The organism is Bacillus cereus group sp. MYBK79-1 (genome assembly GCF_051915365.1).
In the GTDB taxonomy this organism is placed as follows: domain Bacteria; phylum Bacillota; class Bacilli; order Bacillales; family Bacillaceae_G; genus Bacillus_A.
The window spans coordinates 748,530-805,775 of sequence record NZ_JBQAEO010000001.1 but is presented as its reverse complement, the minus strand read 5'-3'; the positions used below and the strand labels follow the sequence as shown (position 1 = coordinate 805,775).

Sequence of the window (57,246 nt, the reverse complement as noted above, 5' to 3'; positions counted from 1 at the left end):
GCAACTAAAGCCATATTTAGCACTCGAAATGGGGCCGTACTGGGAAGTATGTAATGATTGTGAATAAACATAAAAGAAGCATCCAATAAACATGGATGCTTCTTTTATGTTTTTTGAAGTTGTTTAAAAGCAATAATCGGAAGTAAAATGATGCTGACCCACCCGATTATAGGATATAGAATGTGGAGTAATTCACTGTAGCCAACGTAACTAAAGCAATAACTTATTAGTAAAATAAAGAAAATAATATTGTTATTTTTCCATCCGGTGATGGATTGCATTTGTTTCGTCATTCCGAACACATTGCCAACTAAAGTTGTGAACACTTCACCGAAAATGATAAGAACAAAGAAAAAGTGAAAAGTTGCATTGAATTTTCTTATGACTTCAGCCATTGGGATATTATATTGATAAAATTGATCGACTGATAAGATAGCTAAATGGCTACACAATAAAATTAAAGAAAGTCCTGCACCACCTAAAATACCGCCCCATAAAATGGCCTTTCGATCTTTTACTTCACTGGCTAACGGAACGAGAACGCTTTGGGCGAGAGAAAGATTTAAGGCGACATATGTAATTGGACTAGTAATCCACTTCATATTCCATCTTTCTGCAGGAATAGTGTTACTAATAGGAGTTGTACCGTGAAAAAAAGTTGTAATAGCAAGTCCGATAATAAAAATCATCATAATAGGTACGACAAGTGTATTTACTTCAAAAACACCTTGTAATCCGCGACTACCTATAATGAGACAGGCGATCACTGTAATGAAAATACCAAGTTGTCTTGGTAAACGAAGTTGCTCTTCGAATACCGCCCCAGCTCCTGATAACATAACGCTCGTTACACCAAATAATACGAGTAATAATAGTGTATTTACAACATTTCCAAATACATCCCCAAATAAATATTTGTTAAATTCTTGCGCTGAAAATGCACCGATTTGTGATGAAAGTAACATCATCTTTGTGCCAAGCCAAATAAAAAAAAATCCGCTTACACATATGCCAATCGTTCCATATATTCCGTTCACTGTAAAAAATTCAACAATTTCTCGTCCAGTAGCAAATCCAGCTCCAACGACTGTTCCAATATAAGTAGCAGCGACTTTCTTTGCTACTTGCCATTGTTGATTGTCCATGTTATCCCTCTTTCTACTACGATGAGCTTGATTTACTATTATGCATATGTATGAGCTTGGACAATTAGACGTATGAAGTGTTTGAAAACATACATGAATGAAAAGATATTAGGGAAGTATTAAAGGTGTTAAAACTTTGTTACATATGAGCCGATCGTTCCAAAGGATAGGAAATGTATGGTAACATGTAACTAGGTTATTAAAAGATAAACATTATGAAATGATAAGAGGAGTGGATTGTATGAGTACGAAAACAAATGTTGTTGAAGTATTAAACAAGCAGGTAGCAAACTGGAATGTGTTATATGTGAAACTACATAATTATCATTGGTATGTGACAGGACCACACTTCTTTACATTACATGAGAAATTTGAAGAGTTTTACAATGAAGCTGGAACGTATATCGATGAATTAGCAGAACGTATTTTAGCGTTGGAAGGTAAGCCATTAGCGACAATGAAAGAATATCTTGCAACATCTAGTGTGAGTGAAGGGACAAGCAAGGAATCAGCAGAAGAAATGGTACAAACATTAGTGAATGATTACTCTGCGCTTATTCAAGAATTAAAAGAAGGCATGGAAGTTGCTGGTGAAGCTGGCGATGAAACATCAGCGGACATGTTATTAGCGATTCATACAACATTAGAACAACATGTATGGATGCTAAGTGCTTTCTTAAAATAAATATAAGTATATAAAGAAAAAAGTCATTGAAAAATTCTTTCAATGGCTTTTTTTGTAATTTTTCAGTTTTCTTTTATGCTATAATATAGTAAAAAGGAGGCGATGCGATGTTTCGCTTTTTCAGAACCGGAAAAGAAGAGCGTGAAATTACGAAAGATGAATTAGAACAAGCGATGGCTAAGTTTCTAGAAACGAATGCTAATATCGTTTATACAGTATTAGTAAATGATGATTATACAGTAAATTATGATTTGTTAAAGCCGTATTTATCTGTATTTCCAACAAATAGTTTCCTTATTACGAAGGAAACGCTTGAGGTATTTGAACATACAGAAGAAAATCTAAACCTAGTTAAAGAAATTGATATCGTACAAAAAGCAGTAGATCTGTACGTAACAGAAAAAGAAATGTTTCCAATTGTTGAAGGTAGTGAAGAGCGTCTTATATGCGGGATGAAATTAGGGCCGTATTTAAATCGTATATTAAAAAGAAACTTATATATTTCAGAAAAACATTATTTAGTTTCAAGTAAACCAGACAGAAAAAAACAAAAGAGTGGATAGATGTATGGAAAACAACAATAAATATATTGTTGTCTTTTTTTGTTTATAAAAATTGATTTTTCAGTCTATTAAACTTTATACTAAACTTATTGGAAGAAGAGGAGTAATGATTAAGTATTGTTAGCGTAAGTTATATACAGTGATTACAGAATGGTATAAAGGTTTGAGAAATAAATATTATAAAAGATTACGGGGGAATGGGTGTATGAAAAATAGTATAACTTACATTCAATTATTAAATGAAAGATTACATTGTTACGCAAATGAAGGAAGTTTGGAAGCGTACACCTATATAATGGAACATGCGAAAGGCATAGTGGGAAATGAGGCGCAAATATATAATTTCAAATATGCACTAGCGGGTGCAGCAGGACTTGAAGAAGAAGCGTTGCAATTAATGAAGGAAGCCATTATAGAAAAGGGTTTTTGGTATGGAAATGAGTATTTGATTTCCGACGACGATTTAAAACCACTACATAAATTTGAAGTGTTTCATAAAATGGTTCAATTATGTAAAGAGAGGGAAGAATTAGCAAAGAAAACAGAACGAGCAGACGTGAAATATATAGGAGGCAAGAAAAAAGAAAAACTATTGATTGCAATGCACGGAGATCAAGAAAATATAGGAATAGTAGAACCATATTGGAAATCTGTTTTGGATCAAGATTATACGTTAGCTATACCACAGTCTTCGCAAATTCAGTTTTCAGATGGGTTTGTTTGGGATGATATACATAGAGGGAAAGAAGAATTAAAAGAGCATTACGTTAATTTTAAAGAAAATCATACGGTAGAAAGAGTAATAATTGGTGGTTTTTCTGCTGGCGCAAGAGTAGCTTTGTATACGATTTTACAAAAAGATATAGATGTAGATGGTTTTATTTTTATGGCGCCGTGGCTTCCAGAGGTTGAAGAATGGAATGAGTTATTGGAAGTGTTACAAGATAAACATATAAAGGGATATATAGTGTGCGGGGATCAAGATGAAGATTGTTTTGAATGTACGCAGCAATTTGTACAATTATTAAGAGACAAAAATATAGAACATGAGTATAAAGTTGTGCCTAATTTAAATCATGATTATCCTGAGGGATTTGAAGAGCTATTAAAAGAAGCTATTGATTATATAGAAGCCAAAAGTAATAAGTAGTAAGAAAGGGAGATGCATCGTAATGGATGTATCTCCCTTTTTTCATTATAAATGAAAAACATTTGCTAGTAAGCGATAAGACCTTAATTTATCTTCAAATCGATGAGTAATTGTGACAATCATAAATTCATCAGTATTGTACGCTTTGCTTAAGTTTACAATTTGTTCTTTCACAGAAGATGGATCACCGACAATCATACGTTGACGATTTTCTTTTATACGGAATAAATCATAAGCGCTGTATGAATAATTTTGTGCAGTTTCGATAGAGGGAGTACCAGTTGTACTCTTTCCTTGTTCTAGTAATAAAATTGATAAATCTAAACTAGAAGCAATTTTTTCCGCCTCTTCATTCGTTTCCCCGCAAATAACAAAAATAGAGACGATTGATTTTGGTTTATCTCCTAAATAGGAAGGTTGGAATTGTTTCTGATAAGCTTTCATTACTTCAGGGCCACCGTATCCGTTAATGAACTGTGCGAATGCAAAAGAAGCACCTTGTTTTGCGGCAATCATTGCACTCTCTCCGCTAGAACCGAGCATCCACATCTCAGGAGATGTTGGAATGACAGGGGTAGCCTTTAAATTTACGTAATGATGGTTTTCTGGTACTTGATCATGTAAGTACATTGCAACATCTGCAATTTGCTCTGGGTATTGATCAAGTGAGACCATTTTTCCTTCTTGTAGTGCGCGAGTTGCAATGGGCATACCACCAGGTGCTCTGCCGACACCAAGGTCAATACGATTTGGATAAAGCGCTTCTAAAACGCGGAAATTCTCAGCAACTTTATATGGACTATAGTGTGGCAACATAACACCACCTGAACCAATTCTCATACGCTCAGTTTTCGCTGCAATATGAGAAATAAGTATTTCTGGACTTGAACCAGCAAGGCTGACAGAATTGTGATGCTCTGATACCCAAAAGCGTGTATATCCGAGTTTTTCAACCTCTTGTGCAAGTGTAACTGTATGTGCAAAAGCTTGTGCTGCTGTACTACCGTCTGAAATAGGGGATTGGTCTAACACACTTAATTTGATCATAGAATATACCTCTCAATCTTAATGTACATCCTATTATATATTTACTTACGAAAAATGCGTAATAAAATGCTCAAAATTAAAAACGGATAAACCACCTATCTATATTTAACGAGAAAAGCCTCGTTCATAATGATTCATTTCCACTAAATTTAAAATATAATCGTAGTTATCAATTTCAAGTTTTAGTTGTTCAAGCTCTTTTTTAGAAAGGTGCATACTACTAAGTTTATTGCATAGTTGTTGTTTCTTTTCTTCTAAATACTTCTTTGTAGCGTGGTAGTCGTAAATTTGTTTCATTTTCAACCACTCCTTCTTTGCTGTTGCTATATTATACGAAGTGTGAAGAGTTGTGAAAGCTAACTCTTATGTACTTTTAGTGAATATTCCGCTCGTTATGTTGTTATGTTTATGGGAATTTATGAATAAAATGCACTAAACCACTAATGCCCATTTTATCCCGCATTAACTGTCCATAAAAGCCCGATTGGTTCAACTAATAATCAGTGGGGGAAGAGCCCCTCACTGATTATAGTTTCACTTTATGAAGTAAGGGGTGGAATTGTGCAGAAAGATATAATGTATAACACTGAGATGGACGAAACGTTAAAAGTTATAAATAAAGGGTTAAAGAAGACGACTCGTTCGAAGCAAATTATTGTAGTAGGAGCCGGTATGGCTGGATTAGTTTCGGCATCTTTATTAAAGGCTGCAGGACATGATGTGAAGATTTTTGAAGCAAATAACCGGGTAGGTGGCCGCATAGAGACGGTTAGAATGGAAGATACCGGATTGTACTTAGATGTTGGGGCAATGAGAATTCCGTATTCGCACACATTAACGATGGCATATATAAGAAAATTTGGGCTACAGGTAAGCCCTTTTATTAATAGGAATGAGACGGATATTATTTACGTAAATGGCCGGAAAACGACATTAAAACAATATGAAAAAGACCCAAGTATATTAAAGTATCCTGTGGAAATGAATGAAGTCGGGAAGACGTCTGAGGAGCTATTATTGTTAGCGGTACAGCCAATTATAAATTTTATAAAAAAGAATCCAGAGAAAAATTGGGATATTGTAGTAAAGGATTTTGGGAGATACTCTACAGGACAATTTTTAAAGTATCATCCTTATCAATATCATACGTATTTCTCGCCGGTAACAATAGAGATGATCGGTGTTCTATTAGATTTAGAAGGTTTTTTGGAAAGGTCATTTGTTGAGACGTTACGCTTTTTATACATTATGCAGGAGGAGAGTGGATTTTGTGAAATAGTAGGCGGAAATGATAGATTACCAAAGTCTTTCTTACCACAATTAGAAGAAAATATTATATATAATCAAAAATTAATGAAGCTACATCAACACGATAACGGTGTGACAGCTTTCTATCGAGACGAGGAAACTTTTGAGTATAGTAGTATTACAGGGGATGTAGTTATTATTACAATTCCATTTTCGACAATGCGCTTTGTGGAAGTAGATCCATTTGATTCGATATCTCATGAAAAATGGAAAGCAATTCGTGAATTGCATTATATGCCAGCGACGAAAATAGGAATTCAATTTAAAAGTCGATTTTGGGAAGAACAAGGGCAATTAGGTGGCAGGATTATCACAGATTTGCCAATTCGTTACGCTTATTATCCAAGTCATGGAATTGGAGAGAAAGGACCTGCTATGATGTTAGGAAGTTATACATGGTCTTATGATGCGTTGTTATGGGATGGCTTATCAAAAGGTGATCGTATCTATTACACACTACAGAACTTAGCGACAATATTAGGTGGCCAAGTATATGATGAGTTCTTGTCTGGCATATCAAAAAGTTGGACATTGGATCCATATGCACTTGGAGGTTTTGCGCTATTTCAGGCAGGACAAGAATCTGAACTACAACCAGCAATTATAAAACCAGAGGGGAGACTATACTTTGCTGGAGATCATACAACGTTATATCACGGATGGATACAAGGAGCAATTGAATCTGGAGTTCGTGTTGCTCTAGAGGTAAATGATTAAAATGTGTAAAATTCAGAAATTTCTTTACTGTATAACTTGAGATGGATATTATTATATATAAAAGAAATATAGGGAGTGGTGAGAGTGAATCCGTTATTATTCGATTTTCCTTCTGAATTTTATACTGAAAGGCTATTTATTCGAATGCCGAAACCAGGTGACGGTAAATTTGTATATGATGCAATTCAAGCTTCTATGAAAGAATTAAAACCATGGATGGCTTTTGCACAAAAAGAGCAAACAGAGGAAGAAGTAGAAGTGAGCATTAGAAAATCGCATATTCAATTTTTGCAGCGTGAGGATTTAAGATTACTAGTTTTTTCGAAAGAAACAGGTGAATTTATTGCATCAGCTGGATTACATCGTATTAATTGGGATATACCTCAATTTGAAATTGGGTATTGGATTGATTCGAGATTTAGTGGAAAGGGTTATATGGTAGAGGCTGCGAAAGGTATAACGGAGTTCGCTTTCACTGAACTGAAAGCAAATCGCGTAGAAATTCGTTGTGATTCTTTAAATAAGAAGAGTAGAGCGATACCTGAGAAATTAGGCTTTAAGTTAGAAGGTACGTTAGAAAGTGCGAGTGTTGCAGTAGATGGAAATGGATTAAGGGATATGTGTGTATTTGCCATGACTAGAAATACATATGAAAAAGAAGAGCTGTAAAGAAACGGCTCTTCTTTTTGTACATTATGGTACAGGGTGTCCATTAGAGCTTTCGAAAATTGTAAACCATTGTTGACGGTCTAAGTTAACTTTTGTAGCAAGAGCCGCCGTTTTAACACGATCTAATTTACCAGAGCCAACGATTGGCATCATGTTAGCTGGATGAGCAAGCAACCATGCATACATAACCGTATCTATGCTAGTAATATCTAGATCTGTAGCAACCTTTTGTAACGTTTCACGTACACGTACGGCACGTTCTGATTGACCAGTAAAGATTTCTCCGCCAGCAAGAGGTGACCAAATCATAGGATTGATTCGTTTTTCTTGGCATAAATCAATTGTCCCTTTTTCGAAATGCTCAAGCTGCATCGCCGATACTTCAATTTGATTTGTAATGAGCGGGAAATCTAAATAGGAACTTAACATATTAAACTGTGAAGGTAAAAAGTTAGATACACCGAAGTGACGGACTTTTCCTTCTTGCTTTAAGCGTGAGAACGCTTCTGCTACTTCATTTGGATCCATATATGGATCAGGGCGATGAATGAGCAATACATCAATATAATCTGTATGTAAGTTTTGTAATGATTTCTCCGCGCTTTTAATAATATGTTCAGCACTCGTATTGTAGTGCGCAACATATCGCTCTGGAAATTTAGCTGATGGGGGAGCGATTCCACATTTTGTGACAATTTGCATGTTTTCGCGTAAGGAAGGCTTGAGTTGTAATGCTTCTCCGAACAGCCCTTCACACGTATAACCGCCATAAATATCAGCGTGATCGAAAGTAGTAATCCCCATATCCATACAAGCTTCCATAAAAGAAAGTAACTCTTGCTTTGTCATATTCCATTCTGCTAAACGCCAAAAACCTTGAATAATACGAGAAAATTCTAGTGTTTCGGTCATTTGAACTCGTTCCATTATATGTACCCCCTTGATGAATGAATAATATTTTGAAAAGGCTTTCTTACTACATATTATTATATAGTTACAGGTTCAGACATACAATAAATATGTTTTGCTACAAAAACGATTTTCTCTATATGCTATAATGTAAAAACATATAGCTATAAGGAGATGTAGGGAATGATTCCAGTAACAATATTAACTGGTTTTCTTGGATCAGGGAAAACGACATTATTAAATCGTATTTTATCAGAGAATCACGGTCAGAAATTAGCAGTGATTGTAAATGAAATAGGGCAAATTGGTATTGATAATCAACTGATTATGAATGTCGAAGAAGAGATTATGGAGATGACGAATGGATGTTTATGTTGTACTGTACGTGAAGATTTACTCGTCGCTTTAAAACAATTACTGGACGTAAAAGCAGAAGGGAAAATGGACTTTGATGGATTAGTAATTGAAACGACGGGTCTTGCAAATCCAGGTCCAATTATTCAAACATTCTTTTTAGATCCTGTTATTCAATCCGCATACCAAATTAACGGTGTTGTAACAGTAGTAGATAGTTATCATATACATAAACATTTTGAAAAAGGACTAGAAGCAAAAGAGCAAATTGCGTTTGCTGATGTTGTTTTAGTAAATAAACTAGATTTAATTGAAGAAAGTGAGAAAGAAAATCTCTTACATGAACTGCAAGGAATTAATCCGACTGCAAAGTTAATCGAGGCTACTAACTGTGATGTGGATATTCCATCGTTACTACAAATTCAAACGTTTAAAACGAAAGATACGTTACAAATTTATCCTCATACAGAGCATAATCATCTAGAAGGTGTAAAATCGTTTGTACTACGTGAAGAACGTCCGTTAGATTTACAAAAACTAAATGAATGGATGTCAGCTGTCGTTCAAGAACTAGGTGAATATTTATATCGCTACAAAGGAATTTTATCGATTGATGGAGTAGATAAACGTATTGTTTTCCAGGGTGTACATACACTGTTTGCTGCATCATACGATAGAGAGTGGCAAGAGGGCGAAGAACGAGTAAGTGAAGTCGTGTTTATCGGAAAAGATATTAATAAAGAATGGTTCCAAGAACATTTTGAGGAGTGTGTGAAATAAGTCTGCATATATTGCAGGCTTATTTTTTGGAATTAACTAAGTACTTTATGGAAAAATGATAGATTGCAAAAAAAGAAGGATAATAAAAAGCCTGTTTTCACAGGCTTGTATGTTCATCTAATAGTAACTCCATTACAACACCTACAACTGGACCTTCGTCATCAATATCGCCATTTAAGCGGAAGCCAAATGACTCGTATAATCCCATTGCGAGTTTGTTGTCTGGATGTAAACTTAAATAAATTATTTTACATTCAAATTTATCTTGTAAGAATTGAATGAGTATACGAAGGAAACGTTTTGCGTATCCTTTTCCTTGATATTGTTGGTCAATCATAAAGCGATCTAACCATACGCTTTTACGTTTTTCCCAATACCATCCGTACATTGCATATCCTACAAGTGTTTCTCCATCATATAAACCTACTGACGTTCCGTTTCCCTCATATAATGATTCTGCTAGAGAAAACGCATTGCTTTCAATAAATTGCTGCTGGTCTTTTGCGACGTTTAAAGCAGCTACCGAACGCCAATTTTTTTCTGTTACTTCACAAATGTGAAGAGTCATAATTCCAACTCACCTTCTAAATTAATATAGCTTAAAAGCTAATATGGATAATTTTACTTGTTATTTTGGTCAAGTCAAGTAAGAAAAAATAAAAAAAGAAGCTGAATGAATCGTTCAGCTTCTTTCAAAAATTGATTAGTTAGTAGCTTCTTTCAATGTGTTTACGTTTTCTTCCATTAAAGTGAAGTAATCTTTATTGCTCTTCGCATCATCTTCAGAAATAGTAGCAAGATGATTTAAGCGTAAAACCTTTGTACCCGTTTCTTTTTGAATGACAGATGCTACTTTTGGAGTAGAGAAAGTTTCAAATAAAATATATTGTAGATTATGTTCTTTTACTGTTTTTGTAATGTCAGCAAGCTGTTTTTGAGATGGTTCATCAGAAGCTGAAATACCCGCGATAGCAATTTGTTTTAGGCCATAGCGTTGCTCCCAGTATCCATAAGCCGCATGAGAAACTAAAATATCTTTCGTTTTTGCATTCGCAACAGCTGCTTTAAATTGATCATCTAAATCAGTAAATTTCGTTTGAAGTGCTGCGAAGTTTTTTTCAAACTCTTGTTTATGGTCAGGTTGTAATTCTACAAGTGCATTTTTAATTTTTTCTGCCTGTTTCATTGCTAGAGTAGGGTCTAACCAAATGTGTGGGTCTTTATCGTGATGATGTTCATCTTCTTTATGGCCGTCTCCGTGATCATGATGCTCTTCTTCAGTAGAAGTACGCAGTTCAATACCTTTTGATGCATTTACAATTTTAACATTTTCTTTTTGTAATGCTTTTTCCATTTTTTCAGCAAATGGCTCTAATTCAGCGCCGTTATAAACGAATAAATCGGCTTTTGCAACTTTTACTGTTTGTTTTTGACTTGGTTCAAATGTATGAGAATCTGCACCAGGTGGATAAATTGCTTCAACCGTTACATAGTCGCCACCAATTTTTTTTGCGAAATCAGCAAGAGGAAAAATAGTTGTATAAACAGTTAGCTTTCCGTCTTTCTTGGCATTACCTTTTTTTGTATTTGAGCAGCCAGTAAAAATTAAAGTGAAAATAAGTAAGAATGAAAATATAGTCAATCTTTTAGGCATGAAGTTCTCCTCTTTTCTTTTTTTACGAATATATTTTCCCCAATTTTAGAAGAAAAATATCATTTTAATACAAAACGGAATAATTACGTTTTAGTTTGCGAACTTAGTATAATACATCTTTTATAAAGTTGCAATAAATAATAATCATTCCGATTTGATTTTGTTATAAAGTTGTCAAATATAGATGTGTTATTTTTGCGAATACATGCATATGTGACAACGCTGTGTTCATATATATGAAAGGAGGGTGTAGAGGGGGATGAGTGTTTGGGTTACTTAATGGAAGCTATTTTATTGATATTAGCGGTAGTATTACCATTAGCTTTAGTCTTAATTTTTTTAAGAAGGTTATTAAGTAATTTAGGAGATGCATCAACAGTTACAAAATTACGAGAGAAAGATGAGAAAAAAGAGTGAGTAAAGCACTATGCGTACGCATAGTGCTTTACTTGTGGTAAAATGAGAAAAGGAAACTCCTAAAAGTTGTATTTTACTGAAGGAGAGAAAAGTAAAATAAGAGGTATATGCATATATGAATAAGCGAACAGCGTTAGTACTTGGTGCAAGTGGTTTAGTTGGACAAGAGATAACGCGTCTATTACTTGAATCAGATTACTACGATTCGGTTACTATTTTTGTAAGAGAACCAATGCAATGGCAACATGAGAAGTTACAGCAAAAGCAAGTAGATTATTCGGTATTAGAGGAATATAAAGAGTTTTTTGCTGTAGATGACGTATTTAGTTGTCTAGGAACAACAATAAAAAAAGCAAAAACAAAAGCAAATTTCAAAAAGGTAGATTATGAATATACGTTACGAGCTGCGTGTCTAGCGGAGAAACAAGGTGTGCAAAATTTCCTTGTTGTGTCTTCGATGGGAGCAAATCCTAAATCGTTTTTCTTTTATTCGCAAGTTAAAGGGAGAATGGAAGAGGAATTACAAAAGTTAGTCATAGGTGGCATTCACATTTTTAGGCCATCTTTATTAGTAGGAAATCGACAAGAATTTCGTTTCGGTGAACGAATGGCTGAAAAGTTATCTCGTATCATTCCTTTTATATTTAAAGGGGCTTTCAAAAAGTATAAACCAATTTCAGCGAAAGATGTGGCGAAAGGGATGTATATCACTGCATTGCGAGAAGAAACGGGTATCTATTTTTATAACTCAAATGAAATTACAACGATAGAATAACAAACGAGAAGAATGATATGTACTAGTCCATACTTTTTGAGGGTTTGCAAAAGGAGGATATACGAATGAGTAAAAAAGAAATGTTGCAAAATGGAATTAAGCAAGTTTTTTACGAAGAAGCATGGTATCCACCTATATCAGACGCGTTAAAGGATCTTACCGCTGCACAAGCATGTTGGCAACCAGAAGGAAGGGCTAGTAATACAATTTGGGAAAATGTAAACCATTTACTTACTTTTAAAGAACGGCTACTTGCCCGCTTACACGAAGATGAAACATTTGTTGCACCACAAAATAATGATGAAACGTTTGTCCAAGGTGGATGTAATGATGAGGATGCTTGGCAACAAACAGTGTTACGAACAATTCAAGTGCATGATGCTTTACAATCTGTATTAATATCCCTTCAAGAAGCAGAACTAGAGCGACTTACCCCTTCTCTTCCAATTTGGCAACAATATCAGAACATTCTTTTGCACGATGCTTATCATACAGGACAAATTGTACAAATTCGTAAGCTCCAAGGTTCATGGCCAGCCCATCGTTCCTATTTATAAAGGATACTTAAATTTGTTGGAGTTATAAACGAAACAAACGAATTAAAAACAGTATACTATTATAATAAAAAACAATTTCCTACTTAATTTGAGAAATTGTTTTTTTTTTGTTACTTCAGTTGTGATCCATATTATGGAATGTGGATTATAACCTTGTCGCATATTTAGAGTGTGATTATGGTTGTTTTGTTCATTAAAATTAATTTTTTATATAACGTTATTTCAATTTAATGCTAAATGTAGTAACAAGAGGGAGGTGAAAAACAAAAAATAGGTGTATCAAGCAAAATGTTGATACACCATAAAACGATATTATGAAATAATATATGTTGTCTTGTAGTATACTTTTAATTTCTCTATATTTAGTCGTACATAATATTCTCGGTTTTATTTATTCGTATGGATTTTCCCCGGTGCTCGCTTGTATTGATACGGTTCTTCTAACTCAAAGCCAAGTTCATTGGCGGCTATTCTTGGGAAGTAAGGATTGCGAAGTAACTCACGTCCGATAAAAATTAAATCTGCTTCGTTATTATTTAAAATTTGTTCTGCCTGTGCCCCAGTCGTAATCAATCCAACAGCACCAGTTGCAATGTTAGCATGCTCTTTAATATGTTTAGCGTATTGTACTTGATACCCGGGATATACATCGATGTGTGCCGGTACAACAGCCCCAGAACTACAATCGATTACATCTACCCCTTGTTCTTTCATCCATTTTGTATACTGAACGTAATCTTGAACCGTTAATCCATCAGGATGATAGTCATTTGCTGAAATACGAACGAATAACGGTCCGTTCCAAACTTCATTTATTGAGTCAATAATTTCACGTAAGAAACGATAGCGATTTTCAGGTGAACCGCCATATTCATCAGTCCGTTTATTAGAAAGTGGAGAAAGAAATTCATTAATAAGATAACCGTGAGCACCGTGTATTTCAATAACGTCAAATCCAGCTTGTTTTGAACGTATGGCAGCCTCTTGAAAAGCTAATATAGTATTTTTTATTTGCTGTATACTCATTTCTACTGGTATTTTCATTGTTTCATTAAATGGAATTGCGGATGGAGCGAGAGCATCCGTTTCTAATTCTGCTTTTCTTCCGGCGTGAGCGAGTTGAATGGCAGCTTTTGCACCGTTATCATGTATAAAAGTTGTCGTTTTATGTAAGCCTTCAATTAGGCTATCATCCCATATACCTAAGTCTTTGTTAGAAATTCTTCCTTCAGGTAACACGGCCGTTGCTTCAATCATAACTAAACCAACTTGACCGGCAGCTCTTGTTCCGTAATGAACGAGATGAAAATTTGTTACTTGGCCATCCTCTTTTTCTGATGAATACATGCACATAGGTGACATAACGATACGGTTTTTTAATGTAACGTCCTTAATTGTATAAGGTGAAAAAAGTTCGGAATGCATCCAATAGCCTCCTAGATTGAATTTTCTTACATTGTATCATTCTCGTTTTTGTTTCTCTAATAAAACGCTTATACGAAAAATTTTGTCTATTCGTGTTACAATAATTAATATGAATTGAATTGGAGGCTGACATATGTACCAGGCTTATTATGAAAGTGAATTAGGTTTGCTAGAAATTACAGCGAACGATAAAGGAATTACGTCTGTTATATTTGTTGATGAGAGACAAGAAGAAATTACAAATGAAATGATAGATCAATGTATAAATGAGCTAGATGAATATTTTAAGGGGAAAAGAAAAGAGTTCACAGTCCCGTTGGCTGCTGCGGGAACAGTATTTCAAAAAAATGTATGGGATGCGCTTTATACTATTCCGTATGGCGTAAGTGCTTCATATTTAGATATTGCAGAGAAAGTTGGAAATACGAAAGCTGTACGAGCGATAGGAGGAGCGAATAGTCGTAATCCGATTTCAATTATCGTTCCGTGTCATCGTGTAATAGGAAAGAGCGGGAAGCTTGTTGGATATGCAGGTGGTTTATGGAGGAAAGAGTGGTTATTAAAACACGAAGGTATATTGAAATAACGTATGGACGGGAAGAGGGATTGTTTTGAGATGTATAAATTGTGGGCAACTTTGCGAGGGAAATCAGTTGAATTGTGAAAGTTGCCAGCGGACTTTGCATACTGAACAAGGTGAAGGAAGCGCACTAATAGACAAGGAATTAGAAGTGTATGTAGGGAGACAATTTTCGTATTACAAAAGGAAATGGGAACTTGAGGAAAAGCGGATTGCTAGGTGGAGCTGGAATGGTTGGGCAGCCATTTTCAATGTAGGCTGGCTTGGGTATCGTAAGTACTATTTACCAGCAGCATTATTTGTATTGTTATTAGTAGCGTGTGATGCGTTTTCTTATTATATGGGTTTCAACGTAGCATTACCAATCATTAATATGGTGCCTCTGACGTTTCTATTACTCGTTTTTATTTTATTTGGAATGGCGATTTTTGCGAATGGATTATATTATCAATTTGCAGAAAGGCGTATATATCGAATAAAAGCACGAGAAATTCAAGATGAATCGGTTGAGAAGTATCTCATTCGTGATAGTGGTGGAACGAGTAAAATGGGAGCAACAATTGTTACGATTTTAGCAGTTGCTAGTATTTTTTTCAGCCATTTCTTTTTCCCAACTGATCGAGATATTATTCAAAAAGTTCGTGCAGGCTCACTATATGAATATCCGTTCTTTTCAATTGGTGAATCTTTTGAAAATTATTTTAGAAATCCAGGTTGGGTATATTATCGTGGCACCGAAGGATTAGAATTGGTAGAGTTTCAAGGAGAAAGTCCTGATATGCCAAGGAAAAAGGTGAAGATCCAATTTGTTGTTGATTATAAATTGGGCGAGATTGAGCCGTACTCATTGACGATTAATGGAGAATCTAAAAATGAGGAAGAGTTTTTGAAAATAATGGACGAAATATTTAAAGTTCAAAATCCATTTGATATAGACGATGGATTACAAGTAAAAGAAATAGAAAAAGAAGCGGATGGAAAGACTCTCTATCCGCTTCTTTTTTTTAATGTACGAAAATAATATTTGAAATAATCTGAATCTTTTGTATAATAATATGTATTATACTGGATTTCATTTATACATATAGATTGGGGGAAGGAAGAATGAAGAGAAAGGTAACAACGATTGCTGCAGTAGCATTATCAACTAGTATATTAGTTGCAGGTTGCGGAAATGGGGAGAAGGCATCTACAACGAAGAAAGAGGCAAGTAAGGGGGCAGCAGATAAGCAAGTATTAAACTTACTAGAAGCAGCAGAAATTCCTTCAATGGATACATCAAAATCGACAGACTCTGTATCATTCCGTGCCTTTGTCAATGCAATGGAAGGGTTATATCGTTTAGATAAGGATAATAAACCAACTCCAGGTATGGCAAAAGATGTGAAGATTAGTGAAGATAAAACGACATATACATTTGAATTACGAGACGCAAAGTGGTCTAATGGCGATCCGGTTCGAGCGCAAGATTTTGTATTTGCATGGCAACGTGCATTAGATAAAGCAACAGCAGCTGAGTATGCATTTATTTTATTTGATGTGAAAAATGCACAGAAAGTAAATAAGGGAGAATTACCGTTAGATCAATTAGGAGTAAAAGCAAAGGATGATAAAACGTTAGTAGTAGAATTAGAACAACCAGCACCATATTTCCTTGAGCTTACTTCGTTCCCAACATTTTTCCCATTAAATGAAAAATATGTGAAAGAACAAGGGGATAAATATGCATTAGAAGCAGATAAACTATTATACAATGGGCCATTTACGATGAGTGAATGGAAACATGAACGAAGTTATCAATTGAAGAAAAATCCTAATTATTGGGATAAAGATACAGTAAAATTAGAAGAAATTAATGTAAATATAGTGAAGGAAACTAGCACGGGAGTAAATTTATATGATAGTGATCAAGCAGACCGTGTTATTTTAAGTTCTGAATTTGTTGATAAATATAAAAAGAATAAGCCAGATGAATTTAAAACGAAGTTAGATCCACGTATGTATTTCTTGCGTTTTAACCAGAAAAATGCAACGTTTAAAAACCAAAAAGTTCGTGAAGCGATTGATCTAGCATATGATAAAAAAGGAATTGCAAATGTTATTTTAAATGACGGATCATTACCAGCATATTTCTTAGTACCTGAAAAATTTACAACAGGACCAGATGGGAAAGATTTCCGTTCTGTAAATAAAAATTTCCGTGACAGTAAAGACAATGCAGCAAAAGCAAAAAAATTATGGGAAGAAGCAAAGAAAGAACTTGGCCAAGATACAATTACAGTAGAATTTTTAAATGATGATAATGGTAGCCGTAAAAAAGTGGGCGACTTTATTAAAGAGGAGTTAGAGAAAAACTTACCTGGTATTAAAGTGAATTTGAAACAACAACCATATAAGCAGAAGCTAGAGTTAGAAAAGAAATTTGAATATGAATTCTCATTATCTGCATGGAGTCCGGATTATCCAGATCCAATGACTTATATTGATATGTTCGTTACGGGAAGTTCATTTAATGAAATGGATTATTCTAATCCGAAGTATGATGATTTAGTAGCGAAATCAAAAGGAGAGCTATTAAAAGATGATAAAGCACGTTGGAATGCACTTGCAGAAGCTGAAAAAATCTTAATTGGTGAAGATGCTGCCATTTCTCCTGCGTACCAACAAAGTACGGCATATTTAGAGAAACCGTATGTAAAAGGTATTGCAAATCATACGTTTGGTGGGGACTTCAGCTATAAATGGGCATATATTACAAAGAAATAGTATAATAAAAGATGAGTGAATTTTCGCTCATCTTTTCGTTTGTTTAAGGAGGAGCTAATTTTGTTAAAAGGAATTAATCATCTTTGTTTTTCAGTGTCTAATTTAGAAAACTCTATTACATTTTACGAAAAAGTGTTAGAAGGAGAATTATTAGTTAAAGGGAGAAAACTTGCATATTTTTATGTATGCGGGGTATGGATAGCACTTAATGAAGAAGCACATATTCCGAGAAATGAGATTCATCAATCTTATACGCATATTGCGTTTTCAGTTGAACAGAAAGACTTTGAACGTCTATTGCAGCGATTAGAAGAAAACGATGTTCATATTTTACAAGGAAGAGAACGAGATGTAAGGGATTGTGAGTCTATCTATTTTGTTGATCCTGATGGCCACAAATTTGAGTTTCATTCAGGGACATTGCAAGACCGACTTAATTATTATAGGGAAGATAAACCTCATATGACATTTTACTAAGGGGGGAAGAAGTTGCATGCGCTAGTAATTGGTGGAACAGGAATGCTAAAGAGGGTGTGTATGTGGCTTTGTGAGCAAGAGTTTCATGTTTCTATTATTGGTAGAGATGAAGTGAAATTAGAAAATGTTAAGCGAGAGAGTGCTATACCAGAAAGTATCTCATGTCTATCGTTAGATTATCATAATGAAGACGATGTAAAGTTAGCAATTAAGAGCACAATTGAGCGGAATGGCCCAATAACATTAGTTGTCGCATGGATACATTCCAGTGTGAAGGATACGTTATCGCTCATTTGTAGAGAATTAGACTTGTCGTCTGAAACATACAGCACTTTTCATATTTTAGGTAGTAAAGCATCGCGCATGACCGCACAAAAAATAGGAGGTACGCGATGTAGCTATCATAGAATAATATTAGGTTTTATATTAGACGGTACATACGGCAGATGGCTTACTCATGAAGAAATATCGGATGGTGTAATAAAAGGAATTGAGAGTAAATGTGGTGAATGGATTGTAGGACGGGTAGAGCCGTGGGAATTGAGGCCAACATGGTAAGGGGGAATGCAAAATGAAAACAACTGTATACGTAACAAGGCACGGTGAAACAGAATGGAATGTAGCGAAACGAATGCAAGGTCGGAAAAATTCTGCTTTAACTGAAAATGGGATGCTACAAGCTAAGAAATTAGGAGATCGAATGAAAGATTTATCTATCCATGCGATTTATAGTAGTCCGAGTGAAAGGACACTTCATACTGCAGAGTTAATAAAGGGCGAACGTGATATACCTATAATCGCGGACGAGCATTTCTATGAAATTAACATGGGCATATGGGAAGGACAAACAATCGATGATATAGAAAGGCAATACCCAGACGATATAGAATTGTTTTGGTATGAGCCACATCTTTTTCAGTCAACATCAGGAGAAAATTTTGAGACTGTTCATAACAGGGTAATTGATGGAATACATCATCTTTTAGAGAAGCATAAAGGAGAAAGTATATTAATTGTTTCCCATGCGGCAGCGGCCAAATTACTTGTAGGACATTTTGCAGGTGTTGAAATAGAAAATGTATGGGATGATCCATTTATGCATAGTGCTAGTCTAAGTATAATAGAATTTGAAGAAGGAAAATGTGAAGTGAAGCAATTTGCAGATATAAGTCATTTTCAATAAACGAAAAAAGGCCGCAAAACGGCCTTTTTTATAGGCATAAAAACTAGCGATTACGTTTTTTATACCAGAAGTGATCGAATTTCTTGTTGTTGCAAGATGGGAATTTAGTTCCGCCTTTGCAATTATTCCATTTGTGTCCATAATCGTGACAGTCTTTACCATGATCCCATGAATCATCACAAGAGCCACCGTGTCCATTCGGGAAGAACTCGCATTTTTTACAGTAACATCGTTTTGTCCAGTAAAATTTCTTTTCAAAGCGTACACATTTTGTAACGAACGTACAATGTTTTCTACGAGTGCGTCTTGTAACTAAAACGCATTCTTTTCTACGTGTTACTTTCGTAACGAATGTCCATTTTTGAACGCGAACACGAGTACATTTTGTAACAAATGTCCATTTTTTTACATGAGTACATTTTGTAACGAACGTACAATGTTTCACGTGAGTACATCTTGTTCTTGGGCAGTTACAATCGTCGCTACATTCTATTTTTGTAGTACAATCATCATCGCAATCAAATGTACTTGGATCTTGATGTAAGAAATCTTCCATCCCCGCACTTTTGATTTCCTCAACAGCTTTTCTAATATCACGTTTCATAGAAATCCTCCTTATCGTGTATTAAAGTCAAAAGGTATTCTTTTTCATTAACAGGATATGTATATAGGCATCTTTCTGAACAGGACAAGAGTGTAATTTTATATAAATGGTTGATAGCGGATGTATGGACAAGGCAAAGTGCATACATTGAATGAAGAGAACTGAGAAGGGATGGGGAAATATGCTACCTTCATATGATTTTTTTATTCATCCAATGAACCTAGTGGAATTGAAAAGAGAAATTTGGTCAGACAGTCCAGTGCCAGCAAAATTAACTTATGGAAAAAAGAAGTATGACATTGATATCGTATATCGGGGTGCTCATATTCGTGAATTTGAGAAAAAATCTTATCATGTTATGTTCTATAAACCGAAAAAATTTCAAGGTGCGAAAGAGTTTCATCTAAACTCTGAGTTTATGGATCCGTCTCTCATACGAAATAAATTATCTTTAGACTTTTTTCACGATATTGGTGTACTTTCACCTAAATCACAACATGTATTTATAAAAATTAACGGTCAAATTCAAGGCGTATATTTACAGTTAGAATCAGTAGATGAAAACTTTTTGAAAAATAGAGGATTACCGAGTGGGTCTATTTATTATGCGATAGATGATGATGCAAATTTCTCTTTAATGAGTGAGAGAGATAAAGATGTTAAGACCGAGCTTTTTGCGGGTTATGAATTTAAATATTCGAATGAAAATAGTGAAGAACAACTGAGTGAATTTGTATTTCAAGCAAATACTTTGTCAAGGGAAGCTTATGAAAAAGGAATTGGAAAGTTTTTGCATGTAGACAAATATTTAAGGTGGTTAGCTGGCGTCATTTTTACTCAAAACTTTGATGGTTTTGTTCATAACTATGCACTATATCATAACGATGCAACGAATTTATTTGAAGTGATACCGTGGGATTATGATGCGACTTGGGGGCGAGATGTACAAGGGAGACCACTTGATCATGAATACATTCGTATTCAAGGTTATAACACATTAAGTGCAAGGTTGTTAGATATACCTGTATTTAGAAAACAATATCGAAGTATTTTGGAAGAAATATTAGAAGAACAATTTACCGTTTCGTTTATGATGCCGAAAGTAGAAGGTTTGTGTGAATCGATTCGTCCATATTTACTACAAGATCCATATATGAAAGAAAAATTAGAAATATTTGATCAAGAAGCTGATATGATTGAGGAATATATAAATAAAAGAAAAAAATATATACAAGATCATTTACGTGAATTGGATTAATTTTGAAAGAGATTGGAACATTATCAATCTCTTTTTTTGTATAATAAAGATGTATAAATAGAATTGATGTAATATTCATTCAATAAAAAATAGGGATGTGGAAACATGACGATAAAATGGATTGGTTGGGCAAAACAAATACAATCTATAGCTCAAGCGGGTTTAATGTATTCTAAGGATGTGTATGATATAGAACGTTTCCAACAATTACGGGATATTTCCATTTCGATGATGTCACATTACACGAAGACAGATTGGGAAGTTGTAGAGAAGTTATTTGCAAATGAGACAGGCTATCAAACACCAAAAGTTGATATTAGAGCAGTCGTTTTTCAAAATGAAAAGTTATTATTTGTGAAAGAAAAAAGTGATGGGAAATGGGCATTGCCAGGTGGGTGGGCTGATATCGGCTATACGCCAACAGAAGTAGCAGCAAAAGAAGTTATAGAGGAGACGGGTTATGAAGTGGATGATTTTAAACTATTCGCTATATTTGATAAAGAAAAACATCAACCATCGCCTTCAGCAACACACGTATATAAAATTTTTATTGGCTGTAAGATTATTGGTGGCGAAAAGAAAACGAGTATTGAAACAGAAGATGTGGAGTTCTTTGGTGAAAATGAATTGCCTAATTTATCGATTGCTAGAAATACCGAAGAACAAATTAAAGAAATGTTTGCCTTTATGAAAGAACCTCAGAAAGAAATATTAATAGATTAATCATGCTTATGCCAATCATATTGTTGAAATGAAGATATTGGCAGATTGAAACCTTTATGTAATAATGGGATGGTATGTGAAGAAAAAGGAGATAGAAAATAAAATGTTAGCAAGCATAATAGATCAGTTATTGCAATTTTTTGCAAGCTTAGGTTACTTTGGAGTAGCGCTAGCTTTAATGATTGAAATTATTCCGAGTGAAATTGTACTTTCGTATGCGGGATTTTTAGTTGCAGATGGTAAAATTAGCTTTGTCGGTGCAGTTATTGCTGGAACAATCGGTGGTACTTTAGCTCAAATCTTTTTATATTGGCTTGGATATTATGGAGGACGTCCAGTTGTAGAGAAATATGGGAAATATCTACTTATTAATAAACACCATTTAGACATAGCGGAAAATTGGTTTAAGCGTTACGGAGCAGGAGTAATCTTTTCTGCACGCTTTATTCCAGTCGTACGTCATGCAATCTCTATTCCAGCAGGATTAGCTAAAATGCCATTAAAGCTATTTACACTGTATACAGTAGTTGCGATTATTCCATGGTCAATACTGTTTATATACTTAGGTGAAAAGCTTGGCGGGAATTGGCGACACATTAAAGAGTATGCATCTGATTACACACATTACATAATTATAGGAGCTGTTCTCTTTGTTGCTTTATACTTCGGATTAAAGTATTTCAAAAAGAAAAAAGCAGCGCGTTAAAGTCAATGATTTTTCATTGGCTTTTTTTATTTGTTTCGGTTCGGTTCTAAAAAAAAGGAGTTGTCCATAATGTATAATAATAAAGCGTAGCGGAGGAATGTGATGAAAGGGTCACCGTTTATACGTGGAACGATATTTTTAACGATGGCAACGATGATATCTAAAATGTTAGGGTTTATATATGTTATACCATTTACAGCAATGGTCGGTACGAGTGGGTACGTGTTATACACATATGCATACCGCCCTTATACTATTATGCTTAGTATTGCAACAATGGGACTACCACTTGCCGTTTCGAAAATGGTATCAAAATATGATCAACTGAATGACTATCATACGGTTAAAAGAGTGCTTAAGAGTGGTATCGTTTTTATGCTTTTAATGGGAATAATCTCATGTTTTATATTATATTTGTTAGCACCGCATTTAGCTGAACTAGTGATTGATGGGAATGATCAAACAGGGAATAGTGTAACAGCGGTCACAAATAATATTCGAATTGTAAGTTTTGCATTAATACTTGTGCCGGTAATGAGCTTATTAAGAGGTTTTTTTCAAGGGTTTCAGTCGATGGGACCTTCTGCATTAAGTGTGGTTGTAGAACAATTTTTTCGGGTCTTAACCATTTTGATAGGAAGCTTTGTCGTTTTATATGTTTTAAAAGCTTCAGTCTCGCTGGCTGTTGGTATTTCAACGTTTGGTGCCTTTATGGGAGCGATAGGCGGATTAACAGTTTTAAGTGCGTATTACGTAAGAAGGAGAAAGCACTTAAAGAAAAAAGAAATGGTAAGTATACCGCAAACAACGAAATCTTTTTTCTCGCTGTATAAGGAGCTCTTTACATACTCAATACCGTTTGTTGTGGTAGGTTTAGCAATTCCGTTGTATCAGACGATTGATACATTTACAATAAATAAACTACTTATACAAATAGGATATATGCAAGGGGAAGCGGAGAAGATTAATGCGATAATTGGCCTTGTTCAGATGGTTGTCCTTATTCCTGTTTCTGTTGCGACTGCTTTTAGTATGTCTCTCGTACCTGAGATGACAAAAGCTTATACAGCAGGAAATGTGAAGTTACTGTACAAACATTTTACGAGGACGAATGTATTAGTAGTAGGTATTACGGTACCCGCGGCAATTGGAATGATGTTGTTAGCAAAACCAGTATATACTCTTTTATTTGGCGCTGGAAATGATCCGGAGATGGGGAGCGTTATTTTACAGTATTATGCTCCTGCTTGTATACTATTTTCACTTTTTACAGTAACAGCTGCGATGTTACAGGGAATTAATCAACAACAGAAGACAGTGCTAGGATTAATAATTGGCATTATTGTGAAGATAGTTTTAAATATTGTATTGCTTCCGTATTTCGATTATGTAAGTTTTATTATTTCAACATACGCTGGTTATACGATTTCAGTTGGCTTTAACTTGTGGATGCTTTCTAAATATGTTATAAAGGCAACATAAGCTTTTTAAGGCAGAGAGCACTCTGTCTTTTTCTTTGTTTAGAATATTTTTCTTATAAAAACGTTTTCAAAATAATTTTTCTATTGAAATTTAAACGTATGTTTCATATGCTGAGAATGGCGGTTCAAAAACTGTTGTTTAAGAGAGGTAGATTCCTACATGTAAAAAGAATCGGGGTGATAGTATGTTAAATATTTATTTAACAGACCGAAACGGAAAACTACAAGAGGTTGAGGAAATGCAAAAGGGTTGCTGGATTAATGTACTTCATCCAACAGAAGAAGAAATTCAATATCTAGTACAAACTTTAAATGTAGACTTAGATTTCATTAAAGACCCTTTAGATGATGAAGAACGCTCTCGTATTGAAAAGGAAGACAATAATACTTTAATAATCGTGGATATTCCAACAGTTAGACATGATGAAGAAGGAAATTCGATTTATGACACGATTCCAATAGGTATGATTGTAATGCCAGATTGCTTTGTGACAATTTGTTTAGAAGAAAACCCAATTTTTGAACGTTTTATTAATCAACGTATTAAAGAATTTTATACGTTTAAAAAGACACGCTTTGCACTTCAGCTCTTATATACGATTTCTACTTATTATTTAAGATACTTAAAGCAAATTAACAGAAAAACAATCGATTTAGAGCATCAATTAAATAAGTCGATGAAAAATAAAGAGATTTTCACATTGCTAGGCCTTGAAAAAAGTTTAGTTTACTTTACAACATCATTAAAGGCGAATAAAATTGTAATTCAAAAATTAATGCGTAACAGTACATTTTTAAAAATGTATGAAGACGATCAAGATTTATTAGAAGATGTATTAATTGAAAATAAACAGGCTATTGAAATGGCGGAAATATATAGTCATATTCTAAGTGGAATGATGAATACTTTTAGCTCTGTTATATCGAATAATTTAAACAGTGTTATGAAACTGTTAACGTCTATTACAATCATTTTATCATTACCAACAATGGTCTCTAGTTTCTTTGGAATGAACGTAAAGGTTCCGTTTGAAGGTGAGGCTCAAGGTTTTGTAATTGTACTCATAATATGTGCAACATTATCTTGCGCTTTAGCATTTGTATTTTGGAAGAAACGTTACTTTTAACGATAAAAAAGCTGCTCTAGCATAGTTGTGTAACTGCGCTAGAGCAGCTTTTTTGCTATGAAATCCCAAATTTTGAATAGAATATAACTTATAAAATGTAATGTATATGAAAGAGGTGAATTCCGTATAAGTCTTGTCCAATTCATAAAATGGGGTTAAAATTACATATTGTTAATGAAAAGTTGGAGGAAATACATCATGGAATTGTTTCAATTACCGAAAGCATTCCTGCAAATGAATACAATCTTTATCTCTATATTGATCGAAGCACTTCCTTTTGTGCTCATTGGTGTATTTATTTCAGGATTCATTCAAATGTTTGTGACAGAAGATATGGTAGCAAAATGGATGCCGAAAAACCGATTTCTGTCTGTTTTAATGGCTACTTTTTTAGGGATGATGTTTCCAGGTTGTGAATGTGGAATCGTTCCGATTGTTAGGAGATTAATCGGAAAAGGAGTTCCGCCATATGCGGGGATTGCATTTATGCTAACTGGGCCAATTATTAATCCAGTCGTATTATTTGCAACATACGTTGCCTTTGGGAGTAGTATGCACATGGTATGGTATCGTTCTATTGTAGCGATTGTCGTAGCAATTATCGTTGGAATTATATTATCATTTATGTTTAAAGAACATCAATTAAGAGACGATCACTTCCCAGAAGTGAATCATAAGCGTCCATTACGTAAAAAAATGTGGGATGTATGTACGCATGCTGTTGAGGAATTTTTCTCGATGGGAAAATATTTAGTATTAGGTGCGTTAATTGCAGCTGCAGTTCAAACGTTCGTACAAACTTCAACACTGCTTGCTATTGGACAAGGTCCATTTTCTTCACCAGCTGTTATGATGGGACTTGCATATATTTTATCACTTTGTTCGGAAGCAGATGCGTTTATTGCTTCATCATTCCAAAGTACATTTTCAACAGCATCACTTGTCGCGTTCCTCGTATATGGACCGATGGTGGATATTAAAAATATGTTTATGATGCTTGCGACATTTAAAACGAAATTTGTAATTGTCGTTACAGTTACAGTTACACTTGTTGTTTATGCAAGCTCACTACTCATTTATGCGATGGGGTGGTAGGTTATGTTTCGAGCGTATATATTATTAGGTTTTACAATCTTGATCGCGCAGCTTCATATTTCCGGTAATATTACGAAGTATATCAATATGAGGTATGCCTATTTATCAACTACAGCAGCCATTATTTTAGGCTTTTTAACAGTCGTTCAAATTATTATTGTATTCCAAAAAGAACATGAGAAAGAACAAGGAAAACAAGATTGTAGTTGTAATCATAGCCATTGCGGGCACGATCATTCAAAAGATGAGAATACATGGTTGAAAAAAGTATTTTCGTACTCATTGTTCTGTTTTCCAATTGTCTCAGGATTGTTTTTCCCGATTGCAACGTTAGATTCAGATATCGTTAAGGCGAAAGGATTTCATTTTCCTGTTGCGCAAGCAGAAAGTACAGATCCATTTATGAGAAGGCAATTCTTAAGACCAGACACGAGTATTTATTACGGAAAAGAAGGATACCGTGGTGTAATGGAAAAAGGGAAGAAAGAGTTTGTAACGAAAGATAGTGTAACTTTAAATGATGAAAATTTCTTAAAGGGAATGGAAACAATTTATAATTATCCAGGCGAGTTTACTGGAAAACAATTATCTTATAAAGGATTTGTTTTCAAAGATGATTCTTCTAAAAAAGAACAATATTTCTTATTCCGTTTCGGTATTATACATTGTGTAGCGGATTCTGGTGTATATGGTATGTTAGTGAAAAAGCCAGAAGGTGTAGAATGGAAAAACGATGATTGGATTCAAATAGAGGGAGAAATTTCTACTGAATTTTATCAACCGTTCCATGCGAATATCCCTGTATTAGAAGTAACGAAATGGAATAAAGTTGAACCGCCAAAAGAACAATATGTATTTAGAGGAGCCGATTGATAATATCGGTTCTTTTTTGTGGACTAAGAGTTCTGAATGTTGTTAATATTAAGCTTGAAGTGATACTAAGCTCATACCGTTCTAGTGTTAATGGGAAATGGAACTCTTACCGAACTTCTTTGCTCCAGCCGAATTTTATGGTGGGAGTCTTACTGCCTGCAAATAGCGGGTTAAATAATCAAAGAGGTGATAACAATGACTGAAGTAAAGGGTAAAACAGCTAATGAGTCTAGAGTGTTTAAAACGAGCCGAGTATTTCCAACAGATTTAAATGATCACAATACGCTATTTGGTGGAAAGATATTAGCGGAGATGGATATGGTTGCTTCTATTTCAGCAACGAGGCATGCAAGGAAAGAATGTGTCACAGCATCTATGGATTGGGTAGATTTCTTACATCCTGTTCGCTCTTCAGATTGTGTTAGTTATGAATCCTTTGTAATTTGGACGGGTAGAACATCGATGGAAGTATTTGTGAAGGTAGTAGCAGAAGATTTAATTTCAGGTGAGAAGCGTATAGCAGCAACATCATTTGTTACTTTTGTTGCGCTTAGTAAGGAGAATAATCCAGTTCCAGTGCCGCGAGTAATCCCTGAAACAGAAGAAGAGAAAGAATTATACCGCATTGCAGTGTTGCGTGCAGAACAACGTCATATACGTAAGGCGGAGAGTAAGAAAGTAGCCACATTACTAACTTTTTGAGTTGAATATGTAGTCGTTAAAGTTACTATAACGGACTGAAATGTTTTTCATATGAAAAGCGGACACCTAAAACTAGGTGTCCGCTTTTATAGTTTTTTCATCCACATATCATATGACGATAACTACTTAGCAGAAGCAAGCAGCACCGACGATGATTAAGAGGATAAATAATACGACTAATAGCGCGAATCCATTACCTTGTGCGAAGCCCATTGTTATTTCCTCCTTTTATTTTAAGATACAACATACAATATGCAAATGAGCCATCGTTTGATATGGACATATATCATGTAATGACATATTTTCTTGAATGATATTGTATTAAAAAAGGGAAGATATAGAAATAACAGTAAGTGGAGAAAGGAAAATATCCATGAAACACTTTTTCGTTGTAATCCTTTGTTTAATAGGTGTATTCATTTGGATGAACATCGATGTGGAAATGGGGAAGAAAATGGCTAGTGAATCTGAATTAGGACAAGTTCGATTAGGTGAATTTCAACTGTATACGAACGGTGAAAAGTTATATAAGAAATTATTTGAGGATATACGTAATGCAGAAAAGTACCTATATATCCATTTTTATATTGTAGGTAAAGATGAAATAAGTAAAGAGTTTTTGCAGTTGCTCGAGAAAAAGGCATCGAGTGGAGTAGAAGTAAAATTGTCCGTTGATCGAATAGGTGGATATAAGCTGAAGAAAAAGATAATTCGTCAATTAAAAAGCAATGGTGTCCAGTTTACGTTTAGTAAAAAACTTAAATTGAAACATGTATTCTATTCGTTGCACCAACGAAACCATAGACGCATTGTTACGATTGACGGAAAAGTATCATATATCGGCGGCTTTAATATTGGGAAGGAGTACCTTGGACAAGATCCAAAATTTGGCCCGTGGCGTGATTATCATGTACGAGTTAAGGGGAATGGTGCCACGGATATGGAAAGAAAATTTGCTACTGACTGGAAAGAAGATACGGGAGAAAAAATGCCTGTACATGAAAGCTCACCTGCGATAGGGAATGTAAAATATCAATATTTATTTTCAGATGGAAAAGGTTTATGGAAAAAATATGGAGCGCTTTTAAAACAGGCTAAAAAGTCTTTAGTTATTGCTACGCCATATTTTGTACCAAGTAAAGAAATGATGAAAGAGTTAAAAGATGCATTAAACCGCGGTGTCAATGTGAAAATTCTCGTACCATTTAAAAGTGATGCAGTATTGTTAAAACAAGCTGCCTATCCGTATTTGAAAGACATGTTACATGCTGGAGCGGAGATTTATCAATATCAGAATGGTTTTTTTCATGGGAAAGTAACAATCATTGATGGGGAAATTGTTGATATTGGTACCGCAAACTTTGATAATAGAAGTTTTTATTTAAATACGGAGTCAAATTGTATTATCTATGATAAGGGAGTAACAGCGGATGTATGGAACCGATTAAAAGAAGACTTTCATAAATCAAAAAAATTTTCGGAAGAAGATTTTGAGAAAATTAGTAAATGGGATTGGTTTTTAGCAAGAATAGCAAATGTAATAGCATCATATTTATAGCATATAGACAAAAGGAAGGGAGGCACTTTCATGGATTGTATGAAAGAATTAATGAGGTATAGTTATATGCTTATATATAAGGTTGGGGAGTATACAGGAAAGGTAAGAGACGAAGAATTAAAGGAGCTATTACAGCATCATTTACCATATATGTTGCAAGCATATAATGAACAAGTGAATTTTCAAGAAGGAGAGAATGTACAGCATATAACTTGTGAACCAATTTCATTTCATTTTCAGGAAATGGAAAAGGAAACTGATAGTAAATATACAGGGGATATTTATATTGCAACTTCTTATATTGCGTATTTAAAACAATTAGCACTAAAGTTTGCTCAAGTGGCAGTTGAAGTTGCAAATCCAGAATTCCGCTCGTTTTTAGAAAATTGCTTCCTGAAAATGAACCGTTATGCCTATAGTGTATGGCAATATGTTGTGAAGAAAGAGTATAAGATTCAACATGTATATGAAAATGAGAAGTTTGCATAAGAAACTAAGGCGGAAAGACAGGCGCCTTAGTTTCTTATTTTTCATGGAGAAGAAATGACTAAATGTACATATATTATCAGAAAATTTACAAATATTTACCGTTTATTTACTATTTTTCAATCTTTCCTTTAAAAATAGAGAGTAATATGGGATTGTACATATTCTATCAAAAGGAGGAAACGCAAATGAACAAATGGGTTAAATCATTAACTGCTATGGCACTTGCAAGTTCTTTATTGATGGTAGGTTGTAGTAAAGGTGAGGACGAGAAGAAAGAAGACGATACAACAACACAACAAGAGGACAAAAAAGATAAAGAAACAAGTGGAACTGAGAAATCTACAGATTCTAAAGAAAAGAAATAAAGTGAAACTTTAATCAGTGGGGGGCATCCCCCACTGATTATCAGCCCCCACCAATCGGGCTTTTATGGGCAGTTGATCCCCATCTAACTTCTTTGTTTTTACTGAATTTTGAGGTGGGGTCTTACTGCCCGTTAAAGCGGGGTAAAATAATAATAGAGCTTCCTCTTACATATGAGGAAGCTTTTTTGTTGTAAATTAATTGAGATTATTGAAAAATAGAGAAAGAATGAAAGAGGGGGAAAACAGATGAAAGTATGTATATTGGGAGCAACCGGGCGAGTAGGTTCAAACATAATAAAATTAGCATTAAAGGATTCAGCTGAAGTGACTGCATTAGCACGTGATGTAAATAGAATGGAAATACATCATGAAAGGTTACAAGTTATAGAAGGTAATGTATTGAATGAAAATGATATAAAGAAAGTGATAGAAGGAAGTGATATAGTAATTAGTGCACTTGGAACGGATCAAAATGGGACATTAGAGAAGAGTATGCCACAAATTATAAAGCAAATGGAAGAAGTAGGGGTTCATAAGATCATTACAATAGGAACAGCTGGTATTTTACAAGCAAGAACAAATCTAAATTTATATCGTTTTCAATCAACTGAATCAAAAAGAAAAACGACAACAGCAGCAGAAGATCATTTAGCTGCATATAAGATACTTAGTAGTAGTAATGTATGTTGGACGGTCGTTTGTCCGACGCATTTAATAGACGGTGATGTGACAGGAGTGTATCGAACTGAAAAAGATGTATTACCAGAAGGGGGAGCGAAAATAACAGTTGGTGATACAGCGCAATTTGCGTGGAATCTGTGTAGTGAAAACAAATATGAGAATAGTCGAGTAGGTATTTCCTATTAAAAAACCATCCCGAAATTGGGATGGTTAAAAGATGATATAACATACAAATATGAGAATCATAATGATTTGGAGAATGGCTTTCGCTACTGTACTGCTTAAAAAACCAACTACAGTAGCAACTCCTACTAGAAAGGCGTCTTTTGGCGCTTTTTTATGCATTAGCTCAGTTATAAAAACCGATAAAAACGGTATTATAATTAAACCGAATGGCGGGAAGAAGAATGATCCGACAATGATCGAAACCATACCGACACGTTCGCCCCATTTTGAACTGCCGTATTTTTTTAGGAAATATCCATTTGCAATAAAATCAGCAACGAAAATGAATAGTGTGAAAATTGCTTGAATAATCCAAAAAGAAATTGTTAGTTCTCCGCTATTTATACCAAAATGGTAAATGAAATATCCAGCCCAGACAGCGAGGATGCCTGGAATGATAGGGTAAATAAAAGCGAGAAATGAAACAATGAAACAGGCAATGATACAGATTGTTAATAATACTGTCACTTTATAACTCCTTCTTCGGGTCTAATTTATGTACCGCAATTTTTTTCACTTGATGTCCATCAAGTTCTAGTGCTTTAAACTGAAAACCGGCAAATTCAATGGAATAACCAGCCTCAATATTTAAGTCCACTGCTTGGGAGAGGAGCCAGCCTCCAATTGTATCTAAATCGCTATCATCAATATGTAGGCCAAACATATCATTCACTTCAGAAATGAGCACCTTACCATCTAAAACAGTAAGCTTCGGCGTACGTTTTTCAATCATAGGTGATTCATCCGCATCAAATTCATCTTGAATTTCCCCAATGATTTCTTCAAGAATATCTTCCATTGTTAAAAGTCCAGCAGTACCACCATATTCATCCATAACGATTGCCATCTGAACGCGATTTTTTTGTAGATGAACTAACGTTTTACGAATTGGAACAGTTTCAAATACAGTTAGTACTGGATGTATGTAAGATTCAAGTGGCTTATGAATGCCTTTCGTTTGATCATGAAATACTTCTTTCGTATTGATCATCCCGATAATGTCATCTTTATCTTTTTCAATGATAGGATAACGTGTATATTTTTCGGTTGCGACGATATCCATGTTTTCTTCTAACGTATTTTCAGTAGATAAGCAAATCATTTCAGTACGAGGGACCATGATTTCTTTTGCAACGCGGTCATCAAATTCAAAAATATTATTTACATATTTATATTCGGTTTGATTTATTTCTCCACTTTTGAAACTTTCACCTAAAATGAGTCGTAATTCCTCTTCAGAATGGGCAAGTTCATTTTCTTTTGCAGGCTCTAAGCCGAGTAGTTTTGTGAAAAAGATTGCCGTACTATTAAGTAGCCAAATGAATGGATACATAATTTTATCAAATAAAATAAGTGGTCGTGCAAACTTAAGTGTGATTGCTTCTGCTTTTTGAATGGCGAAAGACTTTGGAACTAATTCACCTAATACAACATGGAAAAATGTAATAAAACTAAAAGCAATAATAAAGGACAAAGTATTCGCCATTGTTCCAGTAATATTAATCTTTTCAAAGAGCGGTCGTAGTAAATGTTCCACAGTAGGTTCACCAAGCCAACCAAGCCCTAAAGAAGTAATCGTGATCCCGAGCTGACAAGCTGATAAATAAACATCTAAATTAGATAGGACACTTCTTGCAGCTAAAGCTTGTTTATTGCCTTCATTTGCAAGTTGGTCAATTCGACTTTTTCGTACTTTTACAACAGCGAATTCTGATGCAACGAAAAAGCCGGAAATAAGGATGAGTACAAAGATGAGAAAAATATTTAATATGTCCAAGTGTGTTCTCTATTCCGTAGTTTGGAATAAAGATGTCACCTCCTGCGATTATGTTATACTTTTATAATAAATCCAAACGAAAAGAATAGTCAAAGAAAAAGGGTAAATATTGGTATGTTTCTGCAATAGTTTTTGAATGTGCTGTTATTTTGTCCGCGATACAAAAGGAATAACCCCCTACTTTCAGATTATAGAGGGTTATTTCAAATTAAGGTTTTGGAATACTTCTCGTTAAAGCGTATGATTGTTGTTTAACGTGATTTGTCGTCCATAGTGTTTGAAGGAAAGAGAGTATGCAATACGGGATATACAAAAGTAATAAGCTAATTGTAACAATAACAGGTGCATTTCCGCCGAATTGAATGATAAATTGCAATAGTCCGCTTGCATGAAAAACGCATTCCATAAAAACGAATGAAAGAATAATGGAACCTAAAATAGATTTATGATTCGAAGTAAGCGCCAAAAACAATGTATCTACAAGGAAAGAAGATTGTTTTATTTCATATTCATTTGTGTTACTTAAGAACGGAATCCATTTTTTAATTGCTTGTATAACGATAATCATGGAAGTACTACAAACGATGATAAAAGATGAGTAGTAAGGAAGTTTTATAAAGTTTGCGATGTATAGGAGTAGTAATAAGACTGAGCATTGTAATAATACAGTACAAAAAGAGTAAGGAATCCATTTTAATAAGGAAGTGAACTTTTTAAACGAATAAGGTGCTTTACAAAATAAATGACCGATTCCTAAACTGATGAAGAATCCGATCGCAAGAGTAAAGGTAAAACGAACGATCGATAAAAAATATATTTCCCATATGTAAGGGAATAACGGTGTTGCATGATTCGAAGTATGAACTATCTGATTTGCTGAGAAAAATATAGATTCGTACATCCAATCAACCTTTGGAACTGTCACAGAAGACAGTTGTGCGAAGTTATGAAAAATACTTATAAATCCAGTTATGTATGAGTATTTATGTGTAATGAATAATGCCGGAATAGGACTGATGATAAATATAATGAGGACACCAACGATAAATTTACATATATGTGAGCGCAATAAAGACATGTAATCACCTACTCTTAGAATATTCAGAAAATTCTTATTCTTATTTTAGCTTTTTTCAGTGTAAGTTACAATATATTTTTCTTAAAGAAGTTTAGAGAGAATATTGGATATAAGTGAATGAAACGTGAATAAATTATGACAAGAAAATGAATAATTTTCAGAAAAGTAAAATAAATTATTTATTTTTTTCTGAAAATATAATATAGTTATGGCACAGAAAGTATTTTAACATAAGGAGGCTATTTATGAGGATTAAAGGGAATTATGTGCCGAAAAGGGAAGTCTTATCTTGCTCAAGTTCAATAACAATAAGGGAAGCACTGGAGCATTTAAATAAAACTGGCTATCGTTGTGTACCAGTTTTAGATGAAAAAAAAGAGAAATACTTAGGGAATGTATACAAAGTAGATATTTTAGAATATAAAGGTTCGCTGGAAGAGAGTGTAGTACCATTATTAAACGATAAAGAAGGTTATGTCAGAGAAGATTCTTCGTTCTTTAAAGTATTTTTTACAATAAAAAAATTACCTTATTTATCAGTAGTTGATGAAAAAGGAATCTTTCTTGGAATTTTAACGCATAAAAAAGTTTTCGAGTTATTAGAAGATGCTTGGGGCGTTCATTCTAGTAAATATTCTGTCATGATTGGGACACAGGATTATAACGGGGCCATTCAAAAATTATCGACTGTATTAAAAAAATATACAGGTATCCAAAGTTTAATGACTTTTGATAATGATGCCTTATTAGTTCGGAGAATTATGTTTACATTAGGGGAAGAGTTTAACGACGAAGAATTAGAGACGTTATTGAAAGATTTAGAAGATCACGGATTTAGAGTTGTATATGTGGAAGAGATGAAAAATCCACGTGAAGTTGAAACGATAGAGTAACATGCAAAAGCCATCTAATTATGTTGGATGGCTTTTGTTATGTTACGTGTATAAAATTATTTGAAAATAATAATAGGGTAAAAGTTGAGATTGTAACAAAATTTGTGTAAAAGAATAAAAAAAGTAGATAATTTTGATTTTCAAAAAAATCAATTTGAAAATATGTTTTTATTTTTCAACTAAATATGTTACTATATGTGTGATAAAAACAAAGAGGTCTGACAACTATACTCCACGCAATACCACTCTAATGAGTTAAATATTCAAAAAAATCAAAAATTAATAATTAGAGTAAGAATAAGGGGAATGGAGAAATTATGGAGAAAGACACTGCTTTGTAAGGGGCATATTTTATCAGCTTGAGCAGAGAGGAGGATGCATAGCATATTGTGAAAATAAAGATAAACAATGAAAAAGTGCTATGCAAATGAAAAGTATGAAGGGACGTTTAAGGCCAGGTGATACGGTAGCAATCGGTTTAATGTTATTTGCACTATTTTTAGGAGCAGGAAATTTAATTTTTCCACCAGTTTTAGGGCAACAAGCTGGAGAGAATGTTTGGATTGCTACAATTGGATTCCTAGTAACGGGAGTCGGATTACCCCTATTAGCTGTAACAGCTGTTGCGTTTGTAGAGGGGGACTTGAAAGCGCTATCTTCTAGAGTTCACCCTATATTTGCGTTTATTTTTCCATTGATTAGTTATTTAGCAATTGGACCATTTTTCGCGATTCCGCGTACGGGAGCCGTTTCATTTGAAATGGGTGTGAAGCCATTTTTATCAGAGGCAATGGTTTCTGAGTGGTACATGCTATTTCTTTTCACTATAATTTTCTTCGGAATAACTTGGTATTTATCATTAAATCCATCTAAATTAGTGGATTGGTTCGGGAAATTTCTTACACCATTGTTAGTATTGATTGTTGCTGTAATTGTCGGAAAGGCAATTATTGATCCAATTGGAGAACCAGCTGCACCGCTAGCGGCATATAAAGAAAATGCTTTCTTTGGTGGATTTATTCAAGGATATTTAACGATGGATGCAATTAGTGCTCTCGTCTTTGGAATTGTTGTTGTACAAGTTATCCGTTCTAAAGGGATAAAAGAGAGTAGTGAAGTTGCAAAAATAACAGTAGTATCAGGTATTATTGCCGTACTTGGTTTAACGTTAATCTATTTATCACTTGCTTATCTTGGTTCAACAAGTACATCACTTGGTGTATCAGAGAATGGTGGACTTATTTTAACGAATGTTGTAAATGAGTTATATGGAACAAGTGGTAAAATTTTATTAGGACTTGTTATTATACTTGCTTGTTTAACAACTTCTGTCGGATTAACATCAGCTTGTGCTGGCTTCTTTACAAACTTATTCCCTAAACTTTCGCATAAAGCGATTGTAACAATGGTATGTGTGTTTAGTTTAATTGTATCTAACCTAGGTTTAACACAATTAATCGCAGTTACTTTACCAGTGTTAATGATCATTTATCCAGTTGCAATCGTATTAATCGTACTTTCTTACTTCCACAAATGGATTGGAAAGCGTAATACCATTTATATTGGAGCTATTTTAGGTGCATTGTTAATTAGTTTCTTTAACGGTTTAGAAAGTGCGAATATTAAAATTGACGCGATTTCTAACGTACTACAAATGTTACCTTTATATAAAGAAGGTATAGGATGGTTAATCCCATCATGTATTGGCGGGATTCTCGGTTTCTTCTTCTATAAATCAAATGAATCAAGTGAATTGCAAAAGAAAGGTGCTTAGGCGCCTTTCTTTTTTTAAAGGTGATTTTTAGGTTTTGTCTAAGTAATAATTGGGAGGGATGATAAAATGGCTAATTTTGAAGATTTTTTAACTTTGGATTTACGAATTGGAACTGTAACACATGCAGAGGAATTTAAAGAAGCGAGAGTTCCAGCGATTAAACTAGAAATTGATTTTGGAGAGCTTGGAATTAAGCAGTCAAGTGCTCAAATTACGAAAAGATATAATCCGGAAGATTTAATCGGTCAGCAAATCGTTGCGATTGTAAACTTTCCAACAAAGCGTGTGGCTGGATTTAAATCAGAAGTGCTTATTTTAGGGGGAGTACCTGAAGCTGGTGATGTTGTATTACTGCAGCCGAATATGGAATTACCAAATGGAACGAAAATTAGCTAGTGTAAAGGCGGGGGAACATGGATATTGGACGAGAATATTTACAATGTGCCATTTCGAATTTTAAAGCAACAAAAAAGCAAGGAGAGAGGGTACTTTCGCAATTATCATATGAACAGATTGAATGGTTTTCTCATGAAGCAACTAATAGTATAGCAATCATAATTAAGCATCTGCACGGTAATATGCGTTCTAGATGGACTGATTTTTTAACATCTGATGGTGAAAAAGTAGATCGTAACCGAGATGCTGAGTTTGAAGGCGGCTATCATTCTAAGGAAGAGGTTCTTGAAGCATGGAATGAGGGATGGGAATATGTTTTTAAAACGATGAATGTGCTAACGCCGGAACATTTATTACAGACGGTATATATTCGCGGTGAAGCACATACTGTCATGCAAGCAATTGAAAGACAAGTTTCTCATTACGCTTTGCATATTGGACAAATTATTTACATTGGGAAAATGTTAAAAGAAAATGATTGGGAATGTTTAAGCATTCCTAGAAATCAGTCTGCACGTTATGCAGAGAAAAAACGCTCAACATAATAATAGGAAAGAAACCGATATAGAATGGGAAATAAAAAAATAACCCAAATAATAGATGGTTCTGTAATCATAAGAATGCTGCCAAAAATAAGTCCATATATAATTAGAAAGAAATTAAATAGTGTATTCATTGGGATAAATCTTGGGATGAACACATGCTGCCGCTTAAAGCAATCACTGTGAAATAAATACATGCGGAAGTATCGTGCGGCAGTAATAAGATCTTTCTTTCGTACAATTCTTTTTTTGCATATATGACAGATGAACAGTGGTCGCATTTCATAACGCTCCATTTTTTATATTTGTAATAATGTAAGACAATAGTAGGTATAAAGTGTATATCCCTATATACGCTCCTGATATAAGAAAAAACGGATTTAGTAAAATTCCATGAATGCTTGTCATGAAAACTAAATCTTGCATTAAAACATCATATATATGAATAGAAATAATTGTACCGAGTACATAAAGTGCTAAGTATGCTGAAATATGTAACGCAACACGGATTGTAGGATGCTTAGTAAGCCAATAAAAAATAAATGATAGTACAATGGGTAATGTTCCTATTAGTAGCTTCAATTCATTTCACCTCATTAACAATATAGCCGGAATTTAGACGGTCTATTCTCTAGAGCTTGTACATAACTTGAAATAGAGAGGGTGATAGTATGAATCGAGGCTTTTTTTATTTGAAGTTCACAAGTGTACGTAAGTTAGTTTTATTTATTATTGCTACAGTACTAGCGACTTTTTTTCTTATTAGTATGATGGTAACCTCTATGAAAGAGACAAAGTCAACGTATTTATATAATTGGTTAAATGAGCTATCGATGAATGGTTACATGTACGTTCTTGGGAAAGAGAATCATTATTTTACACAGGAGTATCGAAATTTAAATCAAAACTTTTCAATTTCCTCGTTTCTCTTTTCTATGGCTACGAATATTCGTTTTAACGATGTACGTAGTTTTGTCGGTAAAGAGCTACCTGGTTTTGGAAAGTACGATACAGAAATTGTTATTGCGGGTGAAGGGACAAATTATTCTAACTTACCGATAGAATCGAGCGTGCCACTTGAAGAAGTAGTAAAAGAACGGACTGGTGAAGGTGGACAGGCTCCAAAGCCGGATACGAACAAAGAGAAAAAGCAACCGGCTCAAACGACAGGGAAACGACAAGTTGCGTTTATTTATCATTCGCATAGCTGGGAATCTTATTTGCCGTTACTGAATTTAGCAAATGATCCAAATCCGAATAAAGCGACAAGCTCCGTCACGAATATTTCAATAGTCGGCGACCGATTTCGTGAACAATTAGCAAGTGAAGGGATTGGAGCTACTAACGACAAGACTGATGTCGGTCAAAAGTTGATTAGTAAAGGGTTAAATAGTAATAGTTCTTACAAAGTGTCACGGGAAATTGTACAAGAAGTAATGACTGGTAATAAAGAGCTGCAATACTTCTTTGACTTACATCGTGATAGTGCTCGGAAAAATGTCACGACAAAAGCAATTGGAGATAAATCATATGCGAAGCTTGCTTTCGTAATAGGGAAAGGCAATAAAAATTATGAAAAGAACTTACAATTAGCAACAGCTCTTCATGAGGAAATTAATAAGAAATATCCAGGAGTGAGTCGTGGTGTCATTCAAAAAGGATTCCAAACAGGAAATGGTGTCTACAATCAAGACTTATCAGGACAAGCGATATTAATAGAAGTTGGTGGCGTAGATAATACAGAGGAAGAACTAAATCGATCGATTGATGTACTTGCTAAAGCGTTTGGTGAATATTTCTGGCAGGCGGAAAAGGTGAATGGATAAAGTGAAACATAAATGAGTGGGAGAGTCTGAAAAAACGTGAGTGTTAAGCTTGCGCTTTTTTTTGTAAAGAAGAGACGTCACAGAATAGACATAATTTGTCGTTATTATAGTGATATCGAAATTTGTCAAATTATACTGAGAGATTTACAAAGGGATTTTCGGGAAAGTAGAGAAAATCTTTTTACAAGGAAAACTTTTTATTATGAAACTGGTAGGGTGATTGAAGTGATTAGGGAGATCAAAATAGAAGATGCAGCACCATTTTTGCAATTAAGCAAGCAACTAGATGAAGAAACGAAGTTTATGTTATACGAACCAGGAGAAAGAAAATTTACAGCCGAGCAACAAGAACAAATGATTCATCGCTTTATAGAAAATGAATATGCAGCAATATTCGTAGCAGTTGAAGAAGAGAGAATAGTAGGGTTTATTTTAGTGAATGGAAATCATATTCAAAGAAAGAGACATGTAGCAGGTATTGTAATTGGTATTTTGCAAGAATATAGCGGGCGAGGTATTGGGACCAGATTGTTTAAAGAGGTTGAGAAGTGGGCAAAATTACATGATGTATGGCGTTTAGAATTAACGGTAATGGCCCACAATACAAGAGCTCAGGCACTATATAAAAAAGTTGGATTTGAGAAAGAAGGTGTCAAAAGAGCTGCTCTTATTATCGGTGGAGAGAACATCGATGAGTATGAAATGGCCAAATTATTAAAATAAGAGGTCGTTATATGAAAAAAAGATGGACACTACTTGGTATCGTAGCTGCGATGCTCATTGTTGGAGTAGCAGGAATCAATTATAAAATGTATAAGGATAAGCAGGCTCGCGAGGTAAATGTAAATAACATATTTCCGAAAGCGAAAGAAACGATTGCGAATATGGATGGTGATATTGCGGTAATTAGTAATCCGAATTCGATGCTTGTGCTTGTGAATAAAAGTAGACGTTTACCAGATGGATACAGACCGCCAGATTTAGTTATTCCGAAAGTGCGCTACTCAAGTGAAGGTGATCAAGAAAAGAAAAAAATGAGGAAAGAAGCAGCAGGGGCGCTAGAGGAAATGTTTCAGCAAGCTGATAAGGAGCGTATTTTCTTATTTGCAGTATCGGGATTTAGATCTTTCGATCGACAAAAAGCATTAAATACGATGTATAAAAAGCAAGATGGAGAAGCAAAAACAGCAATGTCGAGTGCGGTTCCTGGTACGAGTGAACATCAAACAGGGCTTGCTATGGATATTACATCTCAAGCTGCTAAGTTTCAGTTAGAGACAGTTTTTGGTGAAACGAAAGAAGGGCAGTGGCTTTCTCAAAATGCCCATAAATTTGGGTTTGTAATTCGATATACAAAAGAGAAAGAATCGCTTACGGGCTATCGATATGAACCATGGCACGTAAGGTATGTGGGGAACCCACAAGCTACATATTTATATGAAAATCAACTGACGCTAGAAGAAGTAACGCAGTGAACAATTGAGGGGAGAGAAGGATTATGACGGGGTTATATAAGAAAAAAGTACACGCATATGTGACAAGAGAAAAAGAAGGAGTAATGCAACTGCTTGTTTTTAAACATCGTGATAAACCTGAAGCTGGTATACAAGTACCAGGAGGAACAGTTGACGAAGGAGAAGCGTTAGAAGCAGCAATTTTACGTGAAGTACAAGAAGAGTCTGGATTACGTCATTTATGCATAGAAAGATTCCTAGCCGATTACATCATACTTGTGAAAGAGAAAAAGGAATATCAAAAGCGCCATTTTTTCCACGTAACGTTACTAACAGATGTAAAAGATGATTGGGAACATATTGTAAGTGCTGGTGAGGAAGATCAAGGATTAGTATTTTGCTACGAATGGATTGATATTACAAAATGCCCTGAATTAGCCGGGAAACAAGGTGAGTTTTTACATTTGTTAGATGAGGTATGTGTAAAGTAGTAAAAGAGTCTGAAGCGGAAACTTATTCGTTTCGGACTTTTTTTATTTTTCAGGAAATAAATGGTTTTAATATTTGTAAGTTGAATTCTTTTAAAGGGACTGTAGTTGTATATGTGAGGAGCGGAGAATATGAAAAAGTAATAGAAACATGTTAGCAATAAAAGGATTTATAGAAGGAGAATGACGATGGAGATTCAGTTTAATACACAATTACAAAAAGAATTAACAATTTATGATATACAAGTAGCGATGGAAGCTGGGCAATTAACTTCAAAAGAATTAGTTATGTATTACCTCAATAGAATCGCAAAATATGATCAAGATGGACCAAAAATTAATTCTATTTTAGAAATCAATCCAGATGCTATCTTTATTGCAGAAGCGTTAGATTATGAAAGAAAGACAAAAGGAATAAGAGGTCCATTACATGGTATACCTGTGTTACTTAAGGACAATATTGAAACGAATGACTCTATGCATACAAGTGCAGGTACGATTGCCTTGGAACAAAATATTAGTAGTGAGGATGCATTTCTCGTTACGAAACTGAGAGAAGCAGGAGCAGTGATAATAGGAAAGACAAATATGACAGAATTAGCAAATGCAATGTCTTTTGACATGTGGGCTGGATATAGTGCAAGAGGTGGACAAACAATAAACCCTTACGGTACAGGTGAGGATGATATGTTTGTTGGTGGCTCAAGTACTGGATCTGCGATAGCAGTTGCCGCTAACTTTACAGTAGTATCTATTGGAACAGAAACGGATGCTTCTATTTTAAGCCCAGCTGTTCAAAACTCTGTCGTCGGTATTAAACCGACTGTTGGTTTAATTAGTCGTAGAGGCATTATTCCGTTCACGTATTCGCAAGATACAGCGGGTCCATTTGCTAGAACAGTAACAGATGCTACTATTTTGCTAGGGAGTTTAACTGGGTTAGATGAGAGGGATGTAGCTACTCATAAAAGTGAAGGTATAGCAGAACATGATTATACAAAATATCTTGATGTTAATGGCTTACATGGAGCAAAGGTTGGTGTATATAGCAATGCGCCAAAAGATTATTATGAATCTGGTGAGTATGATGAAAAATTGTTTAAGGAAACAATTGAAGTATTGCGTAGTGAGGGAGCGACAGTAGTAGAAAATATTGATATTCCGTCTTTTCATAGAGAATGGAGCTGGGGAGTACCGCTTTATGAACTAAAGCATAGTTTAGATAACTATCTTTCTAAATTACCTTCTACTATTCCAGTGCATTCTATTTCGGAGTTAATGGAGTTTAACGAGAACATAGCAGAAAGAGCGTTGAAATATGGGCAAACTAAGTTAGAAGGAAGAATAGATTTTCCCAATACGTTAAGAAATCCTGAATATATAAATGCAAGATTAGAAGATATATATTTTTCGCAAGAACAAGGTATTGACTTTGCACTGGAAAAATATAATCTTGATGCGATTCTGTTCCCTTCCTATATCGGCTCCACTATATGTGCGAAAGCAGGTTATCCATCTATAGCGATACCAGCGGGATATATGGATAACGGAAGACCGTTTGGAATTACTCTTGCAAGCACTGCTTTTTCTGAGGGGACCTTAATTAAACTAGCATACGCTTTTGAACAAGCGACAAAACATAGAAAAATTCCGGGTTTGTCATAAATAGAATATACAAAAAGGACAGGAGTTCCTGTCCTTTTGCTTTATTGATTACATTAAAATATCTTTCTGATCTGTCTTATGATATTTTAATAGGCTAAAAGATAAACAAGCAGAACATAAAATAAGAAAAGCAGCGATGATATAAATCGTACGAACACCAAACAAATCGGTAATAATTCCAACGCTAAGCATAGAAAGACCAGAAGCTGTAGAGAGGAGTGCGCCATGAGCTGTATACATTTTTGATAATAAAGTAGGAGCGACACTTGATTGTAGCACTGTCGTGTGAGAAATATCTCTAATTTGATAACATGGACCCATTAGAACGCATAGAAAAAGCGCAATAAACCCGCTACTTGTCATACCATATAAAAATGTAAGAATACTAAACATAAGAGAGCCTATCGCCATGGAGCGTATTAAATTGTTTTGAATGTATGTACTCATTTTCCACGCTAATATCCCGCCAATTAATGTCCCGACATAATAACTTGTATTAATATATCCCCACCATTCTTCTCCTTTATGAAGGACAGTCGTTACATAAGCCATCGTAATAGCGCCAATCCATATCGTCCCTGCGAAAGTTTCAATTAAGTCCATACATGTAACGGTACGGAGAGAAGGATTCCGAAATAAGAGTTTCCAACCTTCCAATAAAGCAGCACCTTTTGAAGAAGAAGGCTCTATTACTCGTTCATTATGTATGGAACGTAATGAAACGTGTAGTGTAACACACCCAAAAATCATCAATATGTTATTCATCATAAGTGTAGAAGTGGCACCGATTAGAAGAACAATAACACTTGTAAATGAATAAGCAGCGGCTTGCGCGATTTGTGTGGAAAAGGAAAAAATACTATTTACTTTTACTAATTTTTCTTTTCGTGTAAGGCGAGGTAGGATACTGTATAATAATGGTGCGCTCCAGCCGCTACATAATGAAATGAAAAAAATGAAAATGAATAGTGCTACAATGTTTGTGGACACGGCTGGTAATAATATCATTAATAAAAATAATAGAGCAGTTTTTGTCCATTGTAGTGTAAAAAGTAATGAATAAGATGGAAAACGATTCATTATAAGTGGTGCAGATGTATTTGCTAAAAGAGTAGTTATGACCTGGAGTAATGGAAACAGAGCAGTTAATGTAGCTGATTTAGTTGTGATATACATATGAGTTGTAATAATCATGATGTATACGATGTCAGCGAGAGTAATGCATATTTTTGATCCTAAATAGTAAGTTAATGAACGATTGTGCAAATAAACACACCACTTTCTTAAAAAATATTTCACTAGTTAAAATAATTATAATTTGAAAATTAAATTTTCGGAAGAATTTAATTTTTTGTCACTTTTTGAAAGGGATTTTCATGTATAATGAAGAATATATTAATATAGTATTTTAATAATACTCATCATAACAGTGAATATGTACAATAGCTTGTAGTAAGCGCCCATGTATAAGAAAGGGCGGATAAACCATTCTTTTCTTCATATACATATAGAAAATGAGAAAGAAAGTGAGGGTTGCATATGGCTGCATGGGTAATTTGGTTTATAATAGCTGGTATTTTATTTATTGCGGAAATGTTGTCGATTACGTTTTACATGCTTTGGCTTGGAATTGGAGCTGTTGTCGGAGGTCTAATTGCTTTGTTTGCTCCTGAAGCACTACTGTTACAAGTTATTGCTGGTGCGATTGTAAGTTTAACATTGACTTTCTTTACGAAAAGAATTTCAAAAAACTTTCGAGAAGCAAAAGGTTTTACTGATACAGTAGATATGCTAGTTGGTAAAAAAGGGACCGTTATGCAAGCGATTACAAATGAAGCGAATGGTATTGTGAAGGTGGATGGAGATACTTGGACAGCTATTGCGGATGATCCAATTGATGCTGGAGAAAAAGTTATTGTTATAAAGAGGAATAGTACTATATTACAAGTGAAAAAGGAGAGTGAATAAATATGGCAGTAGCATTGACATTAACAGTTATTTTCGCGCTAATTGTTGTTACATTTATCGCATTAACAATTAAAATTATTCCACAGCAAAAAGTTGGAGTCGTTGAAAGATTTGGTAAGTTTCAACGAATTATGCAGCCAGGATTAAATTTATTAATACCAATTGTAGATCGTGTTCGTGTATATCATGACTTACGTATTCAACAAACCAATGTACCACCGCAGAAGGTAATTACGAAAGATAATGTACAAGTAGAAATTGATACAATTATTTTCTATCAAATTGTGGAACCAGAACTTGCGACATATGGTATTTCGAACTATGAATATGGTGTTCGTAACATTACTTCTGCAACGATGCGCCAAATTATCGGTAAAATGGAACTGGATGAAACGTTATCAGGTCGTGAAAAAATTTCAACAGAAATTCGCTTAGCGCTTGATGAAGCAACAGAAAAATGGGGCGTTCGTATTGAGCGTGTAGAAGTTGTCGATATTAATCCGCCAAAAGATGTGCAAGCATCAATGGAAAAGCAAATGAAAGCAGAACGTAATAAACGTGCGATCATTTTAGAAGCTGAAGCTGCAAAACAAGATAAAGTCCTTCGTGCTGAAGGGGAAAAGCAAAGTAAAATATTAATGGCTGAAGGGGATAAAGAAGCACGTATTCGAGAAGCTGAAGGTATAAAAGAAGCAAAAGAATTAGAAGCGCAAGGGGAAGCAAGAGCGATTGAGAAAATTGCAAAAGCAGAACAAAATCGAATTGAATTGCTTCGTGCAGCAGATTTAGATGAGCGCGTACTTGCTTATAAATCATTTGAATCATTGATTGAAGTTGCGAAAGGGCCAGCAAATAAAGTCTTTATTCCGTCTAATGCAATTGAAACACTTGGTACTCTCGGGGCAATTGGAGAAATCTTTAAAGAAAAACAAGCGAAGAAATTGCCTTCTTCAGATACACCAAAAGAACAATAAGAGTGAAAAAGAGAAATGGGATGCCATTTCTCTTTTTATTTTTGAGTAGGATAAAAAATATTAGTTTTTTGCCATTATGAATAGGACTTTTTGTTTGTCACTTTTGAAAGAATAATAAGTTTAGAGTGCTTGGAATTATTAAGTGGAGTAACACGTTTACTAGATGGGTTAAAAAACTGTCAAAGTAATATATTTTTGTTAAAGAAAATTTTAAATGTGATATAATGGAATTTTGTGGATATTAAACGAAGGAGTGGGAAACAAGTGCAAATATTATTAATACGTCACGGTGAATCCGAAGCGGACATTTTACAGGTACATGAAGGACGAGCAGACTTTGAATTAACAGAAAAAGGAAGAAGACAAGTGCAAAGGCTTGTACAGAAAGTGAAAGCAGATTTTCCACCAGATTTTATTTGGGCAAGTACATTAAAACGTGCTCGTGAAACTGGTGAAACGTTAGCTGAAGGAATTGGATGCCCAATTCAATTAGAAGAGGAATTAATGGAGTTCAATAATGGAGTGCAAGCAGGCTTATCTTTTGAAGAAGCAAAGAAATATCCAGAGCCAAAGTTTCTTCATGATCGTTTTGAAAACGGGGAATCATTTATTGAATTTAGAATGAGAATAGAGGGGGTTTTTTCTAAAATTGTAACAGAAAATACATATGACCGGATAGCAATCGTTGCACACGGTGGTGTAATAAATAGTCTATTACGTGCTTTTTTCAAAATGCCCATTTCAATGGACTATTATTTTAAAATGGGAGATACGGGAATAAGCTTAATTGAAATTGATGGCGAACAAAAAACGGTGCATTTTATTAATGATACGAATCATTTGGACGGGATGTAAAGACCCGTGTACAAAGTAGTGTTTTTTGATGTTGACGGTACGCTTTTAAGTGAGATTGATAGAAGTATGCACGAAAGTACAAAAGAAGCGATACAAAGATTAATAGATAAAGGAATTCACGTAGTTGTTACAACAGGGAGACCATATAGCTTATGTTCGCAATTTAAGGAACTAGGCATAAATACGTTTATTTCTGCAAATGGTGCACATATCAAGTGTGAGGAAACGGTTCTACATAAATCAGTACTTTCAAGTGAAATCGTTCATGATATCTCGGGATTTGCTGAATTACATGGTCACGGTATTTCTTATTTTACCGAGGGTTTTACAATGAACGGAATAGCCTCAGATAATGAGCGTGTAATGCAAGCGCTTAGCGAGACGTTAAATTTAAGGGAGTACCCTGAAAAAAGCAAGGATTTATCTGAAGAGATCTATTGTTTATGTCTGTATGCGGATGAAATAGAATCTCAAAAATTTATTGGAAAATACCCAATGCTTACATTTGACCGTTTTCATGGTTATGTCATAAATGTATTGGAAGATAATAAAGTATCGAAGCTAACTGCAATTCAAAAAGTATTGGAGCATTTAAACATTTGTAAATCAGAAGCGGTTGCTTTTGGTGATGGTGGAAACGATATTGAGATGTTGCAATATGTAGGATTAGGAATTGCGATGGGGAATGGCGGAGAAGTACTAAAAACAAAAGCTGATTTCGTTACAAAGAAGGCGAGTGAAGGTGGTATTTCTTTTGCCTTAAAGGAGTTTCGTATTATTTAAAGATAATAACTAGTCAGTTTGAAAAATCCTGTTTTCATGACAGGATTTTTTGTTTAACAATATTCTTGCAACAAAAGTAAAAATGTGAGTATAATGAAAAAGTAGTTAGGTAAGCTAATTAATTTAAGAGAAAGGAGATTGAAGATAAATGGGTTCAAAAAATAATTCTCTTCCTTTAGGGATTGGGCCGTATGCAGAGTTAATAAAAAAGACAGCATCAGCAGATACGGATCCAATCGCAGCAAAACTTGGTTTGTTAATGTTATGGACGTCTGATAATGTTCTTGATGCTGTTGACGTAGATTTAGCTCCGCTTGGTATTTCGGAAAGTAAATTAGATTTTTTACTGTTGTTTATTTTACGTGAAATGGAATCCAATGGGGAAGAAGTGAATATGAGTCCTTCGGATATTGCGAGTCGATTAGGGATAACACGTGCTTCTGTCACTGGTCTATTAGATTGGATGGAGAAACGAGAGTTAATCGTAAGATTCCATCATTCTGAAGATCGAAGAAGATTAAAAGTGAAAATTACTCCGAAAGGAAAAGAGCTAGTTACACACTCTTTACCAACTTTTTGGTTATCTTGCGCTTCGTTAGTTAACGACTTTAATCAAGAAGAGCGTCAAGTTTTAGAGAATCTATTAAATAAAATGCAAGTAAATATGCAGGCGAAATTAGGAGAAGGTAGGTAAATAAGTTGATTATGAGGGTCAACTTATTTATTTAGGAATATAATTAGGTTACCTTACTATAAGTTTAACTAACTTTAGGTGTCATTCATAATGTTTACGATGTAATTAAAATAAGTAAGCGTACTTTAAAGGTTTTAAATTGATAAAAAAATCTTAATAAGGGAGAGATATTATGTTGGAAATAGGAAAGGAAGTAAATAGTGAAAAGAATTATACAATAATGACAGTTGTATTATGTTGGTCGGGTATGGTAGTTATGTCTAGCTTGTATGTAACAATCCCTTTAATTGCACTATTTTCAAACCTTTTTAATGTTTCACTAGCGCAATCAGCAGCTACAGGCAGTATATTTTCTGTTGGCTTTGCTATAGGTTGCTTGTTATTTGGAGCAATCTCTGATAAATATGGGCGAAAAAAAGTGATCTTCATTGGATTACTTGCTCTATCAATTATTTCGTTTTCCTTAGGGTTTGTGGATAGTATATTGTGGCTTGTTATTTTTAGGGGCTTACAGGGTATAGCAGCAGCTACATTTTCTCCGGTAGCGTTAGCTTACGTTGTAGAAATGTTTCCAGTAGAAAAAAAGGTTACAACAATAGGATTTGTTAGTACCGGTTTTTTAGTAGCTGGAATTGTAGGTCAGGTAATAAGTACGGTTGTTAGTCAACATTTCGGATGGCATATGGTCTTCTTTCTTTTAAGTATTGTCTATATGATTACTGCTGTATGGATTCAGTATTCTCTTCCGAAAGGGGAGACATCTCAATCTTATACTGATATTTTGGGACCGATTAAACAGATGGGTAAAGTCTTTACACATAAAAGCTTAGTATTGAGCTATATGATTGCGTTTGTTTTATTAATGGCTTTTGTTAATATGTATACTGTTTTAGGGAATTATTTGAGCTCTCCTACTTATCATTTAACTGCAGAACAAATCCTTTATTTTCGCTTAGCGGGGCTATTTGGTATGATGCTGTCACCAATTGCGGGTCGTTTAACAAAGAGCTTTGAGGTAAGTAAAGTTCTTCAAGGTGGATTGCTGGTCGCTATTTTTAGTCTAAGTGCAATGGGCTTTGTTTCGTACTTGCCGCTACTTGTCATAATGAGTGTCTGTTTTGTAATAGGTATTGCTATATCCGTTCCGTCTTTAGTTGCTCTTGTCGGCCAATTGGGAGGAAAAGCAAGGGGAATAGCAGTTTCTATTTATACTTTTATTTTATTTTTAGGTACTAGTATAGGACCCCTCATTTCTATTTATCTTATGAAAATAGGAAGTTATACTCAAACGTTTATCTTATTAGGAATGTTACTTTTTATTGGGTTTATTGCTTCTCTATTTATAAATGATGAACGTGTATTGGATAATGAATGAGTGAAAAATCACTCAAATAAAGGAATGTGAGGATTTTTCGTATGCTCACACAATAAAATATGAATTTGCCCACGATGATGATAAAAGTGTGCAACAATTTCAAGCAACCATTCAAAGCGTGAATAAGAAATACCCCAATAAGCAGTCTTAATTTCCGCTAATTGTTCATTGGAATAGGATAAAAAAGTTTTAGAAAGTAAATTGTAGCCCTGTATCATCGTTTGTTGCATTTGCGTAATTGTTTCAGGTATTTGTTCTTTATAAAAAGTGTGTAGTTGTTTTTCCGTAATACCATTTAATATGAGTAAATCCGCATGGCAAATAAGAGAAAGATGGGCACACATTTCAAATAGAGATCGCTTTGCGTGAATGGGTTGTATTTTTAATTCGGTTTCATTATATTGGTTAAGCATTTGAATAGAAGTATCAACAGCAACTTGTAGTTGATGCAAGGCAGATTGAACAAACATTGTAATTCTCCTCATCTCCGTTTATAATAGTTTCTTAAGGGTATTATATCATGCTAAAAATTCTGAAAATTCTAGTAGTTTGACTAGCATATTGAAAAGTATTATATTGTAAAAGGTCATATGAAACGTGAAATAGAATGGAATGCAATTATTGAGTTAGGAGTTAGACCAATGAGTTTGAAATATGGAAGAGATACAATTATTGAAGTTGACTTAAATGCAGTAAAACATAATGTAAAAGAATTTAAAAAACGAGTGAATGATGAAAATATTGCAATGATGGCTGCTGTAAAAGCAAATGGGTATGGCCACGGGGCAGTTGAAGTTGCGAAAGCGGCTATTGAAGCAGGAATAAATCAGCTTGCAGTTGCATTTGTAGATGAAGCGATAGAGTTAAGAGAAGCTGGAATTAACGTGCCAATTTTAATTTTAGGCTATACATCAGTAGCAGCTGCGGAAGAGGCAATTCAATATGACGTTATGATGACTGTTTATAGAAGTGAAGACTTACAAGGTATAAATGAAATCGCAAACCGTCTTCAAAAGAAAGCGCAAATTCAGGTGAAAATTGATACTGGAATGAGTCGTATCGGTTTACAAGAAGAAGAGGTTAAACCATTTTTAGAAGAATTAAACCGTATGGAGTATGTAGAGGTAGTAGGAATGTTTACACATTACTCTACGGCAGATGAAATTGATAAATCATATACGAATATGCAAACAAGTTTATTTGAGAAAGCTGTCAATGCAGCAAAAGAATTAGGAATTCATATTCCATATATTCATAGTTCAAATAGTGCAGGTTCAATGGAACTTAGCAATACATTTCAAAATATGGTCCGTGTAGGTATTGGAATATATGGAATGTATCCTTCAAAAGAAGTAGATCATGCAGTAGTTTCTTTACAGCCTGCGTTGTCGTTAAAATCAAAAGTTGCTCATATTAAACATGCGAAGAAGAATCGCGGTGTAAGTTATGGGAATACGTATGTAACGACTGGTGAAGAATGGATTGCAACTGTACCAATTGGTTATGCTGATGGCTATAATCGTCAGTTATCTAATAAAGGGCATGCATTAATAAATGGAGTTCGAGTACCTGTTATTGGCCGTGTTTGTATGGATCAGCTCATGTTAGACGTTTCAAAAGCAATGCCAGTAGAAGTAGGTGACGAAGTAGTATTCTACGGTAAACAAGGTGAAGAAGAAATTGCGGTAGAAGAAGTAGCGGATATGTTAGGTACAATTAACTATGAAGTTACATGTATGTTAGACAGAAGAATCCCGCGAGTGTATAAAGAAAATAATGAAACGGCTGCTGTCGTAAATATATTAATAAAAAACTGAATCGTTATGATTCAGTTTTTTTATTTTTGACAAATGAAAAAGGTTCTATTTGTACCGTGTAGTTGAATGTTTTTAAAACCTACGGATTCCAGTGAAGAAATTATTTCTTCACTGGAATAACAAGCTTCCTCAAAAGAAAAGTCACTTCTTGTCCAATTATTATCTATGTCATGCTGAAATAGTATAAAGTTCATTTCTGCTTTTTTATTTTCATTATCATATGTAGAATCAATGGATGCGAAAATATCATAATCAGAGTCAACTATCCCCACTGAGATAAAGCCTATCAGTGGGGGCTTGAGTTAGAACGCTAGGTCTTTTCGTCTATCGCTAGACAGTTGACGCTCTAGCATTCATGCCACCATATGGTAACACCCCAAGCAAGTTTTTGGTTGGTACTGGCAACGAACTATCGTTTTCCCACTTGCACCACCCTTTCGAAAAAGAGCAGTTCTTCCTTCTGGAAGAAGCCACCACTCAGATGAATCCGGCGTGTGCTACAAGCCCCGACAAGTCGAGTACACATGGATGGTTGACGCACCCACTAAGCTATGCACGAGGCAACAGCCTTACGTTTTTGAACTTCTAATAGAATCGGTGTTTTCACTTTGAGATTGCCATCCAATTGTACAACTTTTGATTTTTGCAATGTATTCAATGCACCATTAATATCTGCATGGATACATGTTCCTGCTTTACTTTGGTACAGACCACGAGTCATTCGTTTGCCACTAAAACGATAACGTGTCCTCTCATCTTTAGACCAAACTGGAACCGGATCTTTGTCTAGAAAACTAGCTTTTGAAGTATAGCTTTCTTCTTGTTTGAAAAATCGTATACCTTCTTTTATACATTTATTCTCAATCGCTACAACCAGTTTATGAAATGGGATTTGAACAAACTTTTGATTATTCTTTTTCCCCATATCAGATTTTTGTTTCCAACCAACGTTATACCCTACGACAATCGTATCTATGCCAAATGCTTTCACTTTTTTGAACAACAAGCCTACAGTTTGTGAAATGTAACCATTTATTTGTCTTTCTCGTTTATGCCAAAGTGCGGCCATTCTATTCGTTACAACTCGTTTTGAAATTCCGTTTCCCATATTTTTCTGCTGGAGATTACATATCATTTTGTTGAAATATTGGTTTATGGATTTCAATCTTTTTCCATCAATTAAGAAGGTATCACCTGTATTTGTTACACAACTTACTAATCTATCTACACCTAAATCGCAACTCAAAGCGTTACTCGTAGTCGTGGATTGTTGCTTCATTTGAGAAACGTGCATCTCATATGTATAATGCACCTCAAAGAACCGACCTTTTTGCTTCGGTACAATCTCAATGTAGGAGATTTTTTTATTTCTTAAGTTTTTTGGCATACGTATTTTAATAGAACCAAATTTTTTTCTGAATGCCACATTCATCGGAATCATCCAATACCCGTTATCATCTACTTTTGGGACTTGATAGATTTCAATAATTCGTTTGTCAGTGGAACGAGAATAATTCGGAAACTTCGGACGACCTGTGAACTTCTCAGGATGTTTCTTCCACTGTTCCAACGCTTTAAAAAAGCTCTTTACTTCTGTAAATAAGGCCCTACGAATCGCTTGAACAGAGTTTGATTGAACGCCCCAGTAGTTCATATCGGCTTGCATAGCATTGTCCACTTCTTTTACAGTAGCCATCCTGTTATTGTTCAAGTAACTTTGTTTTATCGTGTACAACCCAACATTTCGCAGTGCTTTTGAACTATGCGACATGCGCTGCAGTAAACGAAATTCTTTAGCTGTGAGGCAAGCTCGTCCGATATGCTGTTTCTGCGTGAGTCGTTGCATAGTTTCTCTTTTCTTTTGTTTCCGTAATACTTTCACTGCCTTCTTTCTAGCCATTGTTTTCACCACCTTTCTTAGAAAGTTCATTAAACGTATTCATTACTTTTGGCAAATCACTATTTGGAACAAAACGAAACAAAATGTGAACATGCTCTTCATCGTGATTTCTTTTTGGCTCAAGTAGCTGAATGATAATCATTATCCTATTTCGTTGTCTTACAGTCTATTCCCTCCTTATCTACATTATATCGTAAGACAAAAAGAAACAAACATTCGCCCTGGGAAGATTATTAAGAGCGAAACAAAAGAGTGCAGCCTACCTGCTGACAGCAATTCATCACCACCTGAATTGTTGGGTTTCACCTGTAACACAAATCAGATGGAGTCTTCTTGCCGGAAAGGATAAATTAGTTTTTTAGACATGTGTATTCACCTCAAGATTCATTAAATTATAATAGTCATGCTTCGTTTTTATTTCAAAACCACATTGTGTGTATAGTTTTAAAGCATGGTTATTTTTCGTTTCGACGTCTAATTCAATTATTGAAACTCCCTCTGTAATAAGGGTATGTACCATATAACTAAGAATATCTTTACCGTATCCTTTACCTTGATAAGAAGGATGAACGGCGAAGCCTGATAGTGTAGTAGATTGTTCTTGCTCAGAAACTGTAATCGTTCCTATCACTTTTTCGTCGATAAGAGCACTGTAAACTTGATGAGAAGGTGAATTCATCATTTTTTGTAACCATATAGAGGTATTTTCTACTGAATCTCCAAAGGCTTTACTGGAAAGTTCAATAAGATCAAGAAGTGATTCTGAAGATGCAAGAGTGAGCTGTATAGTATTCTTTGTTATTTTTTGCACTTCTTTTGCTTTGAACGCCATACTATATTCACTATATAAATAAGGGAACTTCATATGCTTTGCAAATTCTTTCCCAGAAGTAGAATCCCCATTCATAATAATAAGTGCTTCATCTGCCTCTTTTATTCGTATTTCTTTCATTGCGGTTTGTAAAAGAGTAGTGCCTATATGTTGTTTCCTATAGTTCGGATGAACAAACCCTATTAACTTCAGTTTTGTCGGTCTTTCAAAGTCATACATACTTAATGCACCGATTAATTGAGTATTATCATAAAGTAGAAAGTCATAAATATCTTCATTATTACGAGCAGTTAAACAGTTTATATGTAAATCTGACGAGTAATCAATTTGATCGTGTTGCCCACAAATATGAGCTAAATCTTTCATTTGCTGAATTTCGTTTGCTGTTAAAGATTTCTTTTGTTCAATATTCATTTCATAATCCCTCTCATTCATATTTAAAAATAGGATGGATGACTTAGCCACTTTTTTAACTCCACGCTGCCCTGAACAGATAATAGCCGGTACAAATATCGATAGGGGGGTCTACATTCTGCAAGGTCAGGAATGGGCATAATGGTTTCGTAACCTTGTTTAAAAGCATGAGCTTCTTTCTCTGTAAATACATATTCTAAGCCGATAAAATCAAACTCCCTTGGAGCAACTGCGTAGGCTTCTGTATCTACTAATCCCGTAATAGTTGAACCATCTGATAAAAACTGGGTAGGGTCCATATCAATTAAAACGAGCGTTGATTTCTTTGGTGCTGGTAAGGAAGAAAGTTGTGATTCAAAAGTAGGAAATGCGCTTTGTATGCTTTCATTATCGGAATAAAACATAGTCACAAGCTCTTTACTCACATTCAAAATGTGTGATTGGAATTCATCTAGTGTAATTTGGAAGGAACCTGACACATTTCCTATGTAATCAGCTGTATATTTATGTATTTCTGCAAGCCCTTTTCCTAGACTAAATAAAATAGAATCAGGTTGCCCGATAAAAGATTGAACTGTGTTACCTACTAATTTTTCGGCTACAACGAATTCACGATCATTTAAAATATGTTTTTCTAATATTGCTGGGATAGGAAGATTAGTATGTTCTTGCAGCAATGTATGTACAGCTTCTAAATGATGTACGTTCCTTGGATCAATTCCAAATAGGTTTTTACATCCCCACCAAAAATCATTATTTGGTTCTTCATTCATTTTAGAAGAACGAACGATGACTTCTGCATCTTCTGTTCGGACGAGAAAAACATCACTTGCATGGTCTTCATAACCTGGGTGTAAAGCTTGAACAGATAAAATAGGTGAAGTGAATAGTTGTTGTAGCATAAAGACACTCCTTTTTTCTGTAAATTCTATAAATTCATTATATAACAAAATATGTACCAAGTGGATAATGATAGGAACAACATAGAACTTAAATACATTCATGGTGAGAAATCAGTGTGGAAATTATATTTTTCTAGTTTTGTATGAATTATCAAAATAATGTTTCTGATGATAAATCTATAAAAATACCAAATTTAAATCTCTTATTTTTCAGTAAATGAACAGTTAAGTGTTCTTTTATGAGAGTTATAATGTAGGTTATGAAAAATATTTCTCAATAATAAAATGAAGAGAAAAATGTGAAGAAATAGAATAGATTCCTTTATAATAGTTTTAAATTAATTAATATAATTAATTATTAATAATATTAGATAGGAGAGAATATTATGGCAAACGTACTCGTAATAAATTTCCCTGGAGAAGGTCATATAAATCCGACTTTAGCTATTGTAAATGAGTTAATTCGGCGAGGGGAGACAGTTGTTTCGTATTGTATTGAAGATTATAGAAAGAAGATTGAAGCAACAGGTGCAGGATTCCGAGTGTTTGAGAATTTTCTCTCTCAAATTAATATTATGGAACGAGTAAATGAAGGTGGGAGTCCTTTGACAATGATGTCTCATATGATGGAAGCATCAGAGCGTATTGTTACTCAAATTGTAGAAGAAACAAAAGGGGAAAAGTATGATTACTTAATATACGATAATCATTTTCCAGTAGGACGTATTATAGCCAATGTTTTAAAATTACCTAGCGTTTCTTCTTGTACAACGTTTGCTTTTAATCAGTATATTACTTTTAACGATGAACATGAATCAAGAAAAGTAGATGAAACGAATCCATTGTTTCAATCTTGTTTAGCGGGAATGGAAAAATGGAACAGACAGTATGGAATGAAATGTAATAGTATGTATGATATTATGAATCATCCTGGTGATATTACGATTGTATATACTTCAAAGGAATATCAACCGCGTTCAGATGTATTCGATGAATCGTATAAGTTTGTTGGCCCATCAATTGCTAGGCGTAAAGAAGTAGGAAGCTTTCCTATGGAAGATTTAAAAGATAAAAAATTGATTTTCATTTCTATGGGAACAGTTTTTAATGAACAACCTAAGCTATATGAAAAATGCTTTGAAGCGTTTAAAGATGTAGAAGCGACAGTCATATTAGTTGTTGGTAAGAAGATAAATATAAGTCAATTTAAAAACATTCCGAATAACTTTAAGTTGTTTAACTATGTGCCGCAATTAGAGGTATTACAGTATGCTAATGTATTCGTGACACACGGTGGTATGAATAGTTCAAGTGAAGCGCTATATTACGGTGTCCCGTTAGTTGTAATTCCAGTAACAGGTGATCAGCCTTTAGTTGCGAAACGAGTGAATGAAGTAGGGGCTGGAATAAGGCTTAATCGTAAAGAGTTAACTTCCGAATTGTTACGTGGAGCTGTAGAGAAAGTGATGTATGATGTAACGTTTAAGGAAAATAGTCGTAAAGTTGGAGAGTCACTTCGAAATGCTGGTGGGTATAATAGGGCAGTTGATGAAATATTGAAAATGAAAATGAATTCATACTCAAAACTTAAATAAATGTTTGGAGCACACTTACTGAAATATGTAAGTGTGTTTCCATAAATAAATTACATAAAAAATCACTGTAAAGGTGAAACTTTTGTGTATATAAACTCATATCTTTGAATTAGTAGTAAAATTACGTTAAAATAATACTAAGAAAATATATAAGTTTTGGGGGTAATGAATGAAAAGAGTATTTGAATACATATTA

The 57,246-nt window shown here is 34.5% G+C and carries 66 protein-coding genes and 1 pseudogene (2 of these 67 running past the window's edge); 46 read left to right on the top strand and 21 right to left on the bottom strand.

The genetic code is table 11. The features are described from left to right. Positions 1-67 carry the 3' portion of a DUF3979 family protein gene (locus tag ACTFOB_RS04175; RefSeq protein WP_151630722.1) on the top strand. It extends 302 nt beyond the left edge of the window, so 67 of the gene's 369 nt are visible here — the last part of the coding sequence; its start codon lies beyond the left edge, outside the window; it ends in the stop codon at positions 65-67. A 37-nt stretch (positions 68-104) separates the two neighbouring features. On the opposite strand, the gene ACTFOB_RS04170 is transcribed toward ACTFOB_RS04175, so the two are convergent. Further along, positions 105-1,145: a YkvI family membrane protein gene (locus ACTFOB_RS04170; protein WP_440024660.1), complete on the bottom strand. Its 1,041-nt coding sequence runs from the start codon at positions 1,143-1,145 to the stop codon at positions 105-107. A 241-nt stretch (positions 1,146-1,386) separates the two neighbouring features. Between ACTFOB_RS04170 and ACTFOB_RS04165 the strand changes: the two genes are divergently transcribed. From ACTFOB_RS04165 to ACTFOB_RS04155, 3 genes are all read left to right on the top strand, one after another. Continuing rightward, entirely contained in the window at positions 1,387-1,830 is a 444-nt protein-coding gene (locus ACTFOB_RS04165; RefSeq protein WP_000105199.1) for a Dps family protein, read from the top strand. 107 nt (positions 1,831-1,937) lie between these two features. Then, entirely contained in the window at positions 1,938-2,393 is a 456-nt protein-coding gene (locus ACTFOB_RS04160) for a DUF3939 domain-containing protein (RefSeq protein ID WP_440024659.1), read from the top strand. Positions 2,394-2,598: 205 nt separating this feature from the next. Then, a complete protein-coding gene (locus ACTFOB_RS04155) occupies positions 2,599-3,543 on the top strand; it encodes an alpha/beta hydrolase (protein ID WP_440024657.1) in 945 nt (314 codons plus the stop codon). A 45-nt stretch (positions 3,544-3,588) separates the two neighbouring features. On the opposite strand, the gene ACTFOB_RS04150 is transcribed toward ACTFOB_RS04155, so the two are convergent. Both ACTFOB_RS04150 and ACTFOB_RS04145 read right to left on the bottom strand, forming a co-directional pair. Beyond that, positions 3,589-4,590 (bottom strand): LLM class flavin-dependent oxidoreductase, encoded by a 1,002-nt coding sequence (locus tag ACTFOB_RS04150; RefSeq protein ID WP_440024656.1) that lies wholly within the window; start codon positions 4,588-4,590, stop codon positions 3,589-3,591. 105 nt (positions 4,591-4,695) lie between these two features. After that, entirely contained in the window at positions 4,696-4,887 is a 192-nt protein-coding gene (locus tag ACTFOB_RS04145) for a DUF3896 family protein (protein WP_151630717.1), read from the bottom strand. A gap of 264 nt (positions 4,888-5,151) precedes the next feature. Here ACTFOB_RS04145 and ACTFOB_RS04140 point away from each other — a divergent pair, with 264 nt between their 5' ends. Together ACTFOB_RS04140 and ACTFOB_RS04135 are read left to right on the top strand one after the other, a co-directional pair. Continuing rightward, complete coding sequence (locus ACTFOB_RS04140) at positions 5,152-6,615, top strand: flavin monoamine oxidase family protein (protein ID WP_440024655.1); 1,464 nt, start codon at positions 5,152-5,154, stop codon at positions 6,613-6,615. Positions 6,616-6,699: 84 nt separating this feature from the next. Further along, a complete protein-coding gene (locus tag ACTFOB_RS04135; RefSeq protein WP_151630715.1) occupies positions 6,700-7,284 on the top strand; it encodes a GNAT family N-acetyltransferase in 585 nt (194 codons plus the stop codon). Between the two features lie 24 nt (positions 7,285-7,308). Here ACTFOB_RS04135 and ACTFOB_RS04130 read toward each other — a convergent pair whose 3' ends face one another. Then, the gene (locus ACTFOB_RS04130; protein ID WP_440024654.1) at positions 7,309-8,211 is read right to left on the bottom strand and encodes an aldo/keto reductase; all 903 of its coding nucleotides are present in this window, start codon (positions 8,209-8,211) and stop codon (positions 7,309-7,311) included. A 165-nt stretch (positions 8,212-8,376) separates the two neighbouring features. Here ACTFOB_RS04130 and ACTFOB_RS04125 point away from each other — a divergent pair, with 165 nt between their 5' ends. Then, a complete protein-coding gene (locus ACTFOB_RS04125) occupies positions 8,377-9,327 on the top strand; it encodes a CobW family GTP-binding protein (RefSeq protein ID WP_440024652.1) in 951 nt (316 codons plus the stop codon). Positions 9,328-9,424: 97 nt separating this feature from the next. On the opposite strand, the gene ACTFOB_RS04120 is transcribed toward ACTFOB_RS04125, so the two are convergent. Beyond that, positions 9,425-9,895: a GNAT family N-acetyltransferase gene (locus tag ACTFOB_RS04120; protein WP_440024650.1), complete on the bottom strand. Its 471-nt coding sequence runs from the start codon at positions 9,893-9,895 to the stop codon at positions 9,425-9,427. 135 nt (positions 9,896-10,030) lie between these two features. Then, positions 10,031-10,981 carry a metal ABC transporter substrate-binding protein gene (locus ACTFOB_RS04115; protein ID WP_151630711.1) on the bottom strand — a complete coding sequence of 317 codons (951 nt, stop codon included), beginning with the start codon at positions 10,979-10,981 and terminating at the stop codon, positions 10,031-10,033. A gap of 267 nt (positions 10,982-11,248) precedes the next feature. Between ACTFOB_RS04115 and ACTFOB_RS04110 the strand changes: the two genes are divergently transcribed. The 3 genes from ACTFOB_RS04110 (at position 11,249) to ACTFOB_RS04100 (ending at position 12,730) form a co-directional block, all read left to right on the top strand. Then, positions 11,249-11,398, top strand: coding sequence for a hypothetical protein (locus ACTFOB_RS04110; RefSeq protein WP_192797664.1), 150 nt, complete (start codon positions 11,249-11,251; stop codon positions 11,396-11,398). Positions 11,399-11,513: 115 nt separating this feature from the next. Beyond that, complete coding sequence (locus tag ACTFOB_RS04105) at positions 11,514-12,173, top strand: oxidoreductase (protein ID WP_151630710.1); 660 nt, start codon at positions 11,514-11,516, stop codon at positions 12,171-12,173. Positions 12,174-12,238: 65 nt separating this feature from the next. Continuing rightward, a complete protein-coding gene (locus ACTFOB_RS04100) occupies positions 12,239-12,730 on the top strand; it encodes a DinB family protein (RefSeq protein WP_151630709.1) in 492 nt (163 codons plus the stop codon). Between the two features lie 387 nt (positions 12,731-13,117). On the opposite strand, the gene namA is transcribed toward ACTFOB_RS04100, so the two are convergent. Further along, positions 13,118-14,155 carry an NADPH dehydrogenase NamA gene (gene namA / locus ACTFOB_RS04095; RefSeq protein WP_151630708.1) on the bottom strand — a complete coding sequence of 346 codons (1,038 nt, stop codon included), beginning with the start codon at positions 14,153-14,155 and terminating at the stop codon, positions 13,118-13,120. Between the two features lie 133 nt (positions 14,156-14,288). On the opposite strand from namA, the gene ACTFOB_RS04090 reads away from it, so the two are divergent. From ACTFOB_RS04090 to ACTFOB_RS04065, 6 genes are all read left to right on the top strand, one after another. Then, positions 14,289-14,741, top strand: a complete 453-nt coding sequence (locus ACTFOB_RS04090) for a methylated-DNA--[protein]-cysteine S-methyltransferase (protein WP_151630707.1) — start codon at positions 14,289-14,291, stop codon at positions 14,739-14,741. A 25-nt stretch (positions 14,742-14,766) separates the two neighbouring features. Beyond that, on the top strand, positions 14,767-15,756 hold the full coding sequence (locus ACTFOB_RS04085) for a DUF2628 domain-containing protein (RefSeq protein ID WP_440024646.1): 990 nt from the start codon (positions 14,767-14,769) through the stop codon (positions 15,754-15,756). A gap of 83 nt (positions 15,757-15,839) precedes the next feature. Then, positions 15,840-17,501, top strand: coding sequence for a peptide ABC transporter substrate-binding protein (locus tag ACTFOB_RS04080; RefSeq protein WP_440024645.1), 1,662 nt, complete (start codon positions 15,840-15,842; stop codon positions 17,499-17,501). Positions 17,502-17,561: 60 nt separating this feature from the next. After that, positions 17,562-17,978 (top strand): FosBx1 family fosfomycin resistance bacillithiol transferase, encoded by a 417-nt coding sequence (fosB, locus tag ACTFOB_RS04075; RefSeq protein ID WP_151630705.1) that lies wholly within the window; start codon positions 17,562-17,564, stop codon positions 17,976-17,978. A 12-nt stretch (positions 17,979-17,990) separates the two neighbouring features. Then, positions 17,991-18,536, top strand: a complete 546-nt coding sequence (locus ACTFOB_RS04070) for a short-chain dehydrogenase (protein WP_440024643.1) — start codon at positions 17,991-17,993, stop codon at positions 18,534-18,536. A gap of 13 nt (positions 18,537-18,549) precedes the next feature. Then, a complete protein-coding gene (locus ACTFOB_RS04065; protein ID WP_151630703.1) occupies positions 18,550-19,161 on the top strand; it encodes a phosphoserine phosphatase 1 in 612 nt (203 codons plus the stop codon). Between the two features lie 43 nt (positions 19,162-19,204). On the opposite strand, the gene exsB is transcribed toward ACTFOB_RS04065, so the two are convergent. Continuing rightward, positions 19,205-19,765, bottom strand: coding sequence for an exosporium protein ExsB (exsB, locus tag ACTFOB_RS04060; RefSeq protein ID WP_440024642.1), 561 nt, complete (start codon positions 19,763-19,765; stop codon positions 19,205-19,207). A 181-nt stretch (positions 19,766-19,946) separates the two neighbouring features. Between exsB and cotH the strand changes: the two genes are divergently transcribed. The 8 genes from cotH to ACTFOB_RS04020 all read left to right on the top strand — a co-directional run bounded on the left by cotH (position 19,947) and on the right by ACTFOB_RS04020 (position 27,730). Further along, positions 19,947-21,023 carry a spore coat protein CotH gene (gene cotH / locus ACTFOB_RS04055; protein WP_440024804.1) on the top strand — a complete coding sequence of 359 codons (1,077 nt, stop codon included), beginning with the start codon at positions 19,947-19,949 and terminating at the stop codon, positions 21,021-21,023. Between the two features lie 105 nt (positions 21,024-21,128). Then, positions 21,129-21,746: an NUDIX hydrolase N-terminal domain-containing protein gene (locus ACTFOB_RS04050; RefSeq protein ID WP_151630700.1), complete on the top strand. Its 618-nt coding sequence runs from the start codon at positions 21,129-21,131 to the stop codon at positions 21,744-21,746. Positions 21,747-21,849: 103 nt separating this feature from the next. Then, entirely contained in the window at positions 21,850-22,452 is a 603-nt protein-coding gene (locus ACTFOB_RS04045) for a DedA family protein (protein ID WP_000881208.1), read from the top strand. A gap of 102 nt (positions 22,453-22,554) precedes the next feature. Next, complete coding sequence (locus tag ACTFOB_RS04040; RefSeq protein WP_440024641.1) at positions 22,555-23,934, top strand: putative polysaccharide biosynthesis protein; 1,380 nt, start codon at positions 22,555-22,557, stop codon at positions 23,932-23,934. A gap of 184 nt (positions 23,935-24,118) precedes the next feature. Further along, positions 24,119-25,060, top strand: coding sequence for a magnesium transporter CorA family protein (locus ACTFOB_RS04035; protein ID WP_000932394.1), 942 nt, complete (start codon positions 24,119-24,121; stop codon positions 25,058-25,060). Positions 25,061-25,258: 198 nt separating this feature from the next. Next, positions 25,259-26,155, top strand: a complete 897-nt coding sequence (locus tag ACTFOB_RS04030) for a permease (protein ID WP_151630698.1) — start codon at positions 25,259-25,261, stop codon at positions 26,153-26,155. A 3-nt stretch (positions 26,156-26,158) separates the two neighbouring features. Next, entirely contained in the window at positions 26,159-27,028 is an 870-nt protein-coding gene (locus tag ACTFOB_RS04025) for a TIGR03943 family putative permease subunit (RefSeq protein WP_440024640.1), read from the top strand. A 195-nt stretch (positions 27,029-27,223) separates the two neighbouring features. Further along, positions 27,224-27,730, top strand: coding sequence for an acyl-CoA thioesterase (locus ACTFOB_RS04020; protein ID WP_151630696.1), 507 nt, complete (start codon positions 27,224-27,226; stop codon positions 27,728-27,730). Positions 27,731-27,856: 126 nt separating this feature from the next. Here ACTFOB_RS04020 and ACTFOB_RS04015 read toward each other — a convergent pair whose 3' ends face one another. Then, complete coding sequence (locus ACTFOB_RS04015) at positions 27,857-27,943, bottom strand: YjcZ family sporulation protein (protein ID WP_071721689.1); 87 nt, start codon at positions 27,941-27,943, stop codon at positions 27,857-27,859. 160 nt (positions 27,944-28,103) lie between these two features. Between ACTFOB_RS04015 and cls the strand changes: the two genes are divergently transcribed. The 4 genes from cls (at position 28,104) to ACTFOB_RS03995 (ending at position 31,009) form a co-directional block, all read left to right on the top strand. Further along, a complete protein-coding gene (gene cls, locus ACTFOB_RS04010; protein ID WP_440024638.1) occupies positions 28,104-29,288 on the top strand; it encodes a cardiolipin synthase in 1,185 nt (394 codons plus the stop codon). A 30-nt stretch (positions 29,289-29,318) separates the two neighbouring features. Beyond that, on the top strand, positions 29,319-29,777 hold the full coding sequence (locus tag ACTFOB_RS04005; protein WP_440024637.1) for a spore coat protein: 459 nt from the start codon (positions 29,319-29,321) through the stop codon (positions 29,775-29,777). A 185-nt stretch (positions 29,778-29,962) separates the two neighbouring features. Next, on the top strand, positions 29,963-30,142 hold the full coding sequence (locus tag ACTFOB_RS04000; RefSeq protein ID WP_141531641.1) for a hypothetical protein: 180 nt from the start codon (positions 29,963-29,965) through the stop codon (positions 30,140-30,142). A 246-nt stretch (positions 30,143-30,388) separates the two neighbouring features. Next, the gene (locus tag ACTFOB_RS03995) at positions 30,389-31,009 is read left to right on the top strand and encodes an NAD(P)-dependent oxidoreductase (RefSeq protein ID WP_440024635.1); all 621 of its coding nucleotides are present in this window, start codon (positions 30,389-30,391) and stop codon (positions 31,007-31,009) included. A 24-nt stretch (positions 31,010-31,033) separates the two neighbouring features. On the opposite strand, the gene ACTFOB_RS03990 is transcribed toward ACTFOB_RS03995, so the two are convergent. The 3 genes from ACTFOB_RS03990 to ACTFOB_RS03980 all read right to left on the bottom strand — a co-directional run bounded on the left by ACTFOB_RS03990 (position 31,034) and on the right by ACTFOB_RS03980 (position 33,903). Next, a complete protein-coding gene (locus ACTFOB_RS03990) occupies positions 31,034-31,516 on the bottom strand; it encodes a DUF456 domain-containing protein (RefSeq protein ID WP_440024633.1) in 483 nt (160 codons plus the stop codon). A gap of 1 nt (position 31,517) precedes the next feature. Continuing rightward, the gene (locus ACTFOB_RS03985) at positions 31,518-32,825 is read right to left on the bottom strand and encodes a hemolysin family protein (protein WP_440024632.1); all 1,308 of its coding nucleotides are present in this window, start codon (positions 32,823-32,825) and stop codon (positions 31,518-31,520) included. A 208-nt stretch (positions 32,826-33,033) separates the two neighbouring features. Next, positions 33,034-33,903, bottom strand: coding sequence for a hypothetical protein (locus ACTFOB_RS03980; protein WP_440024631.1), 870 nt, complete (start codon positions 33,901-33,903; stop codon positions 33,034-33,036). A gap of 245 nt (positions 33,904-34,148) precedes the next feature. Here ACTFOB_RS03980 and cbpA point away from each other — a divergent pair, with 245 nt between their 5' ends. The 4 genes from cbpA to ACTFOB_RS03960 all read left to right on the top strand — a co-directional run bounded on the left by cbpA (position 34,149) and on the right by ACTFOB_RS03960 (position 37,511). After that, a complete protein-coding gene (cbpA, locus tag ACTFOB_RS03975; RefSeq protein ID WP_440024630.1) occupies positions 34,149-34,796 on the top strand; it encodes a cyclic di-AMP binding protein CbpA in 648 nt (215 codons plus the stop codon). 436 nt (positions 34,797-35,232) lie between these two features. Further along, on the top strand, positions 35,233-36,570 hold the full coding sequence (gene brnQ4, locus ACTFOB_RS03970) for a branched-chain amino acid transport system II carrier protein BrnQ4 (RefSeq protein WP_440024629.1): 1,338 nt from the start codon (positions 35,233-35,235) through the stop codon (positions 36,568-36,570). Positions 36,571-36,636: 66 nt separating this feature from the next. Beyond that, a complete protein-coding gene (csaA, locus tag ACTFOB_RS03965; protein ID WP_440024628.1) occupies positions 36,637-36,966 on the top strand; it encodes a chaperone CsaA in 330 nt (109 codons plus the stop codon). Positions 36,967-36,983: 17 nt separating this feature from the next. Beyond that, a complete protein-coding gene (locus ACTFOB_RS03960; protein WP_440024627.1) occupies positions 36,984-37,511 on the top strand; it encodes a DUF1572 domain-containing protein in 528 nt (175 codons plus the stop codon). Here ACTFOB_RS03960 and ACTFOB_RS03955 read toward each other — a convergent pair. Then, a complete protein-coding gene (locus ACTFOB_RS03955; RefSeq protein WP_440024626.1) occupies positions 37,484-37,789 on the bottom strand; it encodes a permease in 306 nt (101 codons plus the stop codon). The two genes, ACTFOB_RS03960 and ACTFOB_RS03955, sit on opposite strands and share 28 nt — an antisense overlap. Before the next feature lies 1 nt (position 37,790). Continuing rightward, positions 37,791-38,090 carry a hypothetical protein gene (locus ACTFOB_RS03950; protein WP_440024625.1) on the bottom strand — a complete coding sequence of 100 codons (300 nt, stop codon included), beginning with the start codon at positions 38,088-38,090 and terminating at the stop codon, positions 37,791-37,793. 89 nt (positions 38,091-38,179) lie between these two features. Between ACTFOB_RS03950 and spoIIP the strand changes: the two genes are divergently transcribed. From spoIIP to ACTFOB_RS03925, 5 genes are all read left to right on the top strand, one after another. Continuing rightward, positions 38,180-39,334, top strand: coding sequence for a stage II sporulation protein SpoIIP (spoIIP, locus tag ACTFOB_RS03945; RefSeq protein WP_440024624.1), 1,155 nt, complete (start codon positions 38,180-38,182; stop codon positions 39,332-39,334). 225 nt (positions 39,335-39,559) lie between these two features. Beyond that, positions 39,560-40,057, top strand: a complete 498-nt coding sequence (locus ACTFOB_RS03940; protein WP_440024623.1) for an N-acetyltransferase family protein — start codon at positions 39,560-39,562, stop codon at positions 40,055-40,057. An 11-nt stretch (positions 40,058-40,068) separates the two neighbouring features. Then, positions 40,069-40,809: a M15 family metallopeptidase gene (locus ACTFOB_RS03935; RefSeq protein WP_440024622.1), complete on the top strand. Its 741-nt coding sequence runs from the start codon at positions 40,069-40,071 to the stop codon at positions 40,807-40,809. 23 nt (positions 40,810-40,832) lie between these two features. Further along, positions 40,833-41,279, top strand: coding sequence for an NUDIX hydrolase (locus tag ACTFOB_RS03930; RefSeq protein ID WP_440024621.1), 447 nt, complete (start codon positions 40,833-40,835; stop codon positions 41,277-41,279). 186 nt (positions 41,280-41,465) lie between these two features. After that, positions 41,466-42,941, top strand: a complete 1,476-nt coding sequence (locus ACTFOB_RS03925) for an amidase family protein (RefSeq protein WP_440024619.1) — start codon at positions 41,466-41,468, stop codon at positions 42,939-42,941. 48 nt (positions 42,942-42,989) lie between these two features. Here ACTFOB_RS03925 and ACTFOB_RS03920 read toward each other — a convergent pair whose 3' ends face one another. Then, the gene (locus ACTFOB_RS03920; protein WP_440024618.1) at positions 42,990-44,207 is read right to left on the bottom strand and encodes an MFS transporter; all 1,218 of its coding nucleotides are present in this window, start codon (positions 44,205-44,207) and stop codon (positions 42,990-42,992) included. A gap of 273 nt (positions 44,208-44,480) precedes the next feature. Here ACTFOB_RS03920 and ACTFOB_RS03915 point away from each other — a divergent pair, with 273 nt between their 5' ends. The 6 genes from ACTFOB_RS03915 (at position 44,481) to ACTFOB_RS03890 (ending at position 49,590) form a co-directional block, all read left to right on the top strand. Continuing rightward, positions 44,481-44,909, top strand: a complete 429-nt coding sequence (locus ACTFOB_RS03915) for an NfeD family protein (RefSeq protein ID WP_440024616.1) — start codon at positions 44,481-44,483, stop codon at positions 44,907-44,909. A 2-nt stretch (positions 44,910-44,911) separates the two neighbouring features. Further along, positions 44,912-45,883, top strand: coding sequence for an SPFH domain-containing protein (locus ACTFOB_RS03910; protein ID WP_440024615.1), 972 nt, complete (start codon positions 44,912-44,914; stop codon positions 45,881-45,883). Between the two features lie 264 nt (positions 45,884-46,147). Continuing rightward, complete coding sequence (locus tag ACTFOB_RS03905; protein WP_440024613.1) at positions 46,148-46,738, top strand: histidine phosphatase family protein; 591 nt, start codon at positions 46,148-46,150, stop codon at positions 46,736-46,738. A gap of 6 nt (positions 46,739-46,744) precedes the next feature. Then, positions 46,745-47,521: a Cof-type HAD-IIB family hydrolase gene (locus ACTFOB_RS03900; RefSeq protein ID WP_440024611.1), complete on the top strand. Its 777-nt coding sequence runs from the start codon at positions 46,745-46,747 to the stop codon at positions 47,519-47,521. Between the two features lie 148 nt (positions 47,522-47,669). Then, on the top strand, positions 47,670-48,215 hold the full coding sequence (locus tag ACTFOB_RS03895; protein ID WP_440024610.1) for a MarR family winged helix-turn-helix transcriptional regulator: 546 nt from the start codon (positions 47,670-47,672) through the stop codon (positions 48,213-48,215). 172 nt (positions 48,216-48,387) lie between these two features. Beyond that, positions 48,388-49,590 (top strand): MFS transporter, encoded by a 1,203-nt coding sequence (locus tag ACTFOB_RS03890; RefSeq protein ID WP_440024608.1) that lies wholly within the window; start codon positions 48,388-48,390, stop codon positions 49,588-49,590. Positions 49,591-49,598: 8 nt separating this feature from the next. Here the strand turns inward: ACTFOB_RS03890 and ACTFOB_RS03885 are convergent, their stop codons facing one another. Further along, entirely contained in the window at positions 49,599-50,060 is a 462-nt protein-coding gene (locus tag ACTFOB_RS03885; protein WP_440024607.1) for a DinB family protein, read from the bottom strand. A 171-nt stretch (positions 50,061-50,231) separates the two neighbouring features. On the opposite strand from ACTFOB_RS03885, the gene alr reads away from it, so the two are divergent. Next, positions 50,232-51,407 (top strand): alanine racemase, encoded by a 1,176-nt coding sequence (alr, locus tag ACTFOB_RS03880; protein WP_440024803.1) that lies wholly within the window; start codon positions 50,232-50,234, stop codon positions 51,405-51,407. A 20-nt stretch (positions 51,408-51,427) separates the two neighbouring features. Here the strand turns inward: alr and ACTFOB_RS03875 are convergent. The 5 genes and pseudogenes from ACTFOB_RS03875 to ACTFOB_RS03855 form a co-directional block, all read right to left on the bottom strand. Further along, positions 51,428-51,643 (bottom strand): annotated as a pseudogene (locus ACTFOB_RS03875) (class I SAM-dependent methyltransferase); the annotation flags it as partial. 308 nt (positions 51,644-51,951) lie between these two features. Then, positions 51,952-53,307: an RNA-guided endonuclease TnpB family protein gene (locus tag ACTFOB_RS03870; protein ID WP_440024606.1), complete on the bottom strand. Its 1,356-nt coding sequence runs from the start codon at positions 53,305-53,307 to the stop codon at positions 51,952-51,954. Then, positions 53,300-53,449 (bottom strand): hypothetical protein, encoded by a 150-nt coding sequence (locus tag ACTFOB_RS03865; protein ID WP_440024604.1) that lies wholly within the window; start codon positions 53,447-53,449, stop codon positions 53,300-53,302. The genes ACTFOB_RS03870 and ACTFOB_RS03865 overlap by 8 nt, the downstream gene beginning before the upstream one ends. Positions 53,450-53,665: 216 nt before the next feature. After that, entirely contained in the window at positions 53,666-54,553 is an 888-nt protein-coding gene (locus ACTFOB_RS03860) for a GNAT family N-acetyltransferase (protein ID WP_440024603.1), read from the bottom strand. A 23-nt stretch (positions 54,554-54,576) separates the two neighbouring features. After that, entirely contained in the window at positions 54,577-55,455 is an 879-nt protein-coding gene (locus ACTFOB_RS03855) for a nitrate reductase (RefSeq protein ID WP_440024602.1), read from the bottom strand. Between the two features lie 386 nt (positions 55,456-55,841). Between ACTFOB_RS03855 and ACTFOB_RS03850 the strand changes: the two genes are divergently transcribed. Beyond that, positions 55,842-57,050: a macrolide family glycosyltransferase gene (locus ACTFOB_RS03850; protein WP_440024601.1), complete on the top strand. Its 1,209-nt coding sequence runs from the start codon at positions 55,842-55,844 to the stop codon at positions 57,048-57,050. A 169-nt stretch (positions 57,051-57,219) separates the two neighbouring features. Then, positions 57,220-57,246, top strand: the 5' end (the start) of a protein-coding gene (locus ACTFOB_RS03845; RefSeq protein WP_440024599.1) for a YitT family protein. 819 nt of this gene lie beyond the right edge of the window; only the first 27 of its 846 coding nucleotides appear in the window; its start codon is at positions 57,220-57,222; its stop codon lies off the right edge, out of view.

Bases quoted from the DNA above. Each gene is read 5' to 3' on its own strand.
- namA (WP_151630708.1), bottom strand. From the start codon at position 14,155: ATGCATTCCGAACTTTTTTCACCTTATACAATTAAGGACGTTACATTA.
- ACTFOB_RS03870 (WP_440024606.1), bottom strand. From the start codon at position 53,307: ATGGCTAGAAAGAAGGCAGTGAAAGTATTACGGAAACAAAAGAAAAGA.
- ACTFOB_RS04080 (WP_440024645.1), top strand. From the start codon at position 15,840: ATGAAGAGAAAGGTAACAACGATTGCTGCAGTAGCATTATCAACTAGT.
- ACTFOB_RS04170 (WP_440024660.1), bottom strand. From the start codon at position 1,145: ATGGACAATCAACAATGGCAAGTAGCAAAGAAAGTCGCTGCTACTTAT.
- ACTFOB_RS04050 (WP_151630700.1), top strand. From the start codon at position 21,129: ATGACGATAAAATGGATTGGTTGGGCAAAACAAATACAATCTATAGCT.
- ACTFOB_RS04100 (WP_151630709.1), top strand. From the start codon at position 12,239: ATGAGTAAAAAAGAAATGTTGCAAAATGGAATTAAGCAAGTTTTTTAC.
- ACTFOB_RS03910 (WP_440024615.1), top strand. From the start codon at position 44,912: ATGGCAGTAGCATTGACATTAACAGTTATTTTCGCGCTAATTGTTGTT.
- ACTFOB_RS04125 (WP_440024652.1), top strand. From the start codon at position 8,377: ATGATTCCAGTAACAATATTAACTGGTTTTCTTGGATCAGGGAAAACG.
- ACTFOB_RS04040 (WP_440024641.1), top strand. From the start codon at position 22,555: ATGAAAGGGTCACCGTTTATACGTGGAACGATATTTTTAACGATGGCA.
- ACTFOB_RS04165 (WP_000105199.1), top strand. From the start codon at position 1,387: ATGAGTACGAAAACAAATGTTGTTGAAGTATTAAACAAGCAGGTAGCA.
- ACTFOB_RS04155 (WP_440024657.1), top strand. From the start codon at position 2,599: ATGAAAAATAGTATAACTTACATTCAATTATTAAATGAAAGATTACAT.
- ACTFOB_RS03980 (WP_440024631.1), bottom strand. From the start codon at position 33,903: ATGTCTTTATTGCGCTCACATATATGTAAATTTATCGTTGGTGTCCTC.
- ACTFOB_RS03890 (WP_440024608.1), top strand. From the start codon at position 48,388: ATGTTGGAAATAGGAAAGGAAGTAAATAGTGAAAAGAATTATACAATA.
- ACTFOB_RS03915 (WP_440024616.1), top strand. From the start codon at position 44,481: ATGGCTGCATGGGTAATTTGGTTTATAATAGCTGGTATTTTATTTATT.
- ACTFOB_RS03995 (WP_440024635.1), top strand. From the start codon at position 30,389: ATGAAAGTATGTATATTGGGAGCAACCGGGCGAGTAGGTTCAAACATA.
- cbpA (WP_440024630.1), top strand. From the start codon at position 34,149: ATGAGGATTAAAGGGAATTATGTGCCGAAAAGGGAAGTCTTATCTTGC.
- alr (WP_440024803.1), top strand. From the start codon at position 50,232: ATGAGTTTGAAATATGGAAGAGATACAATTATTGAAGTTGACTTAAAT.
- ACTFOB_RS03885 (WP_440024607.1), bottom strand. From the start codon at position 50,060: ATGTTTGTTCAATCTGCCTTGCATCAACTACAAGTTGCTGTTGATACT.
- cotH (WP_440024804.1), top strand. From the start codon at position 19,947: ATGCTACCTTCATATGATTTTTTTATTCATCCAATGAACCTAGTGGAA.
- ACTFOB_RS04035 (WP_000932394.1), top strand. From the start codon at position 24,119: ATGTTAAATATTTATTTAACAGACCGAAACGGAAAACTACAAGAGGTT.
- ACTFOB_RS04105 (WP_151630710.1), top strand. From the start codon at position 11,514: ATGAATAAGCGAACAGCGTTAGTACTTGGTGCAAGTGGTTTAGTTGGA.
- ACTFOB_RS04115 (WP_151630711.1), bottom strand. From the start codon at position 10,981: ATGCCTAAAAGATTGACTATATTTTCATTCTTACTTATTTTCACTTTA.
- ACTFOB_RS03865 (WP_440024604.1), bottom strand. From the start codon at position 53,449: ATGATTATCATTCAGCTACTTGAGCCAAAAAGAAATCACGATGAAGAG.
- ACTFOB_RS03895 (WP_440024610.1), top strand. From the start codon at position 47,670: ATGGGTTCAAAAAATAATTCTCTTCCTTTAGGGATTGGGCCGTATGCA.
- ACTFOB_RS04000 (WP_141531641.1), top strand. From the start codon at position 29,963: ATGAACAAATGGGTTAAATCATTAACTGCTATGGCACTTGCAAGTTCT.
- ACTFOB_RS04015 (WP_071721689.1), bottom strand. From the start codon at position 27,943: ATGGGCTTCGCACAAGGTAATGGATTCGCGCTATTAGTCGTATTATTT.
- ACTFOB_RS04065 (WP_151630703.1), top strand. From the start codon at position 18,550: ATGAAAACAACTGTATACGTAACAAGGCACGGTGAAACAGAATGGAAT.
- csaA (WP_440024628.1), top strand. From the start codon at position 36,637: ATGGCTAATTTTGAAGATTTTTTAACTTTGGATTTACGAATTGGAACT.
- ACTFOB_RS04145 (WP_151630717.1), bottom strand. From the start codon at position 4,887: ATGAAACAAATTTACGACTACCACGCTACAAAGAAGTATTTAGAAGAA.
- ACTFOB_RS04160 (WP_440024659.1), top strand. From the start codon at position 1,938: ATGTTTCGCTTTTTCAGAACCGGAAAAGAAGAGCGTGAAATTACGAAA.
- ACTFOB_RS04045 (WP_000881208.1), top strand. From the start codon at position 21,850: ATGTTAGCAAGCATAATAGATCAGTTATTGCAATTTTTTGCAAGCTTA.
- ACTFOB_RS04025 (WP_440024640.1), top strand. From the start codon at position 26,159: ATGTTTCGAGCGTATATATTATTAGGTTTTACAATCTTGATCGCGCAG.
- ACTFOB_RS03925 (WP_440024619.1), top strand. From the start codon at position 41,466: ATGGAGATTCAGTTTAATACACAATTACAAAAAGAATTAACAATTTAT.
- ACTFOB_RS04090 (WP_151630707.1), top strand. From the start codon at position 14,289: ATGTACCAGGCTTATTATGAAAGTGAATTAGGTTTGCTAGAAATTACA.
- ACTFOB_RS04030 (WP_151630698.1), top strand. From the start codon at position 25,259: ATGGAATTGTTTCAATTACCGAAAGCATTCCTGCAAATGAATACAATC.
- ACTFOB_RS03855 (WP_440024602.1), bottom strand. From the start codon at position 55,455: ATGCTACAACAACTATTCACTTCACCTATTTTATCTGTTCAAGCTTTA.
- cls (WP_440024638.1), top strand. From the start codon at position 28,104: ATGAAACACTTTTTCGTTGTAATCCTTTGTTTAATAGGTGTATTCATT.
- ACTFOB_RS03960 (WP_440024627.1), top strand. From the start codon at position 36,984: ATGGATATTGGACGAGAATATTTACAATGTGCCATTTCGAATTTTAAA.
- ACTFOB_RS04130 (WP_440024654.1), bottom strand. From the start codon at position 8,211: ATGGAACGAGTTCAAATGACCGAAACACTAGAATTTTCTCGTATTATT.
- ACTFOB_RS04020 (WP_151630696.1), top strand. From the start codon at position 27,224: ATGACTGAAGTAAAGGGTAAAACAGCTAATGAGTCTAGAGTGTTTAAA.
- ACTFOB_RS04120 (WP_440024650.1), bottom strand. From the start codon at position 9,895: ATGACTCTTCACATTTGTGAAGTAACAGAAAAAAATTGGCGTTCGGTA.
- brnQ4 (WP_440024629.1), top strand. From the start codon at position 35,233: ATGAAGGGACGTTTAAGGCCAGGTGATACGGTAGCAATCGGTTTAATG.
- ACTFOB_RS03860 (WP_440024603.1), bottom strand. From the start codon at position 54,553: ATGAATATTGAACAAAAGAAATCTTTAACAGCAAACGAAATTCAGCAA.
- ACTFOB_RS03930 (WP_440024621.1), top strand. From the start codon at position 40,833: ATGACGGGGTTATATAAGAAAAAAGTACACGCATATGTGACAAGAGAA.
- ACTFOB_RS03850 (WP_440024601.1), top strand. From the start codon at position 55,842: ATGGCAAACGTACTCGTAATAAATTTCCCTGGAGAAGGTCATATAAAT.
- exsB (WP_440024642.1), bottom strand. From the start codon at position 19,765: ATGAAACGTGATATTAGAAAAGCTGTTGAGGAAATCAAAAGTGCGGGG.
- ACTFOB_RS03935 (WP_440024622.1), top strand. From the start codon at position 40,069: ATGAAAAAAAGATGGACACTACTTGGTATCGTAGCTGCGATGCTCATT.
- ACTFOB_RS04005 (WP_440024637.1), top strand. From the start codon at position 29,319: ATGGATTGTATGAAAGAATTAATGAGGTATAGTTATATGCTTATATAT.
- spoIIP (WP_440024624.1), top strand. From the start codon at position 38,180: ATGAATCGAGGCTTTTTTTATTTGAAGTTCACAAGTGTACGTAAGTTA.
- ACTFOB_RS04150 (WP_440024656.1), bottom strand. From the start codon at position 4,590: ATGATCAAATTAAGTGTGTTAGACCAATCCCCTATTTCAGACGGTAGT.
- ACTFOB_RS03955 (WP_440024626.1), bottom strand. From the start codon at position 37,789: ATGCGACCACTGTTCATCTGTCATATATGCAAAAAAAGAATTGTACGA.